General features: G+C 64.5%; 53 protein-coding genes and 2 tRNA genes (2 of these 55 only partly in view). 39 read left to right on the forward strand and 16 right to left on the reverse strand.

The features are described 5' to 3' along the window. Positions 1-846, reverse strand: the 5' portion of a protein-coding gene (locus O0880_RS08660) for an SDR family oxidoreductase (RefSeq protein WP_289886014.1). It extends 141 nt beyond the left edge of the window; only the first 846 of its 987 coding nucleotides appear in the window; it begins with the start codon at positions 844-846; its stop codon lies beyond the left edge, outside the window. A 126-nt stretch (positions 847-972) separates the two neighbouring features. Between O0880_RS08660 and O0880_RS08665 the strand changes: the two genes are divergently transcribed. From O0880_RS08665 to O0880_RS08690, 6 genes are all read left to right on the forward strand, one after another. After that, positions 973-1,542 (forward strand): TetR/AcrR family transcriptional regulator, encoded by a 570-nt coding sequence (locus O0880_RS08665; RefSeq protein WP_071323050.1) that lies wholly within the window; start codon positions 973-975, stop codon positions 1,540-1,542. Between the two features lie 67 nt (positions 1,543-1,609). After that, the gene (gene sulP / locus O0880_RS08670; RefSeq protein WP_289886015.1) at positions 1,610-3,250 is read left to right on the forward strand and encodes a sulfate permease; all 1,641 of its coding nucleotides are present in this window, start codon (positions 1,610-1,612) and stop codon (positions 3,248-3,250) included. Next, on the forward strand, positions 3,247-3,636 hold the full coding sequence (locus tag O0880_RS08675; RefSeq protein ID WP_289886016.1) for an Imm1 family immunity protein: 390 nt from the start codon (positions 3,247-3,249) through the stop codon (positions 3,634-3,636). The genes sulP and O0880_RS08675 overlap by 4 nt, the downstream gene beginning before the upstream one ends. 1 nt (position 3,637) lies before the next feature. Continuing rightward, on the forward strand, positions 3,638-3,898 hold the full coding sequence (locus O0880_RS08680; protein WP_289886017.1) for a hypothetical protein: 261 nt from the start codon (positions 3,638-3,640) through the stop codon (positions 3,896-3,898). Then, entirely contained in the window at positions 3,888-4,265 is a 378-nt protein-coding gene (locus O0880_RS08685; protein ID WP_289886018.1) for a DUF2750 domain-containing protein, read from the forward strand. The genes O0880_RS08680 and O0880_RS08685 overlap by 11 nt, the downstream gene beginning before the upstream one ends. Then, a complete protein-coding gene (locus O0880_RS08690; protein WP_289886019.1) occupies positions 4,258-4,437 on the forward strand; it encodes a hypothetical protein in 180 nt (59 codons plus the stop codon). The genes O0880_RS08685 and O0880_RS08690 overlap by 8 nt, the downstream gene beginning before the upstream one ends. A gap of 4 nt (positions 4,438-4,441) precedes the next feature. Here the strand turns inward: O0880_RS08690 and O0880_RS08695 are convergent, their stop codons facing one another. After that, positions 4,442-4,921: a GNAT family N-acetyltransferase gene (locus O0880_RS08695; protein WP_289886021.1), complete on the reverse strand. Its 480-nt coding sequence runs from the start codon at positions 4,919-4,921 to the stop codon at positions 4,442-4,444. 242 nt (positions 4,922-5,163) lie between these two features. On the opposite strand from O0880_RS08695, the gene O0880_RS08700 reads away from it, so the two are divergent. The 11 genes from O0880_RS08700 (at position 5,164) to O0880_RS08750 (ending at position 18,672) form a co-directional block, all read left to right on the forward strand. Further along, positions 5,164-8,226, forward strand: coding sequence for a PAS domain-containing hybrid sensor histidine kinase/response regulator (locus O0880_RS08700; protein WP_289886023.1), 3,063 nt, complete (start codon positions 5,164-5,166; stop codon positions 8,224-8,226). Continuing rightward, positions 8,223-10,400 carry an ATP-binding protein gene (locus O0880_RS08705; RefSeq protein WP_289886025.1) on the forward strand — a complete coding sequence of 726 codons (2,178 nt, stop codon included), beginning with the start codon at positions 8,223-8,225 and terminating at the stop codon, positions 10,398-10,400. Before O0880_RS08700 ends, O0880_RS08705 begins: the two co-directional genes overlap by 4 nt. Before the next feature lie 174 nt (positions 10,401-10,574). Then, complete coding sequence (locus tag O0880_RS08710; protein ID WP_289886028.1) at positions 10,575-12,779, forward strand: EAL domain-containing protein; 2,205 nt, start codon at positions 10,575-10,577, stop codon at positions 12,777-12,779. A gap of 151 nt (positions 12,780-12,930) precedes the next feature. After that, on the forward strand, positions 12,931-13,797 hold the full coding sequence (locus O0880_RS08715) for an urease accessory protein UreD (RefSeq protein WP_289886030.1): 867 nt from the start codon (positions 12,931-12,933) through the stop codon (positions 13,795-13,797). A gap of 16 nt (positions 13,798-13,813) precedes the next feature. After that, a complete protein-coding gene (locus O0880_RS08720; protein ID WP_071323061.1) occupies positions 13,814-14,116 on the forward strand; it encodes an urease subunit gamma in 303 nt (100 codons plus the stop codon). A gap of 90 nt (positions 14,117-14,206) precedes the next feature. After that, complete coding sequence (locus O0880_RS08725) at positions 14,207-14,536, forward strand: urease subunit beta (protein WP_289886033.1); 330 nt, start codon at positions 14,207-14,209, stop codon at positions 14,534-14,536. A 1-nt stretch (position 14,537) separates the two neighbouring features. Next, positions 14,538-16,238: an urease subunit alpha gene (gene ureC, locus O0880_RS08730; protein WP_289886036.1), complete on the forward strand. Its 1,701-nt coding sequence runs from the start codon at positions 14,538-14,540 to the stop codon at positions 16,236-16,238. A 12-nt stretch (positions 16,239-16,250) separates the two neighbouring features. Beyond that, positions 16,251-16,775, forward strand: coding sequence for an urease accessory protein UreE (gene ureE / locus O0880_RS08735; RefSeq protein WP_289886037.1), 525 nt, complete (start codon positions 16,251-16,253; stop codon positions 16,773-16,775). After that, positions 16,775-17,455, forward strand: a complete 681-nt coding sequence (locus O0880_RS08740) for an urease accessory protein UreF (protein ID WP_289886039.1) — start codon at positions 16,775-16,777, stop codon at positions 17,453-17,455. The genes ureE and O0880_RS08740 overlap by 1 nt, the downstream gene beginning before the upstream one ends. A 21-nt stretch (positions 17,456-17,476) precedes the next feature. Then, a complete protein-coding gene (ureG, locus tag O0880_RS08745) occupies positions 17,477-18,115 on the forward strand; it encodes an urease accessory protein UreG (protein ID WP_071323066.1) in 639 nt (212 codons plus the stop codon). Next, entirely contained in the window at positions 18,112-18,672 is a 561-nt protein-coding gene (locus O0880_RS08750; RefSeq protein WP_289886042.1) for a HupE/UreJ family protein, read from the forward strand. The genes ureG and O0880_RS08750 overlap by 4 nt, the downstream gene beginning before the upstream one ends. Here O0880_RS08750 and O0880_RS08755 read toward each other — a convergent pair. Next, positions 18,669-19,280: a 1-acyl-sn-glycerol-3-phosphate acyltransferase gene (locus O0880_RS08755; protein ID WP_071323068.1), complete on the reverse strand. Its 612-nt coding sequence runs from the start codon at positions 19,278-19,280 to the stop codon at positions 18,669-18,671. The genes O0880_RS08750 and O0880_RS08755 overlap by 4 nt on opposite strands. 257 nt (positions 19,281-19,537) lie before the next feature. Between O0880_RS08755 and O0880_RS08760 the strand changes: the two genes are divergently transcribed. Continuing rightward, a complete protein-coding gene (locus O0880_RS08760) occupies positions 19,538-19,759 on the forward strand; it encodes a hypothetical protein (protein ID WP_071323069.1) in 222 nt (73 codons plus the stop codon). 256 nt (positions 19,760-20,015) lie between these two features. Here O0880_RS08760 and O0880_RS08765 read toward each other — a convergent pair whose 3' ends face one another. The 5 genes from O0880_RS08765 to O0880_RS08785 all read right to left on the reverse strand — a co-directional run bounded on the left by O0880_RS08765 (position 20,016) and on the right by O0880_RS08785 (position 23,922). Then, positions 20,016-21,071 (reverse strand): alkene reductase, encoded by a 1,056-nt coding sequence (locus tag O0880_RS08765; RefSeq protein WP_289886044.1) that lies wholly within the window; start codon positions 21,069-21,071, stop codon positions 20,016-20,018. Positions 21,072-21,137: 66 nt separating this feature from the next. After that, positions 21,138-21,434 carry a metalloregulator ArsR/SmtB family transcription factor gene (locus O0880_RS08770; protein ID WP_269466320.1) on the reverse strand — a complete coding sequence of 99 codons (297 nt, stop codon included), beginning with the start codon at positions 21,432-21,434 and terminating at the stop codon, positions 21,138-21,140. Positions 21,435-21,556: 122 nt separating this feature from the next. After that, entirely contained in the window at positions 21,557-22,729 is a 1,173-nt protein-coding gene (locus O0880_RS08775) for a helix-turn-helix transcriptional regulator (protein WP_289886045.1), read from the reverse strand. A 95-nt stretch (positions 22,730-22,824) separates the two neighbouring features. Then, entirely contained in the window at positions 22,825-23,403 is a 579-nt protein-coding gene (locus O0880_RS08780; protein WP_289886046.1) for a hypothetical protein, read from the reverse strand. 159 nt (positions 23,404-23,562) lie between these two features. After that, complete coding sequence (locus O0880_RS08785; RefSeq protein ID WP_071323074.1) at positions 23,563-23,922, reverse strand: DUF1304 domain-containing protein; 360 nt, start codon at positions 23,920-23,922, stop codon at positions 23,563-23,565. Between the two features lie 211 nt (positions 23,923-24,133). Between O0880_RS08785 and sugE the strand changes: the two genes are divergently transcribed. Beyond that, complete coding sequence (gene sugE / locus O0880_RS08790) at positions 24,134-24,454, forward strand: quaternary ammonium compound efflux SMR transporter SugE (RefSeq protein WP_071323075.1); 321 nt, start codon at positions 24,134-24,136, stop codon at positions 24,452-24,454. A gap of 110 nt (positions 24,455-24,564) precedes the next feature. After that, positions 24,565-24,894: an SMR family transporter gene (locus tag O0880_RS08795; RefSeq protein WP_071323076.1), complete on the forward strand. Its 330-nt coding sequence runs from the start codon at positions 24,565-24,567 to the stop codon at positions 24,892-24,894. A gap of 156 nt (positions 24,895-25,050) precedes the next feature. Here the strand turns inward: O0880_RS08795 and O0880_RS08800 are convergent, their stop codons facing one another. Then, positions 25,051-26,004: a succinylglutamate desuccinylase/aspartoacylase family protein gene (locus O0880_RS08800; RefSeq protein WP_289886047.1), complete on the reverse strand. Its 954-nt coding sequence runs from the start codon at positions 26,002-26,004 to the stop codon at positions 25,051-25,053. A gap of 148 nt (positions 26,005-26,152) precedes the next feature. Here O0880_RS08800 and O0880_RS08805 point away from each other — a divergent pair, with 148 nt between their 5' ends. After that, positions 26,153-27,265, forward strand: a complete 1,113-nt coding sequence (locus tag O0880_RS08805) for an acyltransferase (protein ID WP_289886049.1) — start codon at positions 26,153-26,155, stop codon at positions 27,263-27,265. Between the two features lie 14 nt (positions 27,266-27,279). Here O0880_RS08805 and O0880_RS08810 read toward each other — a convergent pair whose 3' ends face one another. Further along, complete coding sequence (locus tag O0880_RS08810; RefSeq protein ID WP_071323078.1) at positions 27,280-27,744, reverse strand: hypothetical protein; 465 nt, start codon at positions 27,742-27,744, stop codon at positions 27,280-27,282. Positions 27,745-27,904: 160 nt separating this feature from the next. On the opposite strand from O0880_RS08810, the gene O0880_RS08815 reads away from it, so the two are divergent. The 12 genes from O0880_RS08815 (at position 27,905) to O0880_RS08870 (ending at position 38,668) form a co-directional block, all read left to right on the forward strand. Next, a tRNA-Val gene (locus O0880_RS08815) sits at positions 27,905-27,981 on the forward strand. 81 nt (positions 27,982-28,062) lie between these two features. Continuing rightward, a tRNA-Val gene (locus O0880_RS08820) sits at positions 28,063-28,139 on the forward strand. A gap of 215 nt (positions 28,140-28,354) precedes the next feature. After that, positions 28,355-30,262: a threonine--tRNA ligase gene (gene thrS / locus O0880_RS08825; protein ID WP_071326353.1), complete on the forward strand. Its 1,908-nt coding sequence runs from the start codon at positions 28,355-28,357 to the stop codon at positions 30,260-30,262. 51 nt (positions 30,263-30,313) lie between these two features. Continuing rightward, a complete protein-coding gene (gene infC, locus O0880_RS08830; protein WP_071650129.1) occupies positions 30,314-30,835 on the forward strand; it encodes a translation initiation factor IF-3 in 522 nt (173 codons plus the stop codon). 227 nt (positions 30,836-31,062) lie between these two features. Continuing rightward, positions 31,063-31,260: a 50S ribosomal protein L35 gene (gene rpmI, locus O0880_RS08835; protein ID WP_038493025.1), complete on the forward strand. Its 198-nt coding sequence runs from the start codon at positions 31,063-31,065 to the stop codon at positions 31,258-31,260. Between the two features lie 26 nt (positions 31,261-31,286). After that, positions 31,287-31,646: a 50S ribosomal protein L20 gene (rplT, locus tag O0880_RS08840; RefSeq protein ID WP_010399214.1), complete on the forward strand. Its 360-nt coding sequence runs from the start codon at positions 31,287-31,289 to the stop codon at positions 31,644-31,646. Between the two features lie 147 nt (positions 31,647-31,793). Further along, positions 31,794-32,810 (forward strand): phenylalanine--tRNA ligase subunit alpha, encoded by a 1,017-nt coding sequence (gene pheS / locus O0880_RS08845; protein ID WP_034751917.1) that lies wholly within the window; start codon positions 31,794-31,796, stop codon positions 32,808-32,810. Between the two features lie 81 nt (positions 32,811-32,891). Then, on the forward strand, positions 32,892-35,318 hold the full coding sequence (pheT, locus tag O0880_RS08850; RefSeq protein WP_289886052.1) for a phenylalanine--tRNA ligase subunit beta: 2,427 nt from the start codon (positions 32,892-32,894) through the stop codon (positions 35,316-35,318). 171 nt (positions 35,319-35,489) lie between these two features. Next, the gene (locus O0880_RS08855; RefSeq protein WP_010399205.1) at positions 35,490-35,837 is read left to right on the forward strand and encodes an integration host factor subunit alpha; all 348 of its coding nucleotides are present in this window, start codon (positions 35,490-35,492) and stop codon (positions 35,835-35,837) included. 10 nt (positions 35,838-35,847) lie between these two features. Beyond that, positions 35,848-36,252: a MerR family transcriptional regulator gene (locus tag O0880_RS08860; protein ID WP_071323081.1), complete on the forward strand. Its 405-nt coding sequence runs from the start codon at positions 35,848-35,850 to the stop codon at positions 36,250-36,252. Between the two features lie 216 nt (positions 36,253-36,468). Further along, complete coding sequence (locus O0880_RS08865) at positions 36,469-37,101, forward strand: response regulator transcription factor (protein WP_034783185.1); 633 nt, start codon at positions 36,469-36,471, stop codon at positions 37,099-37,101. A 151-nt stretch (positions 37,102-37,252) separates the two neighbouring features. Further along, positions 37,253-38,668: a CHASE3 domain-containing protein gene (locus O0880_RS08870; protein WP_071323082.1), complete on the forward strand. Its 1,416-nt coding sequence runs from the start codon at positions 37,253-37,255 to the stop codon at positions 38,666-38,668. A 71-nt stretch (positions 38,669-38,739) separates the two neighbouring features. Here the strand turns inward: O0880_RS08870 and O0880_RS08875 are convergent, their stop codons facing one another. Together O0880_RS08875 and O0880_RS08880 are read right to left on the reverse strand one after the other, a co-directional pair. After that, a complete protein-coding gene (locus O0880_RS08875; protein ID WP_071323083.1) occupies positions 38,740-39,549 on the reverse strand; it encodes a Crp/Fnr family transcriptional regulator in 810 nt (269 codons plus the stop codon). A gap of 228 nt (positions 39,550-39,777) precedes the next feature. Beyond that, positions 39,778-41,832 carry a methyl-accepting chemotaxis protein gene (locus O0880_RS08880; RefSeq protein WP_289886053.1) on the reverse strand — a complete coding sequence of 685 codons (2,055 nt, stop codon included), beginning with the start codon at positions 41,830-41,832 and terminating at the stop codon, positions 39,778-39,780. A gap of 186 nt (positions 41,833-42,018) precedes the next feature. Here O0880_RS08880 and O0880_RS08885 point away from each other — a divergent pair, with 186 nt between their 5' ends. Further along, a complete protein-coding gene (locus tag O0880_RS08885; RefSeq protein ID WP_071326354.1) occupies positions 42,019-43,707 on the forward strand; it encodes a peptide chain release factor 3 in 1,689 nt (562 codons plus the stop codon). Between the two features lie 216 nt (positions 43,708-43,923). Here O0880_RS08885 and O0880_RS08890 read toward each other — a convergent pair whose 3' ends face one another. Further along, the gene (locus tag O0880_RS08890) at positions 43,924-45,816 is read right to left on the reverse strand and encodes an EAL domain-containing protein (RefSeq protein ID WP_289886055.1); all 1,893 of its coding nucleotides are present in this window, start codon (positions 45,814-45,816) and stop codon (positions 43,924-43,926) included. A gap of 612 nt (positions 45,817-46,428) precedes the next feature. Between O0880_RS08890 and rnk the strand changes: the two genes are divergently transcribed. Beyond that, complete coding sequence (gene rnk, locus O0880_RS08895) at positions 46,429-46,836, forward strand: nucleoside diphosphate kinase regulator (protein WP_198043895.1); 408 nt, start codon at positions 46,429-46,431, stop codon at positions 46,834-46,836. A 76-nt stretch (positions 46,837-46,912) separates the two neighbouring features. On the opposite strand, the gene O0880_RS08900 is transcribed toward rnk, so the two are convergent. The 3 genes from O0880_RS08900 to O0880_RS08910 form a co-directional block, all read right to left on the reverse strand. Beyond that, complete coding sequence (locus tag O0880_RS08900; RefSeq protein WP_198043896.1) at positions 46,913-47,941, reverse strand: transporter; 1,029 nt, start codon at positions 47,939-47,941, stop codon at positions 46,913-46,915. Between the two features lie 116 nt (positions 47,942-48,057). Next, a complete protein-coding gene (locus tag O0880_RS08905) occupies positions 48,058-48,756 on the reverse strand; it encodes a YXWGXW repeat-containing protein (protein WP_232251198.1) in 699 nt (232 codons plus the stop codon). Positions 48,757-48,943: 187 nt separating this feature from the next. Beyond that, positions 48,944-49,180, reverse strand: coding sequence for a hypothetical protein (locus tag O0880_RS08910; RefSeq protein ID WP_071323087.1), 237 nt, complete (start codon positions 49,178-49,180; stop codon positions 48,944-48,946). A gap of 334 nt (positions 49,181-49,514) precedes the next feature. Here O0880_RS08910 and O0880_RS08915 point away from each other — a divergent pair, with 334 nt between their 5' ends. The 4 genes from O0880_RS08915 to O0880_RS08930 all read left to right on the forward strand — a co-directional run. Further along, positions 49,515-51,836, forward strand: coding sequence for a hypothetical protein (locus O0880_RS08915; RefSeq protein ID WP_289886059.1), 2,322 nt, complete (start codon positions 49,515-49,517; stop codon positions 51,834-51,836). Between the two features lie 19 nt (positions 51,837-51,855). Continuing rightward, a complete protein-coding gene (locus O0880_RS08920) occupies positions 51,856-54,168 on the forward strand; it encodes an SUMF1/EgtB/PvdO family nonheme iron enzyme (protein WP_289886060.1) in 2,313 nt (770 codons plus the stop codon). A gap of 269 nt (positions 54,169-54,437) precedes the next feature. Further along, positions 54,438-54,836 carry an OsmC family protein gene (locus O0880_RS08925; protein WP_289886061.1) on the forward strand — a complete coding sequence of 133 codons (399 nt, stop codon included), beginning with the start codon at positions 54,438-54,440 and terminating at the stop codon, positions 54,834-54,836. Further along, on the forward strand, positions 54,833-55,529 hold the 5' portion of the coding sequence (locus tag O0880_RS08930; protein ID WP_289886062.1) for a pirin family protein. The gene runs 206 nt beyond the window's last position; the window shows 697 of its 903 coding nt (coding positions 1-697); the start codon lies at positions 54,833-54,835; the stop codon falls past the right edge of the window. The genes O0880_RS08925 and O0880_RS08930 overlap by 4 nt, the downstream gene beginning before the upstream one ends.

The following is a 55,529-nucleotide window of genomic DNA, read 5'->3' on the forward strand; positions in this document are numbered from 1 at the left end:
CTGGATCTCTTCCGGCGATTTGTCGGCCGGATTGAGCGGCGTCCACACGGGGCCGGGCGCGATGGCGTTGACGCGGATGCCTTTTTCCAGCAGGTTGCCGGCCAGCGCCATGGTAAACGCATGGATGGCGCCCTTGGTGGTGGAATAGTCGAGCAAGTGTTTCGAGCCTTGCAAGCCCGTCACGGAACCCGTGTTGATGATGGCCGCGCCCCGCTGCAAGTGGGGCAGCACGGCCTTGGCCATGTGGAAGTAGCCGTAGACATTGGTCTTCATGGTCAGGTCGAAGCGCTCCTCGCTCAGGTCGAGCAGGGATTCCGCGTGTTCCTGGAAGGCGGCGTTGTTCACCAGCACGTCGATATGGTTGAACTTTTCCATCACCTGACTGACGGCTTGCTGGCAAAAACCGTGGTCGCGCACGTCGCCGGGGAGCAGCAGGCAGCTCTGGCCTTCCGCTTCCACGTAGCGTTTCGTTTCGTTGGCGTCTGCGTGCTCGTTCAGGTAGATGATGGCCACGTCGGCCCCTTCGCGCGCGTACAGCACGGCCACGGCGCGGCCGATGCCCGAGTCGCCGCCCGTGATGATGGCCACCATGCCGGCCAGCTTGCCGCTGCCGCAATAATCGGGCGCCAGGAAACGGGGCTTGAGCTGCATGGCCGCTTCGATGCCGGGCTTGGCCAGGTGCTGGGCGGGCAGGGGCGCGCCGGGCTGGCTGCGGCTGCCCGTCTGCACGGGCTGCTTATTGTCCACGTTGGCCGCCCTGGGCGGCCTGGCGGCGTCGCGTTGGTCCTGCTCGTGCTGTATCGTGCGCTGCAAGTTGCCCGCGGACTGGTCCTTGTTCTCGTTCATGCTGGCCTCCCTCAAAACGAAGGTCCAGTATCGGCGCGGCAGGGGCGCCATACGGTGCGCTTGTTAACAGAGTGGCGCAAACAGGCGTAAAATTATATGATGATTGACCTTATTGTGGGAGGCAGCATGAAAGTGAGCAGGGAACAGGCGGCGCTGAACCGCGAGCGCATCGTTGAAACGGCGGCCAGGTTGTTTCGCGAAAAGGGCTACGATGGCATCGGCGTGGCCGACCTGATGAAAAATGCGGGCCTCACGCATGGCGGCTTCTATGGCCATTTTGCCTCCAAGGAAGATCTGATGGTCGAGGCATGCCAGCATGCGCTGGATAAATCCTTGCAAGGGTGGCAAGCCAAGGTCGAGCATGACCCCAAACAGGCGCTGCCGGCCATCATCGACAACTATTTGACGACGAAGCACCGCGACCAGCCCGGCACGGGCTGCCCGGCGGCGGCCATGGGCGTCGACGTGGCGCGCATGTCGCCCGGCGCGCGTCCCGCGTTTACCAGGGCGACGCAGCGGCAGTTCGCGCTGCTGGAAGGCTTGTTGCCGGAAGGCGATCCCACGCAGCGGCGCCAGCAGGCGATCGCCACGTTTGCCGCCATGGTGGGTGCCATGGTGCTGGCCCGTTCCGTCGATGACGACGGCCTGTCGGCGGAAATCCTCGCGGCCGTGAAGGCGCAATTGCTGCCGGACTGATCACGCGCCCCTGTCAGCCGGCCGCGCCGCATGATAGGCTTCGGTTTTTCAGATTTCGGGATCATTCATGCTGCTCTGGCTCAGGCAATACCGGCGTCCTCTGTTGGCCGGAGACATCACCGCCGGTATCGTGGTGGCCATGATGATGGTGCCGCAAGGCATGGCTTACGCGCTGGTGGCCGGCTTGCCGCCCGTGGTGGGCATCTACGCCAGCATCCTGCCGCCCGTGCTGTACGCGTTTTTCGGCAGCAGCATGACGCAATCGGTCGGCCCCATGGCCATCGTCTCGCTGATGACGGCCGCCGCCCTGGCGCCGCTGGCCGACCCCGGTTCTTCCCTGTACATCGTGCTGGCCGCCCAGCTGGCTTTCATCAGCGGCCTCGTCCTGCTGCTGTGCGGCGTGCTGCGCCTGGGCTTCATGGCCAGCTTCTTATCGCGTCCCGTGATCAGCGGTTTCAGCAATGGCGCCGCCATCCTGATCATCTGGGGCCAGATCACGCCCTTGCTCGGCGCGAGCCTGCCGCACTGGCATGCGCCCAGCCTCGTGCTGGGGCTGGCCAGCCTGGTGTTCCTGTGGCTGGCCAAACGTTATCTGTCGCGCCTGCTGCAGCGCTGCGGCCTGAATAAAGTCGCCGCCGACGTGGGCGCGCGCCTGGCGCCGATGCTGCTGGTCATCACCGGCATCATGCTGGTTACGTATTGCGGCCTGGACCGTATGGGCGTGCAGACGACGGGCCACGTACCGAGCGGCTTGCCGGGCCTGAACCTGGCCACCTCGGGCGCTCATTGGCGCACCTTGCTGTCGCCGGCGCTCTTGATAGCCTTCATCGTCTTTTTGATGAGCATGTCCGCCGCGCAGACGCTGGCGCAAAAGCGCGGCGAAAAGCTGCACACGAACCGGGAACTGCTGGGCCTGGGCGCGGCCAACGTGGCCAGCGCGCTGTCGGGCGGCTTTCCCGTTACGGGGTCCATTTCGCGCTCGGCCGTCAATTTCCAGGCGGGCGCCAACACGCCGCTGGCCAGCATCATCACGGCCGGCCTGCTGGCGCTGGCGCTGGTGGCGCCCACGGGCTGGCTGGCCCTGCTGCCGTTGCCCGTGCTGGCGGCCACCATCATCTTTGCCGTGTCCAGCCTGCTGGACTGGGATACCTTGAAGTTATCGTGGCGCTATGACCGCAGCGACGCGCTGGCCCTGCTGGCGACGACGGCCGGCGTGCTGGTGCTGGGCGTGGAAGCGGGCGTCGTGATCGGCGTGCTGCTGTCGATGGGCACCCTGATCTGGCGTGCCAGCCGCCCCCATATCGCCGTGCTGGGCCGCATTCCGAATAGCGAGCATTTCCGTAACGTCGAGCGCTACGAGGCGCAAACCCTGCCCGACGTCTTGCTGCTGCGCATAGATGCGGGCTTGTTCTTCGGCAATGTCGAAGCCGTCACGGAGCGCGTGGAGGACGAGTTGCGCGGCCATCCGACGGCACGCCACCTGGTGCTGGTCTTGTCGGCCGTCAACCAGATCGACAGCACGGCCTTGCTGGGCTTGATCGAGCTCAACAGCGCGCTGAGCAAGCGCGGCATCAGCCTGAACCTGGCCGAAGTGAAAGGCCCCGTGATGGACCGCCTGCGCCAGAGCAGCCTGCTGCAAGACCTGAGCGGAAAACTGTACCTGAGCACGGCGCTGGCGACGGCCGACCTGAGTGGAGGAAACGCATGACGATGGAACTGAATCTGCACGGCGATGCGCGCGCCGTCGACACCGTCCTGGCGCTGGAACAGGCGTTGACGGAAGCGCGCACCCTGGCCCAGTGCGAGCTGTGGCTGACCCTGGCGGCGGACGCGGAGCAGGGCCCGGCCCTGTGCATGCTGCGCAACGGCGGCAACGCCTGGCTGATGTACCTGTCGGGCCAGGACGACCTGAGCTTTCATTCGCTGGGCGATGAAGAGGCCGACGGCGCGTGCAGCTATCTGCTGGCGAATGGCCAGGTGGACGAGTATCCGGAAGCCTGGTGCGTGGACGTTGCGCTATGCCATCGGGCGCTGGCCGAGTTTGTCGCAACGGGCGGTGCGCGTCCCGCCAGCATCGCGTGGCAGGCGGATTGACATGCCGCAAACCATCATCGCCGACATCGACAGGGACTTGTACGCCGCGCTGGACGCCAGGGCAGGCTTGCTCACGCTGCGCGCCATCCTGCTGCGCTACAAGGCCAGTGGCGTGACGGCCGCGCAAGTGGCCGGCCTGCTGCAGGAACTGCGCCCCGCCACGCAGGAGGGGCCGCTGGAAGACGCGATACTGGACGCCCTCGACATGGTGACGGGCTGGTGCGGGCCGGCGTTGAGGGTCTGGGACGACCATGCATCCTGAAAAAGTCAAACAGGTGGCACAGTTGCCGGCGCAGCAGCGCTACGGCTATTTCGTGCGCAAGGCGGCCGATACGCAAGAAGTCTGGGGGTTGTATCACGATGGCTGGGCCACGGCGCACGCACACGGAAAGGTGGCGATACCGTTCTGGCCCGAAGCCGCGTTTGCGCAGGCGTGCGCCAGCGGCGACTGGGCCGCTTACCAGCCGCGCGCCATCGCGCTCGCTGATTTTCTGAACAAATGGTTGCCCGGCATGCAGGAAAATGAGCAGCTGGCCTCGATCTTTGCCGTGCCGCATGGAATGGCCGTCATCGCGTCGCCGCCTGCCTTGCTGGAGGACTTGCAACAGGAGGCAGAACAATATGAGTGAGCGCAATGAACGCCTGGATGCCTGGTATGACGGCTCGGCCGTCTGCCTGATCGCCGTCGGCGCGCACGGCGACCCGCTGGACCTGGGCGACGACGAAGTGCGCGCCCTAATCGCGAAGCTGCAGCGCTGTCTGGCCGAGTCCGAGGCAGCTTCGGCGGCGAGCGAAGACTGACGGCTCAGACCGCCTCCAGCGCCTTTTCCATCGCCACGCTGGCCAGGCTGATGCCGCTCGGGTGTGCATACGCTTCCTCGCGCAAGGCGACAAAACCGGCAGCAGCGTAAAACGGCACGGCGTTCAGCGAGGCGGACAGGTGCAGGCGGCGAATGCCGCGCCCGCGCGCCAGCTGCTCCAGCGCCGCCAGCAGCCGCTTGCCGATACCCAGCCCCGCTCGGGTGGGATCGACGAAGACGGCATCGACTTCATGTTTATTGATGTCCAGCATGGCATAGCCGGCGATGGCCTCGTCCTGCATCGCGACGATGCCGCCGCCTTCGGCCAGCATGGCGGCATAGCCGTCCGGCACGGGCGAAGCCGTCCACACGGCAATCTGCCCGGGCGCATAGTGCGCGGCGCAACCGACGCGCACGGCCACGGTGCGCAAGGCCCACAGGGCGGCCATGTCGGCGGGCAGGGCGGGGCGCAGGGCGATGGTCATGGACGCTCTCCAGGCAAAGGCCCATGCTAGCGCAATGGGATGCAGGTGGCCAGCACTGCCGCCCCGCAAGAAAAGATTGCCCGAAGGAATAGACTTGCCCATCCAGTTGACGTTATCATGTTTTTGTAAGTGTCGGTGGCTGGCAAGCCGGCGCATTGGTGAAACATGGTGACAGGCGAAAGCGGGCGTGGGCATGGCGAATGATGCGTGATGTGCCGGGCGGCGTGAGGCCTGGTGGCGGAATGGGCAGGGCAGCGGCGCGCCGCTGCTGCCGCGCATTGCTGCTGGCGCTGTGCCTTGCCACCGGCGTCGCCGCGGCCGCCGCGCCCCTTCCCGCTCCCGCCCATGGCCAGCGCATCCTCTTCCTCAATGCTTACGATTACGGCCGCGCCGGCGTGGAATCGTACACGCGCACCTATGTGGCCGCCATGACGGCGGCCGGCCTGGCCAGCGAAGATATCATGGTCGAGCACCTGAACCTGAATACCCAGGGCGACCCCGCGTTGCGCAATGAGATGCGCGATTTGTTGCTTTTAAGATACACCCAGATGATGGGACGCAAGGTCGACCTGATCGTCGCCATGCAGCAGCCGGCGCTCGACTATCTGGTGTCGGACCTGGCGCCGCTGGCGCGCGGCGTGCCCGTGCTGGCGATCAATACCTCGGGCAAGGCCTTGCCTGCGGGCAGTCCTGCCGTCATCTGGCAGCAAAAGGCGAATGTCGATTTCCCCGGCACCCTGGCGCAGGCGATGGCGCTGTTTCCCGATACCCGGACCATCGTCATGGCCGTCGGCGCCAGCGAGGCCGACCAGGTCCTAAAGCGCAGCATGCAGCAGGCGGCGCAGGCGTGGCGGGGCAAGGTGGCCATGCAGTATCTGGACGGCCTGACCCTGGCGCAGATGCGCGCGGCCGTCGCGCAGCTGCCCGCCGATACCGTATTGGTGGTGAGCAACGTCAACCGCGACGCGGCCGGCGCGATCGCCACGCCCGTGCAGTTTGCCGGGGAACTGGCGCGGCTGGCGAACGTGCCGGCCTTCGGCATGTACAACGCGAATGTGGGCAAGGGCATCCTCGGCGGCTCCATCCTGCATATCGAACGGGCCGCGCAGCAGGTGGCGCAGATGTCGCTGGCGCTGCTGGCGGGCAAGGCGCCTGCCGCGCCGGGCGCCTTGCTGCCGCCCGCGCATCCCGTGCCCATGTATGACTGGGAGCAGCTGCAGCGCTGGGATGCCGACATCAGCCGCCTGCCGCCGCACGCGCTGTTCGTCAACCGTCCGCCCGAACTGTGGCATGAGCACCGCGCCGCCGTGCTGGCCGTGGGCGCCGTGTTCATCGTGATGGCGGGCCTGCTGAGCGCCTTGCTGCTGCAGCGCCGGCGCTTGCGCCGCGCCGAGAGCGAGGCGCGCGAAAGCGAGCAGCGCTTCCGCATCCTGGTGGAACACGCGCCCGAAGCCATCGTCGTGTATGACCTGGACCTGGACCGTTTCATCGACGCCAACAGCAGCGCGCAGCGCATGCTGGGCATGTCGCGCGCAGAACTGCTGGCGAAGGGGCCGTTCGACCTGTACAGCGCGGAGCAGCCCGATGGCCTGCCATTGGGCCTGATGGTGGAAGAGCATTTGCGGCGCGCCATGCTGGGCGAACCCATCCACGTGGAGCGCCATGTGCGGCGCGCCGACGGTTCCGTCTTTCCCTGCGAAGTGCGGCTGGTGAAATTGCCGATGGAAGGGCGGCGCCTGGTGCGCAGCGGCATCGTCGACATTTCCGAGCGCAAGCACAGCGAACAGGAGCTGCTCGGCTACCGCGACCACCTGGAAGAACTGGTGCAGCAGCGCACGGCGGCGCTGTCCGTCGCCGTCACCGAGGCCGAATCGGCCAACCGCGCGAAGAGCGTGTTCCTGGCCAACATGAGCCATGAGCTGCGCACGCCCCTGAATTCCGTGATCGGCTTTTCGCAGATGATGGCCGATTCGAGCAGCATGTTCGAGGAAGAAAAGCACAACCTGGCCATCATCAACCGCGCCGGCCACCACTTGCTGACCTTGATCAATGACATCCTCGAACTGTCGAAGATCGAGGCGGGCCGCATGCAGCTGCAGGCGGGACCCGTGGACTTGAACGGCTTGCTCGACGAGGTGCTCGAGATGGTGCGCATGCGTTCGGGCAGCCAGGGCATCGCGCTGCGGCTCGAGCGTTCCAACGTGCCGCCGCTGGTGCGCCTCGATGGCGCCAAGCTGCGCCAGGTGCTGCTCAATTTGCTGTCGAACGCGCTCAAGTTCATCGAGCAGGGCAGCGTGACGCTGTCGCTCGCGTGCCAGCCGGCCGGCGACGATGGGCAGGTGGCGCTGGCGTTCGCCGTGCGCGATACGGGCAGCGGCATCGCCGAGCAAGACCTCGAGCGCATCTTCGAGCCGTTCGTGCAGGCCGACAGCGCCGTGGCGCAGGCCGGCACGGGACTGGGCCTGACCATTTCGCGCGAATTCGCGCGCCTGATGGGCGGCGACCTGCGCGTCGAATCGACGCTGGGCGAAGGCTCCATCTTCCATTTCGACCTGCGCGCGCCGCTCGTGCTGCGTCCCGCCGCCGCGCCGCTGGCGCCGGGACGGGTGGCGCGCCTGCCGCCGGCCCAGCGCGGGCGCACGGTGCTGCTGGTTGACGATGACGAGAATTGCCGCAAGCTGCTGGCCGGGCTGATGGCGCCGCTGGGCTTCCTGCTGCAGGAGGCGGCGGGCGGCACGCAGGCGCAGGCGCTGCTGGCGATGCAGCGCTACGACCTGGTGCTCAGCGACTGGCGCATGCCGGACATGGATGGCCTGGCCCTGACGCGCTGGCTGCGCAGGCAGGCGGGACTGGCGCAGCCGCGCCTGGTGATCATGACGGCTTCCGCCTTCGAGGAAGAAAAGCAGGAGGCGCTGGCGGCCGGCGCCGACGGTTTCCTGCGCAAGCCGATCGAGCAGGAACACCTGTTTGCCATGCTGGAGCAGCAGCTGGGCCTGCGCTTCCAGCGTGCCGCCGCCCAGGTGCCGGGTATGCAGGGAGCGCCGGCGGCGGCCTTTGATTTTCAGCAGGCGCTGGATCAGCTGGGCGCGGCCGAACGGCAGGCATTGCTCGAATCGGTGCAGGCGCTCGACTTGCGCCGCAGCGCCATCGTGCTGGCCGGCGTGGCCACGCGCTGGCCGCAGCTGGCCGCGCATGTCGCCGCCATGCTGGAACAGCACGAGTACCAGCAGCTGTGCGCGGCGCTGGCGCCGTGCGCCGACCTGCCGGCCATGGACGCCACCCTGCGCCAGAGGGCCGACGCATGACGCGGTCCGCTCCCGACAATACGCGCCTGGGCGGCGTCTCCATCGTGCTGGCCGTCAGCGTGGCGCTGACCTTTGTCGTCACCGCGCTGCTGCTGGTGTTTGCCGTGCTGTTTTACCAGTCCGAACGCGAGGAGCGCTGGCAGCAGCTGTACCGCAGCCTGTCCGTCAGCGCCGACCAGCTGGCCGTGGCCATCGAACTGCCGCTGTGGAACCTCGATGAAAAGCAGATGCTGGCCATCATGCGCAGCACGCTGGGCAAGCGCGACCTGGTGGCCAGCGCGCTCACGCCGGGCATCGGCAGGGAGGCGCTGGCCCTGCGCCGCAATGCGCACGGCGGCTTCGACAGCCTTTCCGTGCTGCCCGACGATGCCGGCCTGCTGGTGGCGAGGCGTCCGGTGACGATGGCCGGACAGGTCATCGGCGGCGTCGCCGTGTATGCCACGCCGGCCCTGCTGCACGCGCAGCTGCGCCAGCGCGCGCTGGCCATCGGCGCCATGATCGTGGCGCTCGACGTGATCCTCGTGGCCAGCATCTGGCTCGTGCTGTGGTGCCTGATGCTCAAGCCCCTGCGCGCCATCGGCCAGTACGCGGCCGGCGTCAGCGCGGGGCAAAGCGAGGCCTTCGGCACGCCGCCGCAAGCGTGGTTCGCGGGCGAGCTGCGCACCCTGTACCGCTCGATCCGCGACATGGTGGCGCTGCTCGACAGCCGCTACCGCGCCTTGCAGCGCAGCGAGGAGCGCGTGCAGATGGCCACGGGCGCGGCCAGCATCGGCATCTGGGACTGGAACGTGATCGGCGATGAACTGCAGTGGGACGAGCAGATGTACGCGCAGTTCAAGGCCGATGCGGGCAGCGGCACGCCGCCGGCGGCCATCTGGCGCGCGGCGCTGGTGCCGCAGGACGTGGCGGCGACCAAGGCGGCCCTGCGCGCCGCGCTGGCGTCCGGGCACGCGTTTTCGCACGAGTACCGCATCCTGTGGCCCGATGGCGGCATCCGCTACATCAAGGCCGACGCCGTGATCTTCCGCGACGGCGCGGGCCAGCCCATGCGCCTGGTCGGCTCGAACTACGACATCACGGCGCACCGCGAGGCGGAGCTGGAACTGCTGCGCCACCGCCACCACCTGGAGGAGCTGGTGGCCGAGCGCACGGGTGCGCTGTCGGTGGCGGTCAGCCAGGCGCAGGCGGCCAACCGCGCGAAGAGCACCTTCCTCGCCAACATGAGCCACGAGCTGCGCACGCCCTTGAATTCCGTGATCGGTTTTTCGCGCCTGATGGCCGCCTCGCCCAACATGCAGCCCGATGAAAAGCGCAACCTGGCCATCATCCACCGCTCGGGCAATCACTTATTGACCTTGATTAATGAAATCCTCGAGCTGTCGAAGGGCGAGGCGGGACGGCTGCAGCCGCAGGCGGAAGTGGTGGCGCTGGCGCCGCTGCTGCAGGAAGTGATGGACATGCTGGGCATGCGCGCCGAGCAGCAGGGCCTGGCGCTGCGCCTCGATTGCGTGGCCGTGCCGCAGGCGGCCGTGCTCGATGCGACGCGCCTGCGCCAGGTCTTGCTGAACCTGATGTCGAACGCCGTCAAGTTCGCGGGCGGCGGCAGCGTGACCTTGCGCGTGCGCGGCGAGCGGCTCGACGGCGATGCCTGGCGGCTGTCGTTCGCCGTCAGCGACACGGGCGTCGGCATCGCCCTCGACGACCAGCAGCGCATCTTCGAGCCCTTCGTGCAGGCCGACAGCGCGGGCGCGAAGGATGGCACGGGCCTGGGCCTGGCCATCTCGCGCGAATTCGTGCAGCTGATGCAGGGCGAGCTGACGGTGGAGTCGGTGCCGGGGCAGGGCGCCACTTTCCGTTTCAGCATACCCGTGCAGGCGGCTCCGGCGCCATCGGTCGCACTGGCCTCAGCGCCGGCGCCATTGCCGCAGCCGCCAGCGCCCGACATGCGGCCGGCGCTGCGGGCGCAGGACCTGGCGCCGCTGGCGCAGGACGAGCGCGCCGCCTTGCTGGCGGCGCTGCGCGCATTGAACCTGGCCCGCGTGGCGCAGCTGCTGGCCGCCTTGCCGGCGGCGGCGGGGCCGTTGCTGGAGCCATTGCAGGCGATGCTGGAGCGGCACGAGTATCGCCAGTTGTGCGCGCTGCTCGAGGCGGAGGACGTGCCGGCGCAGCCGTGAAAGTGTGGACTGACAACATCGAATTGTTTGAAAAGACGGCCAAAGTGCCGCTGGTGGATGGTGCTAAATTGCAATAAAGATTATGATGATGGTATGTAGTTCACCGCAAAGAAATGTCTTGTCCAGTGCGGCGCCAGCGCGCCGCGCCTCATCCAAAGCTGAGAGAACTGCTACATGCACCGCGATTTTTCGGAAGTGAACGCCAAGGGCGAAGTACTGATCGTTGAAGACACGCCGGCTTCGCTGAAACTGTTGAGCGACTTGCTGGGCGGCGCCGGGTATGCGGTGCGCCAGGCGCCGAACGGCGAACTGGCCCTGTGGACGGCGCAGGCGCGCCCGCCGGAGCTGATCCTGCTCGACGTGCGCATGCCCGGCCTCGACGGCTTTGAAGTGTGCCGCCGCCTGAAGGAGATTCCCTCGCTGCGCCAGGTGCCCGTGATCTTCCTGTCGGCGCAGTACGATACGGATGACAAGGTGCGCGGTTTCGCGCTGGGCGCCGTCGACTTCATCGCCAAGCCGTTCCAGGCCGAGGAAATCCTCGCCCGCACCGACGCCCACGTGCGCCTGGGACGGGCGCAGCTGCAGCTGGCGCAGGAGCGCGCCAACCTGGAACGCCGCGTGGCCGAACGCACGGCGGAGCTGGAACAGGTGGCCAGCACGCTGGCGCGCGAAGTGCAGATCCGCCGCGCCAACGAGGAATTGCTGCGCCTGTCCGGCCAGGTCTTCGAAGCCACCCAGGACGCCATCCTGATCACCGATCCGGCCGGCGTCATCGTCACCTCGAATCCCGCGTTTACGCGCATCACCGGCTATACGGCGCAGGAAGTGCTGGGCACCGACATCATGCGCCTGCATGCGCAGTACACGGGCGAAGCCGTGCTGCTGGCCATGCGCCAGGGACTGCGCAGCAGCGGCTGCTGGTCGGGCGAGGTGCAGACGCGGCGCAAGAGCGGCGACACCTATCCCTGCCTGCTCAGCGTCTCCACCGTGCATGGCCCGGACGGCGCCGTCGTCAATTACGTGGGCGTCTTCCTCGACATCAGCGAGCGCAAGGCCGAGCAGCACCTGATCGATTTCCTGTCCTACCACGACGCGCTGACGGGCTTGCCGAACCGCGTGCTGATGCGCGAGCGCTTCGAGCAGGCGCGCGTGAACGCCGTGCGCGACGGCCAGCAGGTGGTGCTGATGTGCCTGGACCTGGACCGCTTCAAGAACATCAACGACTCGCACGGCCAGGCCGTGGGCGACAAGGCGCTGCAGGTGGTGGCGCGCTTCCTGACGGGCTGCGTGCGCGAAGGCGACACGGTGGCGCGCCAGGGCGGCGACGAATTCCAGATCCTGCTGCAGGACGACGCCCTGTTGGGGCGTACGCTTGCGCTGGCGCAAACCATCCTGGCCGGCCTGCGCGAGGAGCTCAGCGTCGACGGCGAGCGCCTGGCCCTGACCACCAGCATCGGCATCGCCCTGTGTCCGGCCGACGGCGACAGCCTCGACGACCTGCTGCGCCACGCCGACACGGCCCTGGTGCGCGCCAAGGAAATGGGGCGCGACCACTACGCCTTCTTCACGGAGCGCATGGGCAGCGATATCCGCGCCCGCCTGGCCATGCAGCAGCAGCTGCGCGGCGCCATCGGCCGCGATGAATTCGAGGTGCACTACCAGCCGCAGATGTGTCTGCGCACGGGCGCCATGCTGGGCGCGGAAGCGCTGCTGCGCTGGGATAATCCGGTGCTGGGCAAGGTACCGCCCGGCCTGTTCATCGCGCTGGCCGAGGAATACGGCTCGATTACGGCCATCGGCGAATGGGTGCTGGAAAGCGTCTGCGCGCAGATCCGCAGCTGGCACGACGCGGGCCTGGGCAGCATCAAGGTGGCCGTCAACCTGTCCGGCAAGCAGTTCGCGCAGGACCGCACGGTGCCGTTCGTCGAGGCGACCCTGCGCAAGTACGGCATCGCGCCGGCCTGCCTGGGCATCGAAATCACGGAAAGCACGGTGATGGGCGATCCGGACAAGGCCGTGGCGGCCCTCACGCGCCTGAAGGATATCGGCGTCGGCATTTCGCTCGACGACTTCGGCACCGGCTATTCCAGCCTGGGCTACCTGAAGCGCTTTCCCATCGACGTGCTGAAAATCGACAAATCCTTCGTCGACGACGTCACCACCAGCAGCAGCGACGCGGCCATCGCCCGCTCCGTCATCTCGCTGGCGCACAACCTCGACATGCGCGTCATCGCCGAAGGCGTGGAAACGCGCGCGCAGGTCGATTTCCTGACGGAGCACGGCTGCGACGAAATGCAGGGCTATTATTTCAGCCGCCCGCTGGCCGCCGCGCCTTTCACGGCGCTGCTGCGCGAACGGCGCGTGCTCGACGTGGCGTAAGCACGCCGCCGCGCCCTGCATGCGCCGCGGTGCGCCGGCCGCACCATTGCGGTGCGGCTGCCGCAGGACGGTGCAGCATTCTCACCATTCCTTCTCTTGAAGCTGGCACATATCCTGCTTAGGTCATTGCTTATTTACGCGATCGCCTTGCATGCCAGACAGCACCTCTCCAGCCACGCCCCATGAGGCCAGCGCGCACAGCGCCTGGCAGGCGCGTTTGCGCCTGGGCTTTGCGCTGGACGCTGGCGTCAGCCGCCTCGTCGAGCGCACCCACAGCGGCCCCCTGCGCGTGCAAAAGCCGCTGTATCCGGAAGGCGAAGGCGTCTGCCACGCCATCATCATCCATCCGCCCGGCGGCGTCGTGGGCGGCGACCAGCTGGCCGTGAACGCCACGGTGGGCGACGGCGCGCATGCCCTCCTGACGTCGCCGGGCGCCGCCAAATGGTACCGCGCCAACGGCCACGTCTCGGGCCAGCATGTCGCGCTGCGCGCCGGCGCCGGCGCGGCCATCGAGTGGCTGCCGCAGGAAAGCATCTTCTTCGACCAGGCTTGCGTGCGCCTGCGCCATGAAGTGGAGCTGGCGACGGACGCCAGCTACATCGGCTGCGACATCGTCTGCCTGGGCCGCAGCGCCTCGGGCGAAACGTTCAACACCGGCAGCATCGCCCAGCACGTGCAGATACGCCGCGGCGGCAAGCTGCTGTGGTGGGAGCAGGGCGTGCTGGCCGCCGGCGGCGCGCTGATGGCCAGCCCGCTGGGCCTGGCCGGCCACAGCGTGTGCGCCACCCTGATCGGCGTCGGCCCGCCGCTTGTCCCCGCCGTGCTGGCCGCCTTGCGCGAGATCAAGGTGCCGGCCGGCGCCGCGTTTGGCGCCACGCAGATGAAATCGCTGGTGGTGGTGCGCCTGCTGTGCGGCGACAGCGAGGCGGCGCGCCACATCATGCTGGCCGCCTGGCAGCTGCTGCGGCCCGCCTTGCTGGGGTGCGACGCTGTTGTTCCGCGCAGCTGGAATACCTGACGATGAAAGGAAAGACATGGACCTGACCCCCCGCGAAAAGGACAAGCTGCTGATCTTCACGGCCGCATTGCTGGCCGAGCGGCGCCTGGCGCGCGGCCTGAAGCTCAATTACCCGGAAGCGGTGGCGCTGATCAGCGCCGCCATCATGGAAGGCGCGCGCGATGGCAAGTCGGTGGCGCAGCTGATGTCGGACGGCACAAGGATACTCGCGCGCGCCGACGTCATGGACGGCATCGCCGAGATGATCCCCGACATCCAGGTGGAAGCGACTTTCCCCGACGGCAGCAAGCTGGTGACCGTGCATCACCCGATACCGTAGTTTTCTGACCGGCCAGGGCGCCATCCGCGCCATGGCTGTTTTGCGCCGGCGACCGGCCGGCAAGCGTTGCGATCTTTGAAGGAGTCCCACATGACCCCAGGCGAGTACAGATTGGAAGAGGGCGAAATCAGCCTGAATGCGGGCCGCGCCACGGCCACCGTGGTGGTGGCCAACCGGGGCGACCGGCCGATCCAGGTCGGCTCGCATTTTCACTTTTTCGAAGTCAACCCGGCGCTGTCGTTCGAGCGCTGGCGCGCGTATGGCATGCGCCTCAATATCACGGCCGGCACCGCCGTGCGTTTCGAACCGGGGCAGCAGCGCACGGTGGAGCTGGTGGCGCTGGCGGGCGAGCGCAGGGTCTTCGGCTTCAATGGCGAAGTGATGGGCGAACTGCAGGACACCCCACCGGGAAAGGATTGAGATGGCCAGCATTCCCCGCAGCGCGTATGCCGAGATGTTCGGCCCCACCACGGGCGACCGCATCCGCCTGGCCGATACGGAGCTGTTCATCGAGATCGAGCATGACTACGCCATCTACGGCGAAGAAGTGAAGTTCGGCGGCGGCAAGGTGATCCGCGACGGTATGGGCCAGTCGCAGCGCTGCGCGGCCGAGGTGATGGACACCGTCATCACGAATGCCGTCATCCTCGACCACTGGGGCATCGTGAAAGCCGACATCGGCCTGAAAAATGGCCTGATCTACGGCATCGGCAAGGCGGGCAATCCGGACATCCAGCCCGGCGTCACCCTGGCCATCGGCGGCGCCACGGAGATCATCGCCGGCGAAGGCATGATCGTCACGGCCGGCGGCGTCGACACGCACATTCACTTCATCTGCCCGCAGCAGATCGAGGAGGCGCTGATGAGCGGCGTCACCACCATGCTCGGTGGCGGCACGGGACCGGCCGTCGGCACGGCCGCCACCACCTGCACGCCGGGGCCATGGCATCTGCACGCCATGCTGGCGGCCGCCGACGCCTTCCCGATGAACCTGGGCTTCATGGGCAAGGGCAATGTCAGCCTGCCGCTGCCCCTGGAAGAGCAGGTGCGCGCGGGCGCCATCGGCCTCAAACTGCACGAGGACTGGGGCAGCACGCCGGCCGCCATCGACAACTGCCTGTCGGTGGCCGAGCGCATGGATATCCAGGTGGCGCTGCACAGCGACACGTTGAACGAAGGCGGCTTCCTCGAGCACACGCTGGCCGCCTTCAAGGACCGCACCATCCACACCTTCCACACGGAAGGGGCGGGCGGCGGCCATGCGCCCGACATCATCGCCGCCGTCGGCCAGGCCAACGTGCTGCCTTCGTCGACCAATCCCACGCGCCCGTTCACCGTCAACACGCTCGACGAGCACCTGGACATGCTGATGGTGTGTCACCACCTGGATCCGGCCATTGCGGAAGACGTGGCATTTGCCGAATCGCGCATCCGCCGCGAAACCATCGCCGCCGAAGACATCCTGCACGATATCGGCGCCATCTCGATGATGTCGTCCGATTCGCAAGCCATGGGCAGAGTGGGCGAGGTGATCATGCGCACCTGGCAGACGGCGCACAAGATGAAGGTGCAGCGTGGCGCCCTGGCGCCCGACACGGCGCGCAGCGACAACTTCCGCGCCAAGCGCTACATCGCCAAATACACGATCAACCCGGCCATCACGCATGGGATTTCGCACGTGGTGGGCTCGATCGAAGCGGGCAAGATCGCCGACATCGTGCTGTGGAAGCCGGCCTTCTTCGGCGTCAAGCCGTCGATGATACTCAAGGGCGGCATGATCGCCGCCGCGCAGATGGGCGACCCGAACGCCTCGATTCCCACGCCGCAGCCCGTGCACTACCGCATGATGTTCGGCGCCTTCGGCGGCGGCCTGAAAAAGTCGTTTACCTTTGTCTCGCAGGCGGCCTGCGAGCTCGATATCGGCCACCAGCTCAAACTCAATAAATCCGTCATCGCCGTGAAAAACATGCGCGGCTTGCGCAAGCACGACATGGTCCACAACAGCGCCACGCCGCACATGGAAGTGGACCCGGAAACCTATGCCGTGCGCGCCGACGGCCAGCTGCTGGTGTGCGAAGCGGCCGCCGTGCTGCCCATGGCGCAGCGCTATTTTCTATTTTAAGGGGGAGACATCATGCTGACTTTGCATACCAAACTGGGGCCGGATGATACGCGCGAACCCGGCGCGCAACTGGTGCTGCCCTACGACCAGCGCGAAAAATGCCGGCTGCGCGCCGTGCTGTCGAACGGCGACGACGTGGCCGTGTTCACCGTGCGCGGCACGGTGCTGCGCGACGGCGAGCGCATGACGGGACCCGGCGGGCAGGTGGTGCGCATCGTCGCCGCGCGCGAATCGACCTACCTGGTGCGGTGCGCCGACGCGCACACCCTGCTGCGCTGCGCCTTTCACCTGGGGAACCGCCACACGCAGGCGCAGGTGGGCGACGGTTTCTTGCGCATCCGCAAGGACGTGGTGCTGAAGGAGATGCTGGAAGGCTTGCAGGCGACCGTCACGGAAGAAAGCGCGCCGTTCGAGCCGGAGGCGGGCGCGTATGGCGGCGGCCATGGCCACCACGATGGCCATGGCCAGCACTTGCTGGCGCCCGTGCCGCTGCGGCAGAAAATCCACCGTCCCGGCGATGCGCCTGGCGCCGCCTGATGCAGGCCTCGGCCCTGCTGCATCTGCTGCAATTTGCCAGCCCGGCCCTGCCGATCGGCGCCTACAGCTATTCGCAGGGGCTGGAAGCGGCGCTGGAATCGGGCCTGGTGCATGACGCGACCACCGCGCGCGGCTGGATCGCCCGGCATCTGGCGCAGGTGGTGGCGCGCTGGGAGGCACCATTGTGCTGGCGGCTGATGCAGGCGTTCGAGCAGCAGGATCTGTGCGCCGTGCAGCGCTGGAGCGAGCGTTTCATCGCTTCGCGCGACACGGCGGAGTTTCGCGCCGAAACCATCCAGATGGGCTATTCGCTGACCAAGCTCCTGGCCGAACTGGGCGTGGCCGACGGCGTACTGATCGACATGCTGCAGGGCCAGCCGGAAGTGGCGCTGCCGACCGCGTATGCGTGCGCCGTGGCGGCGCTGGCCATTCCGCGCGAAGAGGCGCTGCTGGCCATGCTGTTCGCCTGGGCGGAAAACCAGGTGCTCGTCTGCGTGAAATCCGTGCCGCTGGGGCAGGTGGCGGGCCAGCGCCTGCTGCTGTCGCTGCGGCCGGAGCTGGAAGCGGCGGCCCTGACGGCGCAAACCTTGCAGGACGACGAGATGGGCAACTGGGCGCCCGGCCTGTCGCTGCTGTCGATGCGGCACGAAGTGCAGTACAGCCGGCTGTACCGTTCCTGAACCATTAATGAGAGAGCAAAAATGACATCGATTACCTCGAATCCGCTGCGCGTGGGCATAGGCGGCCCCGTCGGCTCGGGCAAGACGGCGCTGTGCGAAATGCTGTGCAAGGGCATGCGCGCGCGCTATGACATGGCCGTCATCACGAACGACATCTACACCAAGGAAGACATGGAAATCCTGCTGCGCGCCGATGCCTTGCCGGCCGAGCGCCTGATGGGCGTGGAGACGGGCGGCTGTCCGCACACGGCCATCCGCGAAGATGCGTCGATCAACCTGGAGGCGATCGCGCGCATGCAGGCAGATTTTCCCGACCTCGACTTGATCCTGGTCGAATCGGGCGGCGATAACCTGGCCGCCACCTTCAGTCCGGAATTGTCGGACCTGACCATTTACGTGATCGACGTGGCCGGCGGCGAAAAAATCCCGCGCAAGGGCGGACCCGGCATCACGCGCTCCGATTTGCTCATTATCAACAAGACGGACCTGGCGCCATATGTGGGCGCCAACCTGGACGTGATGGCGCAGGACGCCAGGCGCATGCGCGGCGAGCGCCCGTTCGTCTTCACCAACCTGCGCAGCGGCGACGGCGTGCAGGTCGTGATCGATTTTATCCGCGAGCAAGGTTTGCTCGACCAACCAGGCAAGGAGCTGCAATGAGCGCAAGACTGATGACGAAAACGGCCGCCGTGGCCGCCCTGTGCCTGCTGGCGCTGCCCGCCATGGCGCATCCCGGCCATGGCGAGAGCGCCGGCTTCCTGGCCGGCCTGGCCCATCCGTTCACGGGCCTCGACCATTTGCTGGCCATGCTGGGCGTGGGTCTCTGGGGCGGCCAGCAGCGGCGCGGCCTGGCGCAACCGGGCACCTTTCTCGGCATGATGCTGCTGGGCGCGCTGGCCGGCATGGTCGGCTTGACCGTGCCCGGGCTGGAAACGGGCATTGCCGCCACGGTGGCGCTGGTGGGGCTGGCCATCGCGCTGGCGCTGGCCATGCCGAACTGGCTCGGCATGGGGCTCGTGGGCCTGTTTGCGCTGGCGCATGGCAATGCGCATGGGCAGGAATTGCCGGCCGCGTCGGCCGCTTGCGGCTTCATGCTGGCCTCGGCCACCTTGCTGTTTGCCGGGCGCTTCATGGGCCAGGTGATGGCCGAGCGCATGCTGCGCGTGGCCGGCGTGGCGCTGACGGCCGCCGGCGTGGTACTGATGGGAATGAATTAGGCGTCGGGGCGGCGTTCCGACAACACGATGGGCGCCGCGTTTTCAGGGTGCAAGCCCTGGTGGCCCGCATACACGGCGGCGATGGCCGCCATGTCGGCATCCTTGTCGCCCGTCAAGTCGATGTGGTCGACGACGCCCAGCACCTTGTTCGGATAGTCGATGTAGACCAGCAGCAGCGGCACCTTGGCGGCCAGCGCCAGGTGATAAAAGCCGCTCTTCCAGTTCGGGCGGTAGCTGCGCGTCGCTTCCGGCGTGATGGCCAGCCAGTACCAGTCGGCGGCCAGCATGCGCTCGGCCTGGCGGCCGATGGTGCCGCTGGTGGTGCTGCGGTCGACGGGCTCGCCGCCGAGGTAGCGCAGCACCTTGCCCAGCGGGCCGCGGAACAGCGAATCCTTCGCCAGCCAGCGGAATGGCAGGGCCAGCGCCCATTTGCCGAACAGGCCCACCATGAAATCCCAGTTCGACGTGTGCGGGTAGACGACGGCGATGCCGCGCGGACCCGGCAGGGGGCGAAAGCGCATGCGCCAGCCGAACAGGTGCAGCACGCGCAGCGCGCAGCGCTGGTGCCAGGTCGGCAAGTCGCCCGCTTGTACAAATAAGTCGTTCATGGATACCCTCTACTATGTGCGTGTCTCTGTTCTTATAAGATGGCGCTGATGGTGATGTTGCTTGAAGCAAAAAATCTGCGCAGGCATTCTATACGGGGCTGGCGGTGGCGACAAGCAGCGAAGGCCGCTATCCATGCGGTGCCGGGGCTGTTGATGCTGCCATTTTAGCCATGTTTGTGGCGAATGCCGGGCACTAACCGCGGGGGATGTGGTCAAAATGTGATGCAGTGTTGATCCACCCGACATGGAGCCGTGGCATGAAAAACAACATCGATATGGTAAATGGGGACAATGTTAGATCGGACAAGGCGATGGCCGAACTGGTCGAGCGCGGCGTTGCCTTTCATCACACCTTGGGCAGGACGGTGGCGACGGCGTATCTGCGTGAACACGCGGTGCCGGTCGACGTGATACACCGCGTCTTCAGCAGCGTGCAGGCGCGCCGCCCGGCAAGGCCGGCGCGGCGCCGATGGCGTTGAGCGGCTAGCCGCATGCCATGCAAGAAATGTTGAAATAACGACAGACAGCGGAATCGACGCTGGCGTATGGCGGCGGGCGCTACGATAGTGACGCATGATTGCGTGGGTATCGTTGCGCCCGCCATCAGGGGCGCGCAGGTGCCGCCGTCAGGAGGCGCCTGCGCTGCCGCGAGTGGTGACGGGCCGCCCGACCAGGTGCTCAGGCCATCCAGGCCAGTCACTCGGGCCAGTCGCTCAGGCCATTCAGGCCGCGCACTCAGGCCAGTGCGGGATAATCCGTGTAGCCGGCAGCATCGGGGGCGTACAGGGTTTCCGCGTTCAGCGGATTGAGCGGCGCGTCGCTGTGCAAGCGGATCGGCAAGTCCGGGTTGGCGATGAACCACAGGCCAAAGGCGACGGCATCGGCTTCGCCGGCCGCCAGCAGGGCTTCGGCGGCGGCCTTGTCCATTTTCTCATTGGCAATGTAGACGCCGCCGAATTGCTGTTTCAGGTAAGGGCCCAGGCGGTCTTCGCCGAGCGCTTCGCGCGCGCAGATGAAGGCGATGCCGCGCTTGCCCAGTTCGCGCGCCACATAGCCGAAGGTGGCGCGCGGGTCGGAGTCGCCCATGTCGTGCGCATCGCGGCGCGGCGCCAGGTGCATGCCGACCCTGTCGGCGCCCCATACTTCGATGCAGGCGTCCGTCACTTCCAGCATCAGGCGGGCGCGGTTTTCAATCGAGCCGCCATAGTTGTCGGTGCGCAAGTTGGTGCTGTCTTGCAGGAACTGGTCGAGCAGGTAACCGTTGGCGCCATGGATTTCCACGCCGTCGAAGCCCGCTTTTTTCGCGTTGACGGCGCCCTGGCGGTAGGCGGCCACGATGCCGGGAATCTCGTCCGTCCCGAGCGCGCGCGGCGTGACGAATTCCTGTTTCGGCCGCACCAGGCTCACGTGGCCGGCCGGCTTGACGGCGCTGGGCGCCACGGGCAGGTCGCCGTCCAGGAAGATCGGGGCGGAAATGCGGCCCACATGCCACAGCTGCAGCACGATCAGGCCGCCGGCGTCATGCACCGCTTTGGTGATATGTTTCCAGCCTTCCACCTGTTCATCGGACCAGATGCCGGGCGTATCCGCATAGCCGACGCCCTGCGGCGTGACGGCCGTCGCTTCCGAGATGATCATGCCGGCCGTGGCGCGCTGCGTGTAGTACTCGGCCATGAGGGCGTTGGGCACGCGGCCCGGGTTGCCGGCGCGCGAACGCGTGAGCGGCGCCATGATGATGCGGTTTTTCAGTTGCAGGCTGCCAATGGTGATGGGGTCGAATAAAGTTGCCATGATTGTTATTTCCTTGAGGTCGCCGGTCAGGCGTCAGAGTGGATGGTGGTGTAGGGTGTTGCTTGCTTATAAACCTTGATGCATATGGTCGAGAAAGGCCTGGATGGTTGCTTCATTGCGGCTGAAAAAACTCCATTGGCCGACTTTCCTGACTGAAATCAGGTCAGCCTTTTGCAAGGTGGCCAGGTGTGCCGAGACCGTCGATTGCGACAGGCCCACGCGGCGGTCGATCAGCCCGGCACAGATGCCGAAGTCGAGCGGATGCTCCTGCTCGCCGAAATACTGCTCGGGCTCCTTCAGCCATTGCAGGATTTGCCGCCGCACGGGATTGGCCAGCGCCTTGTGGATGGCGTCGATGTCCATGCTGATACTCCTGGTGGTTTAATTCGCCTTTCAGCGATGTTTATATCGTATTTTTCAAATTCCAATATCGTCATATTACGATATAAATGGAAAGCGTGCTGGCGGTGCGCGTTTTTGCCGCTTCAGGCGGGCTGGGAAGTGCGCTGCAGCACGGCGGGGCCGGTGAGCACGATGCGTACCAGATCCACCTGGCGCTGGGCGCCGGCCTTGGCGGTGGCGCTCTTGATCTGCGTGCGCGCCGTGTGGATGGAAATTTGCTGGCGTTCGGCATATTCCTGCAAGGAATAGCCGTTGACCAGCGCTTCCGTCAGGCGTGCCTCGGCCATGGTCATGCCATAGAAATTGCGCAGGGTGGCCGCCAGGGACGTGATCAAGTCATTGGTATCGCTGAGGAAGACGGCAATCGCGCTGGCCGAGCCAAACGGGCTGTGCCAGGAGGGCAGGGGCGTGATGCGCAGGCGCAGCCTTTCGCCGGCCAGGCCGCTCAGGTTCAGCACGCCACCGGGGCCACCGGCGGCGGCGCTGCCCGTTTGCGCGGCGTCGTGCAGCAGGCGCCGCAGCGAGCCGTTATCCGCTTCGCGCGGGCAATACAGGGGCGCGCCTTCGCGCAATTGCAGCAAACGCGTCGCGGCCGTCATGGCCAGCGCCCGTTCGTTGGCGTACAGCAGCAGCGACGAGGCATCGAGCAGCAGCACGCCGAACGGCAGCAGTTCCAGCACCTGCGTGGAACTCTGGGACAGCATTTCCAGGCGGCGCAGCTTGCGCTGCAGGGCGAAGGCCGTTTGCAGGTGCGGCATCAGGCTGGCGATCAGCGCCAGCTCGGCGGCGTCATACGCGCCCGCCCTTTCGGCGCGCACGACGGTCACATTCGTCGAGCGCTCGGCGCGCAGCTCGACGACGGCCGCCGCCGTGTAGAAAATGTCTTGCGGGCGCAGCCAGTCCGTCCAGTATTCCGTCTTTTTCAGGCAGTGATCGGGAAACAGCATGGAGCCGGTGACGACGGCCCCTTCCCGGTGCAGGCTGGCGTCTTCCAGCCAGACATTGCGCGCGCCGTAATAGCTGGCAAAGCTGGCCATGGCTTGCGACTCGAAGCCGTAGGTGGCGGACAGGCCGCTGCCCGGCAACTGCACGTCGACCGAGCGGTTGCTGAAATCATTGGCCCAGATCAAGCCCGCATGCGATTGCAGTTGCTGCGCAAAGGCGGCGAGGAATGCCGGCCAGGCGCCATGCCGCATGGCCGCCTCGTAAATCAGGGTGATCAGCGCCTGGCTGGCGGCGGGGAGCGATGGCGTCATTGACGATCCTCATGGCGGCAAGCGATGGGTAATGCACGGGAAACGGGTGCTGCGCGGAGGCGGCCGCAACGGCCATCCCCGTCCTGCCATCGTGTTCAGCGCGCTTCCAGCCAGCTTTTGCCGCCGGAGGTGCAGCTGCTGAGACTAGCGTACTGGCTGACATAGCTGTAACCGCTGCCGCAGCCCCCTTCGCCGGATTTGACGGGGCCGTAGCAAGCGCCTTCATAGCTGAGCTTACCATTGACCGACGTGCTTTTGACACAGAAATTGTAGTTGCTTGCCGTGCTGTTGTTGGGCAAGGTCGGGCCATTGTTTTGTCCGCAACCGAGTTCCTTGCTCACGGAGCGCGCGTAGTCGACCATCTTCTTGTAGGTGCTGTTGTAGTAATTGTCGGCCGTGGTTTTTTGTCCCTGTTTGCAGGCGGCAATCACGCTATCGTAGCCGGAGTCAGCCTGGGCATAGTTGCCCGATACTTGAATGCCGCAGGCGCTGGCCTGGCTGCGTTCCGAGTCGCTGATCAGGTTGCTGTACTGGCAGCTTGCCGACGTGCCGCCACTGCTGCCGGCGTTGCTGGAACCGCTGCCCGAGCCGCTGTCTGCGCCGCCGCCACCGCAGGCGGACAGCAGTGTGCAGCTTGCCAAGGCGACGGCAAGCATGGATGGATGTGTTTTCATGATTTCCCCTGTGGACTGTGACTTGCCACCATCGTGTCTGGTGGTATCTTTTTTATTGCTACAAGGAATTGTATCGAGCATGTTTTCAGGAAACATCACCCATTTGGGGTATGCCCGTGGCGGGCGGGGGGACGGCGCGGATGGCCGTCCCGGCAGGAATCAGGCGAAGTGGAACAGCAGCAGGGCGATGACGGCAGGCACCGTCTGAAGGTAGAGGATGCGCGTCATGACGGTGGCCGCACCCCATAGGCCCGCCACGGCGATGCAGGCGAGGCCGAAGACGGTGAAGGCATGGGCGATGGCGTCATCCGGGTAAAAGAAGCCCAGCGCCAGGGCGGCCACGAGGAAGCCGTTGTAGCAGCCCTGGTTGGACATGGCGGGGCGCACGATCTCCGCTTTTTCCTTGCTGAGACCAAATACCTTGCGTCCGCGTGTATCGAACAGCACGGTTTCGAGCAGCACGATATACACGTGCAGCAGCAGAATGATGGCGGTGAGGGCCTGGGCCAGTAGTAGCATCGTCGCTCCTGATAGTGGGTGGGTGCTGCCATTATCCTGCCGATGCCATGGTTTTTCGCTATTTTCGATTAGAGCGCAGGCACTAGCGATAGTGTGCTTCCGGCAAGAGTTTCCGCCCGATGGTATACTTTTCCTTTTGCTCCTGTGGGGACGACCCCGCTCGATGACGGGGCTCATGGCGGGGACGACCCTGCCGCCTCAGGAGGGTAGTATGGCGTGGATAATCTTGGTCCTGGCGGGCTTGCTGGAAATCGGCTGGGCCATCGGCCTCAAATACAGCGCCGGCTTTACCCGCCTCGTGCCATCCGTGCTGACGGCCATCTCCATGGTGGGCAGCGTGGTGATGCTGGGCCTGGCGCTGCGCACCTTGCCGCTGGGTACGGCGTATGCGATCTGGACGGGCATCGGCACCGTCGGCACGGCCATTTTCGGCATCATGGTGCTGGGCGAGCCGGCCAGCGCCGCGCGCATCGCCTGTATCGCGCTGATCGTCTCGGGCATCCTCGGCTTGAAGCTGCTGAGCCCGCAGTAAGTTTTTTGACGCGCCCTGCGCCGTTGCGCCGCCCTGAACGAACAGGCGGCGAGCGGGCAGGGCGTTGTTGTATCTGCCATCTTTGAAAGGACCATCGCATGAGCCTAGCCATGACCTATTTCTACCTGGCCATCGCCATCATCGCCGAAGTCATCGCCACCAGCGCGTTGAAGGCATCCGAGGGTTTCAGCCGACTCGTGCCCAGCATCATCACCGTGGTCGGCTATGCCATCGCCTTCTGGTGCCTGTCGCTGACCTTGAAGGTCATTCCTACCGGCATCGTGTACGCGATCTGGTCGGGCGTGGGCATCGTGCTCATTTCCGCCGTCGGCTGGTTCTGGTTCAAGCAAAGCCTGGACACGCCGGCGCTGATCGGCCTGGGGCTGATCATTGCCGGCGTGCTGGTGATTAATCTGTTTTCCAAGTCGGTCGGGCATTAGCGCGCCAGGCATCGGCTGCTGCGCGTCGCGATTTGCGGCCTCCGATGCTCACTGACTCGGCGGCCCCGTGCATGCGCACAGTGCCGCTTCTCGGGCCAGCGGGCGCGCCGAGCCTCACTGCCGCTCGCTACGGCTTTGTCGGATGCCGTACACCATTCAAAAACTGCTGGCCACGCGCGCCAGGTAATACCACTCGGCATTCGCCGCCGCATTGACGTCGGGGAACAGGATGTAGGCGTCGAATTCGGCCGTCACCGGCGTGCCGTCGGCGCGCACGCCGATCTGGTCGCCCTGTTTCACCTTGTCAAAGCTGGACCAGGTCTTGATGAAGCGGTCGTCCGCGTGCAGCTTGTCGTGCACGACGACCATGTTCAGCGCTTCCATGTCGGCGTCGGCGATGGCTTCCGGTTGTGGTGCATCAATGAAACCGAGGAAGGCCAGCGTATTCTTGATGGCGCGGTAAGCGACGTCCGGCGCGGCCGGGTCCGCGTGCTGGCCGCATTCCAGGGTCAAGGCGTAGCCGCCCGTCGAGCGCATGTATTCGGTGGTGCCCACGCCATAGCGCAAGACCATGCCCACCTGGTCGCTGCTGCCCATGCGGCGTTGTACGCCCGAGCCATAGGTTTGCAGCCAGCCATCGACGAAGCGGCGCACGCCCAGGCGGCGCGCCAGCGCGCGTTCTTGTTCCTCGTGCTGGAACGGTTGCAGCGGGCCATCGTTGTTGCGCGGACCCACCATCACGAAAGGCTGGCTGTCGGCATTGAACGAGTGCAAGTCCAGCAGCACGTCGTGCTGGCCCAGCAAGGGGCACAGCCAATTGGCGATGCGGTCTTCGAAATCCTGTGGATTGTCGTTCGGGAACAGGTTGCGGTTCAGGTTGCGGTCGCCGCTGCGCACGCCCTTGGCGTAGGCGAGCGGGTTGGTGATGGGCACGAAGGTGACGCTGCCGGCCACGATGGAGAGGGCGCCGCTGTCGAGTTCAGCCATCACGCGTTCGATGCCTTTGGTGCCGCAGGTTTCATTGCCGTGCACGGCGCCCGTGACGATCAGGCGCGGGCCGCTGCCCTGGCCCGTGTAGTTGATGGACTTGAAGTGGAGTGCGCTGCTCATGCTGGACATATCCTATGCTGTTGCGGGAAGGGGAAGCGGGGTCGGCATATTTTAGCGGGATTCGCCGTGGCCGCCTGTAAAAAGTTGGCCATGGCAGCGTGCGGCGTGGCATGATCGGCGCCACCGTTGTTTTCCCTTGCTGATATTCATGTCGACTTCCCTGCATTCCTCCCGCCTGGCCGGCCTCGACACCTTGCGCGCGCTGGCCATCGTGCTGGTCTTCATGAACCATTATTTGCTGTTCGTCAGCGATGGCGGCGCGTTTGGTTTCTGGGGAGAAATCGGCTGGACGGGCGTGGACCTGTTCTTTGCCCTCAGCGGCTTTCTGATCGGTAACCAGATCTTTGCCGCCCTGCGCAGCGCGCATGGTTTTTCCTTGCCGCACTTTTATGCGCGGCGCTTCCTGCGCACCTTGCCCAGCTTCTATGCCGTGCTGGCACTGTATTATTTGTGGCCCGCGTTCCGCGGCGACAGCGCGCTGCTGCCGCTGTGGAAATTTCTCACCTTTACGCAAAACATCAACCTGACGCCGGGCACGGCGTTTTCGCATGCGTGGTCCTTGTGCGTGGAAGAGCAGTTCTATGTCTTGCTGCCGGCCGTGGCCCTGGTTGTCGCCACCTGCCGCCGGTCCTTGCTGTGGGCGTGGTTGGCCGTGGCCGCCAGTTTGATTGCCGGCATGCTGGTGCGCGCGTATTTATGGGATGAGTATGTGCAAGTGCCGCGCGGCGGCCTCGGTTATTACAAGTATATCTACTATGCCTCGTGGTGCCGTTTCGACGAGCTGGTGGCGGGCGTGGCGCTGGCGCTGCTGAAGAACCACCATCCTGCCGCCTGGTCGCGCCTCATTTCCTATGGCAACCGCACTCTGCTGGCGGGGATGGCCGCTACGGCGCTGATGTTTTATGTGTTTCTCACCGATCACTATGGCTATTGGGTGACGGTGTTCGGCTATCCGGCCCTGGCGGCCAGTTTCACCTTGCTGCTGATCGCCGCCTTGAGCCCGGGCAGCGTGCTGTACAAGGTGCGCGTGCCGGGCGCGGCCAGCCTGGCCTTGTGGTCGTATGCGATTTATTTGCTGCACAAGCAGCTGTGCATCCTGCTGCGGCCCCTGTTGCAGGATATGGGCTACGGGCCGGACGGCGTGCCGGCCATGCTGGCGATGATTGCTTTCAGCATCGCCTCGGGCTGGCTCCTGTATCTATTGGTGGAAACGCCGTTCATGCGCTTGCGGGCGCGCTATGTTCCCGCCAATCACGCCTGACTGCAAATCGCTCGCTACATGTCGATCACGTCGAGTCCCCGTGGCGTGCCGACCAGCAATTCCAGGATGGCGTGCACGCGCAGATTCGTTTCCTCGTGCTGCGTGTCCTGGATCAGCTTGCGCAAGCCGGGCACGGCTTCCGTGATGTGCGCGCTGGCGTAGGCCTGGATCAACAGCAGGACCAGGTCCGTGGCGCCCGCGCCGGGCTGGCGCCGCAGCCGCTCGTGGATCACGCCCAGCAGCGCGCGCTGCATGCGCGGCGTGGGATTCGTGATGTAGGCGAACACGCTCGGCGTGTTGGCGATGGCCGCGCACAGGCGCCGTTCCATGTCGTCGGGCTTCACGTCGGAAGCGATATCGAAGTACGCGGCATTCCAGCGCGTGCGCGCATACGGGTGGCCCGGCGGGAAGGAGTCGGCCGTTTCGAAACCGCAGATGCGGCTCAGGGTTTTCAGCCAGGCTAATAGGGTGGAGTTCATGCCGCGATTTTAGCGGCATTCCATGCGCGCCGGGCCGTATGCTTTTGCTTGCCTATATAAAGGGGGCTGACGCCCGGGAGGCGAATGAAAAACAGATTAAAGTTTCCTGTAAAACAGCCCTTGTCATTCTGGGAAAGCCTCTCTATAATGCTGGTCTTCGGGGCGGTTAGTTCAGCTGGTTAGAATACTTGGTCGACATCCAAGGGGTCGGGGATTCGAATTCCTCACCGCCCACCAGAATTTGGCAGTAGATGGTTTTTTAAGCTGGCGCAAGCCGCAAGCGGTCATTTGAAATAAAATGATCAACAAAAGTTTTACGGGCGGTTAGTTCAGCTGGTTAGAATACTTGGTCGACATCCAAGGGGTCGGGGATTCGAATTCCTCACCGCCCACCAGAATGCAGTTAGAGAGAAAGGTAAAACCGGTTATGACACCGCGAACTACTACCAAGCTTTGGGAGTGACGCTAGTCGAACGGGTTTCCTTTGTCTCAAGAAAGTGAAAAACGCGGCTAGTCCGCGTTTTTTTGCGTCTGCGTTTTCCTTTCAGTTTTTCAGTCCACACCATTCATTGCAGTTTTACCTGGCGCCAGCGCCGATATGGAGATCAATATGCTTACAATCCGACTTCCCGATGGTTCCGCCCGTCAATTCGACGGCCCGGTCACCGTGGCCCAGGTTGCGGCCAATATTGGTACCGGCCTGGCCAAGGCTGCCCTGGCCGGCAAGGTCGACGGCAAGCTGGTCGACACTTCCTATCTGATCGAGCAGGACGCGGAACTGGCGATCGTCACGGACAAGGATGCCGATGGCCTGGAAGTGATCCGCCACTCGACGGCCCACTTGCTGGCATATGCCGTCAAGGAATTGTTCCCGGACGCGCAAGTGACCATCGGTCCCGTGATCGACAACGGCTTCTATTACGATTTCGCCTACAAGCGCCCGTTCACGCCGGAAGATCTGGTGGCGATCGAAAAGAAAATGGCCGAACTGGCCAAGAAAGACGAGCAAGTCACGCGCAAGGTCGTGGCGCGCGACGAAGCCATCGACTACTTCAAGGGCATCGGCGAAGCGTACAAGGCTGAACTGATCGGCTCGATTCCAGCCGACCAGGAAGTGTCGCTGTATTCCGAAGGCAAGTTCACGGACTTGTGCCGCGGCCCCCACGTGCCATCGACGGGCAAGCTGAAAGTGTTCAAGCTGATGAAGCTGGCCGGCGCCTACTGGCGCGGCGACTCGAAAAACGAGATGCTGCAGCGTATCTATGGCACGGCCTGGGCCAAGAAGGAAGACCAGGAACTGTATTTGCACAACCTGGAAGAGGCGGAAAAGCGCGACCACCGCAAGCTGGGCAAGCAGCTCGATTTCTTCCATTTCCAGGAGGAAGCGCCGGGCCTGATCTTCTGGCACCCGAAAGGCTGGTCGATCTGGCAACAGGTTGAGCAATACATGCGCAATGTCTACCAGGTTAACGGCTATCAGGAAGTCAAGGCGCCGCAAATCCTCGACCGCGGCCTGTGGGAAAAGACCGGCCACTGGGATAACTACCGTGAAAACATGTTCATCACGGAATCGGAAAACCGCGCCTACGCGCTGAAGCCGATGAATTGCCCTGGCCATATTCAGATTTTCAACAATGGCATGCGCAGCTACCGCGACCTGCCTTTGCGCTACGGCGAATTCGGCCAATGCCACCGCAACGAGCCGTCGGGCGCCTTGCACGGCATGATGCGCGTGCGCGGCTTTACGCAGGATGATGGCCACATCTTCTGCCTGGAAGAGCAGATTGCCGGCGAAGTGACGGCTTTCCACCAGCAGGCGATGGATGTGTACACGGCGTTCGGCTTCACGAATATCGACGTGAAACTGGCCTTGCGTCCCGATAACCGCATCGGCACGGAAGAGTCGTGGGATTTCGCCGAGGAATCCTTGCGTTCGGCCCTGCGCGCCTGCGGCGTGGAATGGACGGAGTTGCCGGGCGAGGGCGCCTTCTATGGTCCGAAGATCGAATACCATCTGAAGGATAGCCTGGGCCGCGCATGGCAGGTAGGTACCGTGCAGATCGACCCGTCGATGCCGGGCCGCCTCGGTGCCGAATACGTGGCCGTGGACAACACGCGCCAGGTGCCGATCATGCTGCACCGCGCGATCGTCGGTTCGCTGGAACGTTTCATCGGCATCCTGATCGAACACTATGCGGGCGCGATGCCGTTGTGGTTGTCGCCGGTACAAGTGTCGGTGTTGAATATTTCCGACGCTCAAGCTGATTATGTACAAGAAGTAACAACAAAACTGCGCAAAGCGGGGCTGCGCGTACAGGCTGATTTGCGTAACGAGAAGATTACCTATAAAATACGTGAACATTCCGTACAAAAATTGCCTTACATCTTAGTAATTGGCGACAAAGAGCGGGATGCCAATACAGTGGCCGTGCGGGCGCGGGGCAATGTCGATCTGGGCGTCATGTCCGTCGATGCCCTGATAGAGCGACTCAAACATGAAGTCGACACCAAGGCCTGACGAGGAAACTCGCTGCACGACCGTCTTACAAGATTTTTAAAGGAAATTACAATAGCTACTGACAAGTCACATCGCATCAATGGCGAAATCACTGCCCCTGAAATGCGTTTAAGCGGGGTCGATAACGAGCCACTCGGTATCGTAAGTTTGGCTGAAGCCTTCCGCCTGGCGGAAGAGGCAAACGTCGACCTGGTGGAAATTGCGCCTACCGCGCAGCCACCGGTCTGCCGTTTGATGGACTACGGCAAATTTAAGTATTCGGAGCAAAAGAAAGCTCACGAAGCCAAATTGAAGCAAAAGATCATCCTCGTGAAGGAAGTCAAATTCCGTCCGGGGACTGATGATGGTGACTACAATATCAAGTTGCGTAATCTCATCAAGTTCCTCGAGGATGGCGATAAAACCAAAATCACGCTGCGTTTCCGCGGCCGTGAGATGGCGCATCAGGATATTGGCTTCCGCATGCTGGAACGTCTGAAAGCGGATCTGGAGCCGTACGGCCAGGTCGAGCAGTTCCCGAAGATGGAAGGCCGCCAAATGATCATGGTTCTTTCGCCTAAGAAGAAGAAGTAAGCTACAATAGCGTTTTACTGTGGATCGACGTGGTTTGTGCCAGCATAGGCGCGACATCAGATTCCAGGCAGAATTTGCGCGGCCCGGCCAGTCATGTCCGGGCCGCGTGAACTGTAGCGGACTCGCATCCGCTGCACAACATGTGAAAGCAGGCATCTAAGCGCAGCGTCGTGCTGCCACCTGCAATCCTGTTATAAATGGAGCTGTCCGTAAGAGGACAGATTGCTATGCCTAAAATGAAGACCAAAAGCTCCGCGAAAAAACGTTTTCGCGTGCGTCCAGGTGGAACAGTCAAGTCGGGTCACGCGTTCAAACGCCACATCCTGACCAAGAAAACCACCAAAAACAAACGTCAGTTGCGCGGTACCCGTAACATCAACGCATCGGATGTCACATCCGTCATGCGCATGATGCCGACTGCTTAATCTCACACTCAATTTAAGGAGTTACTATGCCTAGAGTAAAACGTGGGGTTACAGCTCGTGCCCGTCATAAGAAGATTCTTGTTCAAGCTAAAGGCTACCGTGGTCGCCGCAGCCGTGTATACCGTGTTGCCAAGCAAGCAGTTATGCGCGCTGGCCAATACGCTTACCGCGATCGCCGCAACAAGAAACGCGTTTTCCGCCGCCTGTGGATCGCCCGTATCAACGCCGCTTCCCGTGAGCATGGCGTAACGTACAGCGTATTCATGAACGGCTTGAAAAAAGCAAATATCGAACTGGACCGTAAAGTCCTGGCCGATATGGCTGTGATGGACAAGCCAGCATTCGCTGCGATTGTCAACGCAGTTAAAGCAAAAATCGCTGCGTAAGCATCGGTCATTGCACAACGTCATCCGTAGGGTGACGTAATAAAGAGCGGGGCAGGGGTTTTAACACCTTATGCCCCGTTTCCGTTTTTGATTGTTGGGCTTTAGATCGCTGAGTCCAGAATTGATGTCCAAAACAGGAAATGCCGCATGAACTCCCTAGAAGAACTCGTCGTCTCGGCCCAGGCTGACTTTATCGCCGCCGCAGACGCTGCCGCACTTGAAAACGCCAAAGCCCGCTACCTGGGCAAGACTGGCCAGATTACTGAAATGATGAAGGGCCTGGGCAAGCTGGACCCGGACGCGCGCAAGGCGCAAGGCGCTCTGATCAATGCCGTCAAAGTGCAGATCGAAGACGCGCTGACGGCGCGCCGTGACGCGCTGGCCGATGCCCAGATGCAAGGCCGTCTGAACGCCGAAGCGATCGACGTGACCCTGCCAGGCCGTGGCCGCATGCCCGGCGGCATCCATCCCGTGATGCGCACGTGGGAGCGCGTCGAGGAAATCTTCCGCTCGATCGGTTTCGACGTGGCCGACGGCCCCGAAATCGAGAACGACTGGACCAACTTCACGGCGCTGAACAGCCCGGAAAATCATCCAGCCCGTTCCATGCAAGACACGTTCTACATCGACGGCAACGATACCGACGGCAAGCCGCTGCTGCTGCGCACGCACACGAGCCCGATGCAGGTGCGCTATGCGCGCACGCATACGCCGCCGATCAAGGTCATCGCGCCGGGCCGCACCTACCGCGTCGACAGCGACGCCACCCATTCGCCGATGTTCCACCAGGTCGAAGGCCTGTGGATCGCCGAAGACATCAGCTTTGCCGACCTGAAGGGTGTGTACCTGAACTTCGTCAAGGCCTTTTTCGAGACGGACGACCTGCAGGTGCGCTTCCGCCCGTCGTACTTCCCGTTTACGGAACCGTCGGCCGAGATCGATATCGCCTTCGGCTCGGGCCCGCTGAAAGGCCGCTGGCTGGAAGTGTCGGGCGCCGGCCAGGTGCACCCGACCGTGGTGAAAAACTTCGGCCTCGATCCCGAGAAATTCATCGGTTTTGCTTTCGGCTCCGGTCTGGAACGCTTGACGATGCTGCGCTACGGCATCAACGACCTGCGTCTGTTTTACGAGGGCGATTTGCGCTTCCTCAAGCAGTTTAACTAAGGCGTTTCATTATTCCATGTCACTCGATGCGCTGGAGCGTGCCCTTGCATGCTCGCGTATTGAACATTTGAAAGCTTGATTATGCAATTTTCCGAAAACTGGCTCCGTACCATGGTCGATCCGAAGATGACTTCGGACGAACTGGCCCATCTGCTGACCATGTCCGGTCTCGAAGTCGAGGACGTCGATCCGGTCGCACCCCCGTTCTCGAACGTGGTGGTGGGCCTGGTCCTGGAGATGGAGAAACATCCGAACGCGGACCGCCTGAATGTGTGCCAGGTCGATGTCGGCACCGGCACCATGCTCAACATCGTTTGCGGCGCGCCGAACGTGCGTCCTGGCTTGAAAGTCGTGTGCGCGATGGCTGGCGCCGTGCTGCCGCCTGGCGCCGATGGCAAGCCGTTTGAAATCAAGGTGGGCCAGCTGCGCGGCGTCGAGTCGCAAGGCATGCTGTGCTCCGCGCGCGAATTGAAATTGTCGGAAGAAAACGCCGGCCTGATGGAATTGCCGGATGACGCGCCGATCGGCCAGAACTTCCGCGATTACTTTGCGCTCAATGACTTGAAATTCACCATCAAGTTGACGCCGAACAAGGCGGACTGCCTGTCCGTGCTGGGCGTGGCGCGCGAAGTGTCGGCCCTCACGGGCGTGGCCCTGAACGCGCCGCAATTCCGCACCGTACCCGTCAGCAGTGATGAAATCCTGCCGGTGAAAGTCAGCGCGCCGGACCTGTGCGGTCGTTTCACGGGCCGCGTCATCCGCGGCCTGAACGCCCGTGCGGCCACGCCGGACTGGATGAAGCAGCGCCTCGAGCGCAGCGGCCAGCGTCCGCTGTCGGCCCTGGTCGACATTTCCAACTATGTCATGCTGGAACTGGGTCGTCCCAGCCACGTGTTTGACCTGGCGAAGATCCACGGCAGCCTCGACGTACGTTGGGGCAAGGCCGGCGAATCCGTCAAGCTGTTGAACGGCAATACGGTCGCCGTCGACGAGTGGATCGGCGTCATTGCGGATGACCAGGAAATCGAATCGCTGGCCGGCATCATGGGTGGCGACGCCAGCTCCGTGTCGGACGAGACGGACAGCATCTACCTGGAAGCGGCATTCTGGTGGCCGAACGCGATTCAAGGCCGCGCACGCCGTTTGAATTTCTCGACCGATGCGGCGCACCGCTTCGAGCGCGGCGTCGATTTCGCCACCACCGTCGAGCACATCGAACGCATCACGGCGCTGATCGTGGAAATCTGCGGCACGCCGGCCACCACCGTCGGCCCCGTCGACGACCACGTGGTGAACCTGCCGCAGCGCCAACCCGTGTCGATGCGTACGGCGCGCGCGCAAAAAGTCATCGGCGTGCCGCTCAACGATGAGCTGATCGCCGATATCTTCACGCGCCTGGCCCTGCCATTCACCCTGGCCGACGGCGTGTTTTCCGTGACCTCGCCCAGCTACCGTTTCGACATCGAGATCGAGGAAGACCTGATCGAGGAAGTGGCGCGCGTGTACGGTTTCGAAAACATCCCGACCCTGCCGCCCGTGGCCGCGAACGTGATGCAGATTGCACCAGAAAATACCCGCTCCCTGTTTGCGGTGCGTCATGAGCTGGCCGACCTGGGCTTCCAGGAAGTGGTTAATATGAGCTTTGTCGATACGGCATGGGAACGCGATTTCTCGGGCAATACGAACCCGATCAAATTGCAGAACCCGATCGCCAGCCAGATGAGCGTGATGCGCTCCTCGCTGATCGGCAGCCTGATCGCCAATGTGCGCTATAACCTGAACCGCAAGACGAACCGCGTGCGCATCTTCGAAGTGGGCGCCATCTACCAGCGCGACGACAGCGTGGAAAACGGTCCCCTGTCGGTGGCCGGCTATGCGCAGCCGAAGCGCGTGGCCGCCATGGCGTATGGCGCCGTGGCCGACGAGCAGTGGGGCCAGCCATCGCGCACCGTCGACTTCTTCGACGTGAAGGCGGACCTGGAAGCGCTGTTCGCGCCGCTGGTCTTGCGTTTCACCAAGGCCGAGCATCCGGCCCTGCATCCGGGCCGTTCGGCCAACGTGGAACTCGATGGCAAGGTCATCGGTTTCATCGGCGAATTGCACCCGCGCTGGATGCAAAAATACGACTTGCCGCTGGCGCCCGTGCTGTTCGAAGTCGATGCGGATGCGCTGACGCAGCGCGTCGTGCCCGTGTACCAGGAAATCTCGAAATTCCCTGGCGCCAGCCGCGATCTGGCCGTGGTCGTCAAGCAATCGGTGGGCGCGCAGGATCTGCTCGACAGCTTCCAGGCCGCCGCCAAGGCAAGCCCGGCAGCACGTATCGTGCAAGCCATTGTTTTATTTGATGAATATCGTGGAAAAGGTCTGGAAGCGGATGAAAAAAGCCTTGCTTTCCGGATTAGCTTGCAAGATACTCAAAACACCCTGCAAGACGATGTCGTCGATGGCCTGATGGCTGTCCTGATCGACGCCGCCAAGCAGGGCCACGACGCGAAACTGCGTTCGTAATTGCCGGGCCGGCCGTCGCTTTTGCGTGACGGCCGGCCCGCCGTCAACCGTTAACGCGTCCGCCATGTGGCGGGCTCGGGCGCACAGAAAAGGCAGGGCAGGAAAATTAATAATAGCGACGTTGATTCCGCCGTACTGCAGTCCGCACTGGCCGCCGATCTGCATCGGGCCATGCTGGTTGCCAAAGTGCGCCAGGAAGCGGAAAAAGATTTACCCACCTTGACCAAGGCGGAACTGGCCGAACTGTTGTTCGAACAGGTGGGCCTGAACAAGCGCGAAGCGAAGGACATGGTCGAGACCTTCTTCGACGAGATCCGCAATGCGCTCGAGCGCGGTGAAGCCGTCAAGCTGTCCGGTTTCGGCAATTTCCAGTTGCGCGACAAGCCGCAACGGCCGGGCCGCAACCCGAAGACGGGCGAAGAGATCCCCATCACGGCACGCCGTGTCGTGACCTTTCATGCGAGCCAGAAGCTGAAGAGCATGGTCGAAGAGACCAGTCCGCTGGCCCGTGCTGCCTGAGTGAGTGGCGATGAACGAGCGCATCAGTAAAACCGAGTTGATCGCCTTGCCGCCCATCCCGGCCAAGCGCTACTTCACGATCGGCGAGGTGAGCGAGCTGTGCGGCGTCAAGCCCCACGTGCTGCGTTACTGGGAGCAAGAGTTTTCCCAGCTCAAGCCCGTGAAGCGGCGCGGCAACCGCCGCTATTACCAGCACCATGAAGTGCTGCTGATACGGCGCATCCGCGAACTGCTGTACGAGCAGGGCTTTACCATCAGCGGTGCGCGTAACAAGCTCGACAGCCGTGGCGCGGCGCATGCCGTCATCGACGATCTGCCGCTGCTGCCGGACGGCCCCTTGCTGCCGCAGGAAGCGCCGCTCGATCGCGTATGGATACGCAATGAATTAATTGCGATTTTAAACTTGCTAAAATAAGATTTGTACCAATATAGGTCGGGTTGTCCGATACCGACTGACTATACTGAATTGGCGCCACGCCTCGGCGTATTGTTTTCGCGCACGGCCGGTATCGTACGGTGCGCCGCATTTTGAATATAATGTTAATGTTGCGTTTTTGTTAGTAACGCTGAACCGGAGCAGCGTTCAGGTTCCGGTAGTCTTTCCCAGACCAGGAAAATTTAAGGGGAAACAATGATACGCGTTGCCATTTGTGATGATCACCAAATAGTACGAGCTGGATTCAAACAGATTTTTTCGTCGTCGAGCGATTTCAGTGTGGTGGCGGAAGCCGGTACGGGGCGCGAAGCGCTCGATATCGCCCGCCGCGAAATATGCGATGTATTGCTGCTCGACATAGCCATGCCCGATCAGAGCGGCATCGATACCTTGCGCACGATCCGCCAGGGCCAGCCGGAATTGCCCGTGCTGATCCTCAGCGGCTATCCTGCGCAGCAGTACGCGCTGAACCTGTTCAAGATGGGCGCGAACGGCTATCTGAACAAGGAATGCGAAGCCGACGAGCTGATGACGGCCGTGCGCACCGTGTTCCAGGGCCGCCGCTACGTCAGTTCCACCGTGGGCGAACTGCTGGCGCAGTCCTTCGACCGCGACACGAATGCCGCCCTGCATACGGAATTGTCGGACCGCGAGTTCCAGGTCTTCCTGCGCCTGGCGCGCGGCGCCACCGTGTCCGACATCGGCGTGGCCTTGTCGCTGAGCATCAAGACCGTGAGTACTTACCGTACGCGCATCATGGAAAAAATGGGCTTGCAATCCAACAGCGACTTGACCTATTACGCAATGAAAAACAATTTGCTTGACTAGCGCTGCGGTGCGATCATGGAAATATGATCGCTCAGCCAGCTAGCCAGGCACGACTTGATGTTGTGCAGTGCAGCAGTTTGTGGCGAGGACTATAATTGGCCGGCGCCGGCGCTCTCTCCCGCGCCGAACCTTGCTAAGGATGCACACCAGGATGTATTTCACCGCTGAACCGGCCCCGAATCACCGCCTGCCCCTGTACAAGACGATCCTGTGCGTGACTTGCGCCTTGCTGCTTGTACTCAATGGTTTCAGTCTCTTTCATAACCTGCAGTCGCTGAAGGGCACGAATGCCTTGCTCAGCCAGAGCGCCCGCGTGGCCGACCGCCTGCAGTATCTGAACGTGCTCGTGCTCGATGCGGAAAGCAGCTTGCGCGGCTATTTCATTTCCGGCTCGGAAACCTACCTGGGCCCGTCGAAGACGGCGTCCACGGAAATCGAAAACGAATTCAACGAGCTGCAGACCTTGCTGGCCGGCAGTCCCACGCAGCTGAAGAATCTGGCCCAGCTGAAAAGCTTGATCCGGCGCAAAATGTCGATGTTGCAACAGTCGATCGACGTCTACAAGCAGGGCGGGCTGGCCGAGATCGTCAATATTTCGCGCGTAACCGATGACCGCGCCACCATGGACGAGATCCGCCTGCAGGTGGTGATCATGACGCGCGAACAGAATGAAGCGCTGTCGTCCGGCAGCGCCGCCTTTTACCACGAGTACCAGAAAGCCGTCCTGCTGGGCATCGGCATCAATGCGCTGGCCATCCTCGTGCTGATCATGTTTTACCAGCTGGTGCGGCGCAGCTTCCAGAACCGCGCCGCCGTCGAGTATGCGCTGCAAAACGCCAACGACACCTTGGAATCGACGGTCAGCAAACGTACCGAACAGTTATCCGTGCTGTCGCGTCATTTGATCAGCGTCAATGAAGTGGAAAAGGCGCGCCTGGCGCGCGAGTTGCACGACGAGCTGGGCGCCAACCTGACGTCGATCAGCATGGACCTGGGCGCCGTCACGCAGCAGCTGGCGCACGCGCAGCCGGAACTGGCCGCGCAATTGCGCCGCGCCAAGGCGACCCTGCTGGAAACGGTGGAGCTCAAGCGCCGCATCGTCGAAGACTTGCGCCCCAGCCTGCTCGACAACCTGGGCCTATGCGCCGCCATCGAAAGCTATTGCGAGGATTTTGCGCGCATGAGCTCGGTGCGCTGCGACACGGACGTGGCCATCAATATCGATAACCGCGAAGCGACGCTGACCATCGCGCTGTTCCGCATCGTGCAGGAATCGCTGACGAATATCCTGAAGTACGCGCGCGCCGGCATGGTCAGCGTGACCCTGAAGCGCAATGAGCACGGCCTGGTGCTGCGCGTCATCGACGACGGCATCGGCATCACGGAAGATGCGCTGCAAAAACCCATGTCGCACGGCTTGCTGGGCATGCGCGAACGGGCCTTGCTGCTGGGCGGCACCCTGACCGTGCGCCAGGGCCCGGAAGGCAAGGGCACGTGCGTGGAAGCCGTGATCCCGCTGCCGCTGACGCCGGAGCCGGAAGACATCGACGCGGATGCCGAGGCGTAAAGTTTCTTGGTGCAAAAAAAATGGCCGGGCAAATCGCCCGGCCATTTTTTTGCCTGTCTTGTTGATTCAGATCAGCAGCGCGACACGTCGCGCAGCAGGCGGTCGTATTCCGTCTTGGCTACCTTGTAGCATTCGCCCGCATAGCATTCGAGGCCGGCGCGGTCCAGTACCGTGATATTGCCGCGGCGATAGTGGATCAAGCCTTCTTCCTGCAGCTTGCCGGCGGCGGCCGTGATGCTTTCGCGGCGCACGCCGAGCATGATGGAAATGAGTTCCTGCGTCACTTTCAATTCGTTCGATGGCGAACGGTCCAGACGGTCCAGCAGCCAGCGGCACAGTTTTTGCTCGATCGAGCTGTGGCGGCCGCCGACGGCGTTTTGCGCCATTTGCGCAAACAGGGCATTCGTATAGCGCATCAGCAACTGGGGCAGGGCGCCGCCCTGGTTGAAGGCATCGCGCAAGCTTTGCGTTTTCAGGCGGTAGCCGTAGCCGGCGCTCTGCACGACAGCCGTGCACATGGCGCGTTCGCCTGCCAGCAGCGAGGCACCGGCCACGCCTTCATGGCCGACGACGGCGATTTCCGTGGTGGCGCCATCTTCCATCACATACAGCAGCGAAATGATGGCCGTGGTGGGGAAGTAGCTGTATTCGAGGTTGTTGCCGTAGGCATACAGTTCCTTGCCGAATGGCAGTTCCACCAGTTCCAGGTCTTCGAACAGCGATTCGAGCGCCGCGCGCGGCAAGGCGCCCAGCAATTCATTTTGTTGAGCACTACTGAGGCTAACCCGCGACGCAAGCTTGATTTCCCGGCCGGCCGCCGGCATGGCGCGCGGCAGCAACTGGTTCTTCTGGACCGGGGTGCTAAGTTGAGTATGGTTCATAGTATTCCTCACAGGCTTTTTACATCGGAGTGCGACTGCCGCGTTGCTGGCTGAAACAAGCCGCCGTTCCATTCGGTAACAGCGTTTTTTTCAGCCGCGCGGTGCAGATCGCGATGTAGCTACTTTAAAAGCTTATGTAAGTGGCGAACATAAGATTAGCAGTCGCCACTTTGTAGTCTCTTTTGAGGCGAAATTGTAGTCCTAGTCCTACAGGCACACTTTTGACTGTCAAGCCTTGCGCCGTTGTGTGCGATTTTGTGATATTACGCGCGGTTTATTCGCGCTCCACAGGCCGGCCGGACGCACGCTGGGCAAGCCTTCGCGGCTGGCCGGCGCCGCTGCCGGGCGCGCGCTGGCGGCGTCGCTTTCATGCAGGCGGAAGCGGCTGACGGCCTGCGTCAGCGCCTCGCCCTCCTGGTGCAGGCGCTGAGAGCCGGCGCGCGCCTCGTCGACCAGGCCCGCGTTCTGGCGCGTCATGTCGTCGATCTGCGCCAGGGCGCCATTGATCTGCGTGATCTCGGCATTCTGCTCGGCGCCGGCGCTGCTGATGCGCCCGATCACCACGGCCACCTGCTGCACGGCGTCCACCACCTGGCGCATGGTGCTGCCGGCCGCGTTGACCAGTTCGCCGCCGGCGTCCACGGTGGCGACGGAATCGCCGATCAGGCGCTTGATTTCCAGCGCCGCCGCCGCCGAGCGCTGCGCCAGGCTGCGCACTTCGGATGCCACCACGGCGAAGCCGCGTCCCTGTTCGCCGGCGCGCGCCGCTTCCACGGCCGCGTTCAGGGCCAGGATGTTGGTCTGGAAGGCGATGCCGTTGATGACGCCGATGATGTCGACGATCTTGTGCGAGCTGGCCTTGATCGAGGCCATGGTCTCGACGACGGCGCTGACGGTCTCGCCGCCGCGCAGGGCCACCTCGGCCGCGGACGCCACCAGCGTGCGTCCCTGTCCTACGTGGGCTTCGTTGCGGCCCACGGTGGCCGTCAGCTCGCGCATCGAGCCCACGGTGGCCCCCAGCGCTTCCGATTGCGTGGCCGTGTGGCCGGACAGGGCGGCGTTGCCCTGCGCGATGTCGGCGCCGGCCGCCGCGATGACGGCCGCGCCGCCGCGGATTTCCTGCACCAGGGTGGCCAGGCCATGCGTCATGGCGCCGAAGTCGCGCACCAGGTCGCCGATCTCGTCGTGCGCCTGCGAGGTGATGCGCTGCGACAGGTCGCCCGCCGCCGCCGCTTTCACGGCCACGCGCAGTTGCGTGACGTCGCGCGCGAAGGCGGCGTAGAAGCCGGCGCACAGGTAGGCGGCGGCCAGCAGCACCAGCAGCATGGCGGCCAGGATCAGCGCGCGGCGCGCCTGGTCGCGCGCGATGCGCTCGGCCAGCAGATGGTCGAGCGCGCCGGCGGAGGCGCCAGAGAGCGCGTGCAGGGCGTCGATGGCCTGCATGCCGGCCGCGTGGAATTGCGCGCCCGAGGTCTGGTCGTAGGAATTCGTCACTTCATTCTTCGTGCGCTCAAGGAAGGCCAGTGCGGCCGGCAGCGCCTTCAGGGCCGGCTGCAGGCTGGCATCCAGTGCCGGCTTGGCGGCGATGATTTCCGCGTAGCGGGCAGGCAGGCGTTCCAGTTCGTGGCGCGCGATCAGGGCGTTGGCGTTGACGAGCTGGTCTTCATTCGCTTCGAACAGGCCCGTGTCGATGTAGGCGGCGCCGCGCCCGGCGATGTCGGCCAGGCCCTCGGCCAGGTCGGGCAGCGTGGCCGTAAATACGGCGCTCAGATGATTGGCACCTGCGTCCGGGTCCAGGCTCAGGTGCGAACGGTCGGCCACCAGCTGGCTCAATTTGCCCGCCTGGCGCAGCAGCGCCGTGTGCGCCGCGTAGCTGTCGCGCGCCGTGATGGCGGCCTGGCGGCCCAGCAGGGCTTGCCATTGTTTGACCAGCTCGGCCGCCTGCGGCAGGCCGGCGCCGGCCGGCATGCGGCCCAGGCCTGCCAGCGCTGCCGTGATGCGCGGGTTCAGGGCCGTATTGTCCATGCCCGCCTTGCCGCTCAGGCGCAGGTGCTCGAGGCCGCGCCGCTGCTGCAGCAAACGCGTGCCTTCCTGCAGCTGGCGCACATATGTCACGCCCCGCTGCGCATCCTGCGCCTGCGCCAGCGACTTGCCCAGTTCCGAGATCAGCAGGGTGGTCGCCAGCGCCAGCGGCAGCAAGAAAACGAGGCAGACGAGCATGAATTTGGGCAGCAGGCGCAAGCGCTGCATGAGACGGATGGCGGGGGTGAGGAGCATTTTCATCGGGTTTCCAGGGTAGGGTGACAACATTTCTGCAGTGCAATGTTGCCTGCCAATTGTGACCCCTTGATGAAGCGGGCCCCGGCATGTCCATTTTTGCCGCGCCCGGGAGTGGAACAGTTCACACGGAGTGCCCAACCTTCTGTAAAATCGAGGGTTTTTTGCGAGGGCCATATTATGGTCACCAATATGGCCAACGAGAACGACATCACTACCCCCGATTCCACCGACAGCGCGGACAGCGCGACCGATTCCGCCAGCAGCGCCGTCAGCAGCAAGGCGCCGGCCGTGATCGCGCGCGAAGTCAAGCGCCGCCGCACCTTCGGCATTATTTCCCACCCGGATGCGGGTAAGACCACCTTGACGGAAAAACTGCTGCTGTTCTCGGGCGCGATCCAGATGGCCGGTACCGTCAAGGCGCGCAAATCGGGCCGCCACGCGACGTCGGACTGGATGGAGATCGAGAAGCAGCGCGGCATTTCCGTCGCTTCCTCGGTGATGCAGTTCGAATTCCGCGACCACGTCGTCAACCTGCTCGACACCCCGGGTCACCAGGACTTCTCGGAAGATACCTACCGCGTGCTGACGGCCGTCGATTCGGCGCTGATGGTGATCGATGCGGCCAAGGGCGTGGAAGCGCAGACGATCAAGCTGCTGGCCGTCTGCCGCATGCGCAATACGCCTATCGTCACGTTCATGAACAAGATGGACCGCGAGACGCGCGATCCGCTGGAACTGCTCGACGAGCTCGAATCGGTGCTGAAGATCCAGTGCGCGCCCGTCACCTGGCCTATCGGCATGGGCAAGAACTTCCGCGGCGTGTACCACCTGCTGAACGACGAAATCATGCTGTTCAAGGCCGGCGAGGAAAAAGCCGACGGCGCCTTCGAAATCATCAAGGGCATCGACAACCCGCGCCTGCAGGAGATGTTCCCGCTCGAGATGGACCAGCTGCGCATGGAGGTGGAGCTGGTGCACGGCGCCTCGCATCCGTTCAACCTGGACGAATTCCTCTCCGGCGTGCAGACGCCCGTGTTCTTCGGCTCGGCCATCAACAACTTCGGCGTGCGCGAGATCCTCTCCGCGCTGGTCGACTGGGCGCCGGCGCCGCGCGAGCGCGACGCCACCGTGCGTTCCGTCGATCCGACCGAACAGCCATTCACGGGCTTCGTCTTCAAGATCCAGGCGAATATGGACCCGGCCCACCGCGACCGCATCGCCTTTTTGCGCGTGTGCTCGGGACGTTTCGAGCGCGGCATGAAGGTCAAGCATTTGCGCCTTGGGCGTGAAATCAAGGTGTCGAACGTGGTGACGTTCATGGCATCGTCGCGCGAACAGGTGGAAGAGGCGTACGCGGGCGACATCATCGGCTTGCCGAACCATGGCAACATGCAGATCGGCGACAGTTTTTCCGAAGGCGAGATGCTGACGTTTACGGGCATCCCGTACTTCGCGCCGGACTTCTTCCGCTCCGTACGCATCCGTAATCCCCTGAAAATCAAGCAGTTGCACAAGGGCTTGCAGCAGCTGGGCGAAGAGGGCGCGGTGCAGGTCTTCAAGCCGGTGCTGGGCGGCGAACTGGTGCTGGGCGCCGTCGGCGTGCTGCAGTTCGAGGTGGTGGCCAGCCGCCTGCTCAACGAATATGGCGTCGACGCCGTCTTCGAAGGCACCAGCATCAGCAGTGCCCGCTGGGTCAGCTGCGACGACAAGCGCGTGCTGCAGGACTTCGAGAACGCGCTGGGCCACAACGTGGCCTACGATGCGGCCGGCAACATGGCCTACCTGGCCACGTCGGGCGTGAACCTGCGCCTGACGGAAGAGCGCTGGCCGAAGCTGACCTTCCACGCCACGCGCGAACATTCGGCCAAGCTGGCTTGATGTGGCGCTGGCGGTGTCGGATTACGCGCCTAGCGCTAATCCGACCTACGCGCACCCTTGTTCAGACCGGCAGGCGTCGGCTCACGCGCCTTGCGCTAAGCCGGCCTGCCCGTTGATGGCGTAGGTCGGATTAGGCCAACGGCCGTAATCCGACAAGTGGCAGCTCGGATTAGCGCGGCAACGCCGCGCGTCATCCGGCGCCATCGTTGGCGCAATTCAAGCCGGCAGGATCGTCCGCGTGCTCCAGTCGCGCCGCTCCAGCAGCAGGGCCGTCAGCTGCGCCGCCGTCATGGGACGCGCGAAGAAGAAGCCCTGCACATTGTCGCAGCCGGCTTTTCTCAGGAATTCCACTTGCTGCAGGGTTTCCACGCCTTCGGCCACCACTTTCAAATGCAGGCTGTGCGCCATGGCGATGATGGCCGTGACGATGGCTTCGCCTTCGCCGGGCAAATCGTGCACGAAGCTGCGGTCGATCTTCAGCTGGTCGATCGGCAGGCGCTTCAGGTAGGACATCGAGGAATAGCCGGTGCCGAAGTCGTCGACGGACAGGTGGATGCCCGTTTCCTGCAGGCGCCGCATCAGTTCCACGTTGGCGTGGATATTGTCCATCAACACGCCTTCCGTGATTTCCAGCTCCAGCAAGCCGTGCGGCAGCTGCGTTTCATGCAGGATGGCGCGGATATCGTCCATCAGCCCCGGATCGCGCGCCTGGCAGGCCGACAGGTTGACGGCCACGTGTTCCAGCGAGTCGAGCAGGCCCGCCTTGCACCAGGCGGCCGCCTGGCGGCAGGCGCTTTGCAGCACCCAGCGTCCCAGTTCGACGATGATGCCGCTTTCCTCGGCCACGGGAATGAATTCGGCGGGGCTCAGCTGCCCCATCTCGCGGCAGTTCCAGCGTATCAGCGCCTCGACGCCGACGATGCGGCCGCTGCGCAGGTCGATCTGCGGCTGGTAGTGCACATACAGTTCCTCGTTTTGCAGCGCCTTGCGCAGGTTGGCCTCCATGCGCAGGCGGCGTTGGGCGCGCAACTCCATTTCCGACTGGAAGACGGCATAGCGGTTCTTGCCCTGGTGCTTGGCGTGGTACATGGCCGTATCGGCATTGCGCGTCAGGGTCGCCACGTCCTGCGCGTCGAACGGGTACAGGCTCACGCCGATGCTGGCGCTGACGTACAGCTGGTGGCCTTCGAGGGCGAACGGCTCGGCCAGCACGGCGAGGATCTTGCGCGCCACGCTGGCCATTTCCGAGGCGTCGTCGGCCGGTTCGACGATGACGACGAATTCATCGCCGCCGATGCGGCAGATGATGTCGGTGGTGCGCAGGATGGCCACCAGGCGCTCGGACACCAGCTTGAGCAGCTGATCGCCGCAATGGTGGCCCAGGGTGTCGTTGACGACCTTGAAGTTGTCCAGGTCCAGCAGCAGCAAGCCCACGCTGCTGTCCTGGCGGTCGGCGCGCGCCAGCGCGTAGGCCAGCGCATCGTTGAACTCATGCCGGTTCGGCAGCTGCGTGACGGGATCGACGTGGGCCAGGTAGTGCAGATGGTTTTCCGCATGCTGGGCGGCGATGCGCGTGCGCCGCACCATCAGCACCGTCAGGCCGAACGCGCACAGGCTCACCAGCAGGGTGAAGGCGGCAAAGTGCGCCAGGCTACGGTATTGCTGTGCCAGGCTGGCGCGCAGGAACAGGGCGCCGCCGCCAGGCAGCGGCTTGAGCAGGCTGGCGTTGCCGGCCAGCAGGTCGACGTGTAGACCGGCAACGGGGGCGGCTGGCGCGGCATCGGCGTTGCTGCGCGCGTAGCGGGCAAACGGCGCGCCGTAGGGCGTGTAGAGCAGGGCTTGCTGGATATGGGGGGCCGCCGCGAGGGGGGCGAGAACTTGTTCTGCGGCAAGACGATTGTCCTGGCGCAAGGCCACGGTGGCGGCGGGCGCCAGCATGTCGGCCTGGATGTGCAGGCCGCGCTGCAATGCCGCCTGCAGGGAAAACCATTGGAACAAAATCAGCAGCAGGCTGGCGCCGGCCAGCATGGCCGCCGCGGCCAGCAGGTTCAGCCTGGCTATCCGGTCGCCGCGCAACTGCGCCGACGGCAGCATCAATGGCGCCATCATGACGCCGTTTCCTGCCGGCCCCGCCTGCCGCCGCCCCGTGTGAACCTGCCTCGCCCTGCCATACTTTACGTTCCAGTCTGATGAAAACCGAAGTGAGCCGGAACTCTCAACGTGTTGTTAAGGCCGACATATTGTCATTTTGTAGCGTGAAAGTACAGGGTATGCGGCAATTTTGTGCGCCTGCCGCAGGTGGGCGGCGGCAGGCAATGCGATAGCGAAGCGGTAAGGGCAGGCAGGCGCAAGACAAAAATCGGAGCATGTCTTTCTAATAATAATCGAATCTGAATTTTAATCCTTTTTTTGCGCGCCGGGTTTTTCCTCGCAAAGACATGCCAAGCGTAAACAAAATGCCATCAGGAATAACTTCTCGGCACCCGGGAAAATCGGGCAGTCCACGCGGCGGTTTACTTTCAGTATAAATATTACCTTGCAAGTCATTGATTCTAATAAATTTTAATGGGGAATGCGCGAACGCTATGGCCTTGCTCCGCGAGTTCGTCCATAATCCGCTGATGATGGACGTTCTGATGCTGTTTGTTTTGTCTCGCGCGGCCAAGTACGGCGCCGCCAGCAAAACCGGACGTCGCCCTAATGATAATCAGTGAGGATATCTTGGAAAAAAAACCAAAAATTATTTTGTCATCACAAGACCTGGAACGACTGGAAGCGTTGTTGTATGCCTTGGGAAATAACCTGTCGCCGGACAAGGCCGCCTTGCTGGAAGAGCTGGGCCGCGCCGAGGTGCTCGAGCCGCAGGAAATTCCGCCCACCGTCGTGACGATGAACTCCACCGTGCGTTTCACGGTGGAGAACAAGGATGAGTTCTGCCTGACGCTCGTGTATCCGAAGGATGTGGAAGGCCAGGCCGACCGCATTTCCGTGCTGGCGCCCGTCGGCAGCGCGCTGCTGGGCCTGTCCGTCGGCGACAGCATCGCCTGGCCCATGCCCGGTGGCGTGGTGAAGGTGAAGATCGAAGAAATCGTTTATCAGCCTGAACGGGCCGGCGAATACCACCGCTAAGTACCGCAAGCTCCATGGCGGACGGCGCCTGCCGTTCGCCCGCATGGCCGTGTATCCGATACCGTGTTTCCGATAATTAGGTATTGCGTTGCACGCGCACCACCACCCATCCGGCCACGACTGTAAATGTGACGATGATGGCGACGATGATCCAGAAGCCCTGCGGATGCTGGGCCAGCGGAATTCCCCCCACATTCATGCCCAGCATGCCGGCAATGATGTTGATCGGCAACGCCAGCACGGTGACGATGGTCAGCACGAACAGGCTGCGGCCGTTTTCCTCGTTGACCCGGGCGGCAATCTCTTCCTGCAACAGCTTGATGCGTTCCTGCAGCGAGGACATATCGCTGAGCACGACGGAAAATTCCTCCGTCGACTGGCGCAATTCCAGGCTGTCCAGTTCCGACACCCATGCGGGCGGGCGTTGCAGCAGGCGGAACAGGGCAGCCGGCTCCGGCGCCAGCAGGCGCTGCAGCCGCACCAGCACGCGGCGCATGGAACCGAGGTCTTCGCGTTTGGGCACCAGGCGCCCGGCCAGCAGATGGTCCTCGATATCGTCGACCCGCGCCACGGCGTCGCGCACGATGTTGACCAGCACGTCGGCCTGGTCGCGCAGCAAATGGATCAGCAGTTCGACCGACGAGCGGATCGGCTCGCGGTTCTTGAGGACGGCCTGGCGCAGGCGCTCGATCGACTGCAGCGGCGCGCGGCGCGCCGTGATGACGAGGTCCTGCGCCACGCTGGCCCACATGGTGGCGATGTCGGACGCCTCGAACGAGAAATTGTGCACCACATCGTTGACGACGGCGATCAGGGTGTTTTCCGCCTGCTCGATGCGCGTCGAACGGGAACCCTGATGCAGGGTTTCATAGAATTCGTCGGCCAGCCGGGTGTGCGTCAGCAGCCATTTTTCGCTGGCCGCATGCGACAGATTGAAGTGCAGCCAGACGAATTCCTGCGCCGGGCGCGCCGCGCCATCGGCCAGCCAGGCCAGCGCGGCCCTTGAGTCGAGCGCCAGCGGCTGCGTTTCGCGACCAAACAGGAAGCCCCAGACCAGGCCCGAGGTGTCCGAACCATATGTAAAGCCGGCAGTTTCCATCGCCATCGTGAATCTTTCTCGCGCAGTGTGATTGATCGTCGCGCGATTCTAATACGCGGATGTGTCTGGGGCATGACAAGGCCACCGCGATGGGTGGCCTTGTGGGGGACTGCGGCCGCGTGTTAACTGCGGCGCGGGTTGTCGGGGCGGTGATCGTCGCGGTTCGGCACGCCGTCACCGTCGCGGTCATGGCGGTTGCCATTGTCGCGGTCATAGCGGTTGGGGATGCCGTCGCGGTCGCGGTCGCCGTTCGGGCCGCGTGGCGACCAGCGGCCCTGCTCCATCTGCCAGCGGCCGTCGCGCTGGTTCCAGGCGGGCGGCGCATACACATAGCCGGGACGTTCGGCGATCCATACGCCCGGCGTCCAGGCGTAGCGCTGGGCGCGCCATTCCCAGTGGCCGGGCGCCCAGACGTAGCCGCGGCGCGCGCGCGGGATGGCTTCGCGGCGCGGTGGCGGCGGGGCGTTGCGGATTTCGTCATAGCGCACGGGCTGTACCTGCGCCGCGACCCAGCCGCCGCGGTCCAGGCGCCAGCGGTTGTTTTCCTGTATCCAGGCGGCGCGGCGGTACTGATTGCCGCCCCGTTCGCGCAGCCATTCGCCATTCGTCCAGACGTGGCGCTGGCCGTCCCAGTTCCAGTAGCCCGGCGCCCAGACATAGCCGCTGCGCGCGGGCGGCACGCTTTCGAACCGTGGCGGGGGCGGGGCGTTGCCGATGACAATGCTGACGCCGACCTGGCTTTGCGCCATGGCTTGCGCAGGCAGGAAAGCCGCGGTGCTGATGGCGAGCATGGCTGCTGCGTAGAGTGTGATGGGTTTCATTTCCGTCTCCATTTCGGTAATTGCGTGAAATGGACTATAGCGACTTGCTGGCGGCGGATTCGCCTTTGATTCAACTTATTACAATTGACACAATGCTGTGTGTCCGTGTATCCGTGGCGGATACAAATGGCGGCCTGGCGCGGGTGGGAAAAGGGGCGCCAGGCGGCGTGGGGTCGGCATGCGGCGCTCAGATGGTGCTGGCGCTGGCGTTGGCCAGCATGGCCTGGCGCTCTTCGATCAGCGAGATCTTTTTCTCGTGTTCCGTCATGCGCTTGGCGCTGACCACCACCACGGGGATGGCGCCCGCTTGGGCCACGTCGGCCATGTTGGCGGCCGATGGCTGCATGAAGCTGACATAGCTGGCGCCGCAAGCGATGGCGACGGCGACGGTGAAGATGGCTTCCATGTTTTTCAGGGTTTTCATGATATGTCCTTTCGGGTGGCGGGTGGGTATGCATGCACTGTAGCCAGGCGCGCGTCCGGCCGCCATGCGGATGCGACCGGACGCGTTTTTGGCGGGATGGCCTGCAAAAAAACGGCGCTGAAACGCCTGCGCATGGGGCCGGCAGCGGCACCGCTTGAATTGAGGGCTAAATAGCCCTGTATCCGGGCATATGAATGCAATTGCCGCATGGCATTATTTAAGACTGGACGGTGTTACGCACATGCCGCGCGCGGCGCGTGCCTGGCATGCCGTCCTGCTAGAATCGGCACAGCAGCCCGGTTGCGCACACGATCATTTTCATCAGGAGTCACACATGTTCCAATTGTTTGGTTTTGGCGGCGCCCGCTGTCCCCGTTGCGAGCACCGGAACGGCGCCGCCGCAGGCTACTGCGCGCAATGCGGCCTGTCGCTGGGCGCGCCCGACAGCGACGCGGTGCTGCACGCCAACCAATGGCGCCTGGCCGACGAGCAACTGGCCCTGTTTTTCGGCGTGCGCGAACTGTCCTCGCTGTTCGGCGGCGCGGCGCGCCGCCTGCAGGTGCCGGCCGGGACGCGCGCCTGGATCGTGCAAACGGACGCTTTCACCTTGATACCCGCCGGCGACTACGACAGCGCCGCCTTTTTTGCGCGCCTGCCCGCGCTGCTGCCGGCGCGCCCGGCCGAAGTGCTGATCGCGCGCGCCGACGCGCTGGCGCTGGCATTCGACCTGCCCGACCTGGCCAGCACGGAAATGCTGTCCATCGCCGCCAGCCTGCGCATCGACATTGCGCTGGGCCAGCCCGATGCGTTCGCGCGCCAGTTCATGCGCGCGCCGGGCGCCGTCACGCGCGCCCACCTGCACGCCTTGCTGCTGCCCTCCGTGCGCCAGATCGCGCTGGAATTCATCGGCAGCCGCGCCTTGCGCGAGATGGACGCCAACGCCGACTTGCGCCCGGAACTGAACGAACGCCTGCAATCGGCCCTGACGCAGCGCCTGGCGCCGAGCGGCCTGGCCGTGGCGCGCGTGGAAACGCTGGCGCTGCGCCACGACAAGCGCGAGGGCGAGGGGGCTGCCTGCATCGGCACCCTGTGGCTGGGCGGCTTGCCGGCGCCGGAGCTGGAGCAGCACAGCATGGAGCGCATGAAACAGCTCGACCAGCTGTATGACGAGGAAGAGTGGCAGCGCATCCGCCGCGAAGAGATGGCGGCGCGCCATGCGCAGCGCCGCGCCGAGCTGCAGCAGGATGCGACGGTGGGGAAGGCCGAGCTGGGCCACCAGGAAGCGGAACGCCTGCAGGCGCTGCGCGGGCGCCAGATCGACCTGTATGGCCGCATCCTGGAAGCGAAATCGCGGCGCCAGGCGCTCGACCATGGCGCCGCGCTGGCGCTGGGCGAGCTGGAACAGGAACTGGCGCAGAAGGGTGCGCAGCGGGCCGACGAAGCCGCCAACTGGGAGCACGTGCGCGCGCTGGCGGCCATCAGGATGCGCGGCGAGCTGGAATTGTCGCAGCTGAACGGGCGCGAGCAGATCCAGCTGGCGCAGCAGCGTTTCACGCACCAGGTGCACCTGCAGGCGATCGCGCAGCAGATCGAAAGCGCGCTGCTGATCGACGACGAGGCGGGCCGCCGCACGCAGCTGGCGCGCCTGCGCCAGGCCGAGATGGAGGCGGCGCAGCGCGAGGCGCAGCTGGAGGCGGAGCAACACAAGGCCGCCTGGCAGGGCCTGATGCTGGCCAATGCGGCGCGCAAGCGCGAGGCGGAGCGGGTACAGGAATGGGAAGAGCAGATGCAGCTGGCGCGCCAGCGCGAATTGCTGCGCGCCGAGGCGCACAAGGATGAAGCGGCGCAGGTGCAGGCGGCGGAGATCGCGGAAAAGGTCGCCGCCCTGCGCCGTGGCGGCGCGCGCGAGGACGCCATCGCGCAGCAGGAAAAGCTGCTGCGCACCATCGAGGCCGATGGCGTGCACGCGCGCCAGCTGCAGCAGCAGGCGCACCTGGCGCAGCTCGACGCGCTGGCCATCGAGGAACAGCGCCAGCAACTGCGCCAGCTGGAGCAGGAAGCGCAATGGCAGCGCGACTTGCTGGCCATGGCGCAGCAGCGCGACAGCGATTACGCGCGCTGGAAGGGCGAGTACGAATCCCTGCTGGCGCAGCAGGCGCATGCGGCCGAACTGGCGCGCATCGACATCGACCGCATTGAAAAGATCGGCAGCCTGAGCGACACGGGCAAGGTGGCCATGGCGGACGGCCCGAATGCGGCCGCGCTGGCGCAGGTGCTGCGGGTGCAGCTGCAGGCGGGCATGAGCGCCGAGCAGATCCACGCGCTGGCGGCGCTGGCCGCCGCCGAGAACAGCATTTCCCCCGCCGATGCGCTGCGCATGGCGCAGGACAGCGCGGCGCAGGAGCGCAGCTACCTGGAAGGCCAGGCCGAGCGCGAACGGCGCCAGCAGCTCGACCTGATCAACCTGCAGAATGCGGCGCACGCGCATGGCTTGACGGCGCAGGCGCAGCTGGGCGTGGCCGTGGCGCAGGCCCTGCAGCCAGGTGTCGGGCCGGGCGCCACTGCGCCGTTGCGCTGCAAGAACGGCCATGCGCAGCGCGCCGGCCACCCGGAAGACAAATTCTGCGCCGCCTGCGGCGTCGCCCTGCAGCCTTGATGGAAGCGTTTCACCCCAGATGATGCAAAAAGCACGAGACAAACTGCGGGAACTGCGCGCCCTCCACGACGACGGGCTGCTCAGCGAGCAGGAATTTGAACGCCGCAAGAACGCCATCCTCGACGCCGAATACGCGCCGCCCGGTGCCGCGCCGGTGTCCGCTCCGTTGCCGGTGCGCCAGGGCACGGAGCTGGGCTTCATGGCGGGCCAGGAAATCGGCCCGCAAAACCGCCGCTACCGGCTCGAACGGCTGATCGGCACGGGCGGCATGGGGCAGGTGTGGCAAGCCACCGACCTGGCCACGCACGCGGAGCTGGGCAGCAGCGAAATGGTGGCGCTGAAGATATTGCCGCCGCAGCTGACGCAGAGCGCCACGCATGCCAAGCTGCTGATCGAGGAAGCCACCCAGGCGAGAAAACTGGCCCATGAAAACATCGTGCGCGTCTACGAATGGGCGCAGGATCCGGCCACGGCCAGCTATTTCATCATCATGGAATGCCTGGACGGCGAAGACCTCGAACACTACCTGGGGCGCGAGGGCGCGCTGTCGCTGCCGGCCGTGCAGGAATTGCTGCAACCGGTGGCGGACGCCCTGTCGTATGCGTGGGAAAAGCACAAGCTCGTGCACCGCGACCTGAAACCCGGCAATGTTTTCCTGACGGCGAAGGGCGATATCAAGCTGCTCGACTACGGCATCGCCTCGCGCGTGCGCAATGCCGACAGCAGCCTGGCGCTGGACATGCCGAATGCGGGCACGCAGGGCTACCGGGCGCCGGAAGCGGGCGCGCACCAGCGCCAGCCCAGCCCGCGCCTGGACGTGTATGCGGTGGCGGTGATGATTTACCAGATGCTGGAAGGGCGCATGCCGTTTGACGGCTTGCGCAGCGCCAGCCATTTGCCGTCGGCGCCGCAGGCGCTCAACGCGGCCCAGTGGCAAGTGCTGCAGAACGGCTTTTCCCTGACGGCGGAATTGCGCCCGCAATCGGTGCAAGCCTTGCTGGAAGGGCTGGAGCGGGCCGCCGGGCCTTCGCCGGAAGAACTGGCGGAGCTGGCGCGCCAGGAACAGGCGCGCCTGGCGCAACAGCAAAAACAGGCGGCGTTGGCGGCGGAGCAGGCGCGCGAGGAAGAACTCAAACAGGCACGCGCGCGCCAGGAAGAGCTGGACCAGCGCCGCAAGGCCGAGATCCAGGCGGCCGCGCTGGAAAAGCAGCGCCAGGACAAGGTGCGCCGCGAGCAGGAAGCCCAGCGCCACTTCGAGGCGGAAGAGGCGCGCAAGCTGCGCAAGGAAGCGTTGCGCGGCCAGTTGCGGGCGCGCCGCGAAGCCGATGCGGCGACGGCCTTGCAGGAACACCAGGAATTGCAGCGCAAGGCCATCGTCGCGAAAGCGGAAGCGGCCTATCGCGCCGAGCAGGAACGGGCGCGCCGCGAAGAGGCCAGCCGCGCCGCGGCGCAGCAGCTGCAGCCGCCAGCGCCGGCGCCGGCCGAAGCGGAACATGCGGAGCCGGTGGCGAATGCGGAAGGCGTGCTGCGTGACGATTTTCTCGATGGCTCGGGGCAGGGCCCGGAACTGGTGCTCATTCCCAGCGGCCGCTTCCAGATGGGGGCGCACGAGACGGAGCACAAGGCGGCCCTGCAGGCCGGTTCTCAGCAGAGCTGGCTGGAGCGCGAGACGCCGCAGCACTGGGTCGGTATCGAGCGCCCGTTCGCGCTGGCGCGCCACCCTGTCAGCGTGGGCGAATGGCGCGCCTTCGTGAAAGCGACGGGGTGGGAGGCGGGCGGCGCGGAAACGGACTGGGATAATCCCGGTTTCGTGCAAACCGAGCTGCACCCGGTGGTGGGCGTGAGCTGGAATGACGCGCAGCTGTACCTGGCGTGGCTGAGCGAGCGCACGGGCCGGCAGTACCGGCTGCCCAGCGAAGCGGAATGGGAGTACGCGTGCCGCGCCGGCACGCGCACGGCCTTCAACGTGGGCGACACCATCAGCACCGAGCAAGCCAACTACGACGGCCTGTATGTGTATAACGGCGGCCCGCGCGGCGTGTACCGGGGCGGCACCAGCCCGCTGGGCACTTTCGCGCCGAATCCCTGGGGCCTGTTCGACATGCACGGCAATGTGTGGGAGTGGGTGCAGGACGTCGTGCACGACAATTACCAGGGCGCGCCCGTCGACGGCAGCGCGTGGGAAGAGGGCAGCGACAGCAGCCGGCGCATCCTGCGCGGCGGCTCGTGGCTGTACCACCCGCGCTACCTGCGCTCGGCCCTGCGCAACGGCTTTTCCACCGTGCTGTCGAACGATATCGTCGGTTTCAGGGTGGCGCGCACGCTCGATTAGGGGGGCATGCCGCGGTTGCAAATCAACCGTCCTGGCGGACCGCGCCGGAGGTCCGTGAGCCGCCAGCTGCTCATCCCGTGCGCCTGCCTGCCCCTCGCTTCATGCGACGGGCGCGGCATTCAGCCGGGTCGCGCCGGACCTGGGCTTGCGATGGCGCCGACGCCCGACGCCCTGTGCCGCATCAAACGGAGGCAGGCCGCCCGGGGGCGGGCTGCGCAAAGCGGGCAAACGGTGTAAATTGTGGCTTTCCAAACGCACCAAGGAACGCCATGACCATCAAAGCCATCCGCGACCAGTCGCAACCCATGCGCCACATCGTGCACGTGCGCGACCACATCATTTCCGCCGACGCCTCCGTGGCCGAGGGCGGCGGCGATGCCGGCCCTTCGCCGCACGACCTGTATGACGCCGCCCTGTCGGCCTGCAAGGCGCTCACCGTCGTCTGGTACGCCAAACACAAGGGCATCCCCCTGGAACACGTGGAAGTGTCGACCGAGCGCGATGCCAGCGAAGAGCGCAAGGGCGTGTACCGCCTGGCCGCCACCTTGCACCTGACGGGCGACCTGAGCGAGGCGCAGCGCGAGGAATTGCTGGCCGCGGCCGGCAAATGCCCGCTGCACAAACTGATGACGGCCGTGACGACCGAAGTGACGACGGTGCTGGCATGAGCGCGGCCATCCTGAAAAGCCACGAAAAAGACCTGGGCGGCGGCTTCGTCGTGCGGCGCCTGCTGCCGTCCGCCGTGAAGCAGGCCGTCGGCCCCTTCATCTTTTTCGACCATTTCGGCCCCATCGACGTGGCGCCCGACGCCAACCACGACGTGCGTCCGCACCCGCATATCGGCCTGGCCACCGTCACCTATCTGTTCGAAGGGGCGATCGACCACCGCGACAGCATCGGCTCCTGCCAGCGCATCGAGCCGGGCGCCATCAACTGGATGACGGCCGGGCGCGGCATCGTGCATTCGGAGCGCACGCCGCCCGACCTGGCGGGCCAGCCGCACCGCACGCACGGCTTGCAGCTGTGGGCCGCGCTGCCGAAGGCGCACGAAGAGGACGAGCCGAGTTTCACGCACACGCCGCAGGCCGACATTCCCGTCGTGGCGCTCGATGGCGCCGTGGTGAAGGTATTGATCGGCACGGCGTTTGGCCAGACCTCGCCCGTGCGCACCTACATGCAGACGGTGTACCTGGACGTGGCGCTGGAGGCAGGCAAGGAACTGCGGCTGGACGGCTTGCCGGCGGAAGCGGCGATCTACCCGATCAGCGGCGAAGTGCTGGTCGATGGCGTGGCGCTGCTGCCGCACACCATGGCCCTGCTGGAGGCGGGCGCCGTGCAAGCGGGCGCCGCGCCTGTCGTGA

The sequence above is a fragment of the Janthinobacterium sp. SUN118 genome (assembly GCF_030397695.1).
GTDB lineage: Bacteria > Pseudomonadota > Gammaproteobacteria > Burkholderiales > Burkholderiaceae_D > Janthinobacterium.

What these genes read in the sequence shown, in the direction of transcription:
- O0880_RS08665 (WP_071323050.1), top strand. Translation starts at nt 973, where the DNA reads ATGAAAGTGAGCAGGGAACAGGCGGCGCTGAACCGCGAGCGCATCGTT.
- sulP (WP_289886015.1), top strand. Translation starts at nt 1,610, where the DNA reads ATGCTGCTCTGGCTCAGGCAATACCGGCGTCCTCTGTTGGCCGGAGAC.
- O0880_RS08675 (WP_289886016.1), top strand. Translation starts at nt 3,247, where the DNA reads ATGACGATGGAACTGAATCTGCACGGCGATGCGCGCGCCGTCGACACC.
- O0880_RS08680 (WP_289886017.1), top strand. Translation starts at nt 3,638, where the DNA reads ATGCCGCAAACCATCATCGCCGACATCGACAGGGACTTGTACGCCGCG.
- O0880_RS08685 (WP_289886018.1), top strand. Translation starts at nt 3,888, where the DNA reads ATGCATCCTGAAAAAGTCAAACAGGTGGCACAGTTGCCGGCGCAGCAG.
- O0880_RS08690 (WP_289886019.1), top strand. Translation starts at nt 4,258, where the DNA reads ATGAGTGAGCGCAATGAACGCCTGGATGCCTGGTATGACGGCTCGGCC.
- O0880_RS08695 (WP_289886021.1), bottom strand. Translation starts at nt 4,921, where the DNA reads ATGACCATCGCCCTGCGCCCCGCCCTGCCCGCCGACATGGCCGCCCTG.
- O0880_RS08700 (WP_289886023.1), top strand. Translation starts at nt 5,164, where the DNA reads ATGGGCAGGGCAGCGGCGCGCCGCTGCTGCCGCGCATTGCTGCTGGCG.
- O0880_RS08705 (WP_289886025.1), top strand. Translation starts at nt 8,223, where the DNA reads ATGACGCGGTCCGCTCCCGACAATACGCGCCTGGGCGGCGTCTCCATC.
- O0880_RS08710 (WP_289886028.1), top strand. Translation starts at nt 10,575, where the DNA reads ATGCACCGCGATTTTTCGGAAGTGAACGCCAAGGGCGAAGTACTGATC.
- O0880_RS08715 (WP_289886030.1), top strand. Translation starts at nt 12,931, where the DNA reads ATGCCAGACAGCACCTCTCCAGCCACGCCCCATGAGGCCAGCGCGCAC.
- O0880_RS08720 (WP_071323061.1), top strand. Translation starts at nt 13,814, where the DNA reads ATGGACCTGACCCCCCGCGAAAAGGACAAGCTGCTGATCTTCACGGCC.
- O0880_RS08725 (WP_289886033.1), top strand. Translation starts at nt 14,207, where the DNA reads ATGACCCCAGGCGAGTACAGATTGGAAGAGGGCGAAATCAGCCTGAAT.
- ureC (WP_289886036.1), top strand. Translation starts at nt 14,538, where the DNA reads ATGGCCAGCATTCCCCGCAGCGCGTATGCCGAGATGTTCGGCCCCACC.
- ureE (WP_289886037.1), top strand. Translation starts at nt 16,251, where the DNA reads ATGCTGACTTTGCATACCAAACTGGGGCCGGATGATACGCGCGAACCC.
- O0880_RS08740 (WP_289886039.1), top strand. Translation starts at nt 16,775, where the DNA reads ATGCAGGCCTCGGCCCTGCTGCATCTGCTGCAATTTGCCAGCCCGGCC.
- ureG (WP_071323066.1), top strand. Translation starts at nt 17,477, where the DNA reads ATGACATCGATTACCTCGAATCCGCTGCGCGTGGGCATAGGCGGCCCC.
- O0880_RS08750 (WP_289886042.1), top strand. Translation starts at nt 18,112, where the DNA reads ATGAGCGCAAGACTGATGACGAAAACGGCCGCCGTGGCCGCCCTGTGC.
- O0880_RS08755 (WP_071323068.1), bottom strand. Translation starts at nt 19,280, where the DNA reads ATGAACGACTTATTTGTACAAGCGGGCGACTTGCCGACCTGGCACCAG.
- O0880_RS08760 (WP_071323069.1), top strand. Translation starts at nt 19,538, where the DNA reads ATGAAAAACAACATCGATATGGTAAATGGGGACAATGTTAGATCGGAC.
- O0880_RS08765 (WP_289886044.1), bottom strand. Translation starts at nt 21,071, where the DNA reads ATGGCAACTTTATTCGACCCCATCACCATTGGCAGCCTGCAACTGAAA.
- O0880_RS08770 (WP_269466320.1), bottom strand. Translation starts at nt 21,434, where the DNA reads ATGGACATCGACGCCATCCACAAGGCGCTGGCCAATCCCGTGCGGCGG.
- O0880_RS08775 (WP_289886045.1), bottom strand. Translation starts at nt 22,729, where the DNA reads ATGACGCCATCGCTCCCCGCCGCCAGCCAGGCGCTGATCACCCTGATT.
- O0880_RS08780 (WP_289886046.1), bottom strand. Translation starts at nt 23,403, where the DNA reads ATGAAAACACATCCATCCATGCTTGCCGTCGCCTTGGCAAGCTGCACA.
- O0880_RS08785 (WP_071323074.1), bottom strand. Translation starts at nt 23,922, where the DNA reads ATGCTACTACTGGCCCAGGCCCTCACCGCCATCATTCTGCTGCTGCAC.
- sugE (WP_071323075.1), top strand. Translation starts at nt 24,134, where the DNA reads ATGGCGTGGATAATCTTGGTCCTGGCGGGCTTGCTGGAAATCGGCTGG.
- O0880_RS08795 (WP_071323076.1), top strand. Translation starts at nt 24,565, where the DNA reads ATGACCTATTTCTACCTGGCCATCGCCATCATCGCCGAAGTCATCGCC.
- O0880_RS08800 (WP_289886047.1), bottom strand. Translation starts at nt 26,004, where the DNA reads ATGAGCAGCGCACTCCACTTCAAGTCCATCAACTACACGGGCCAGGGC.
- O0880_RS08805 (WP_289886049.1), top strand. Translation starts at nt 26,153, where the DNA reads ATGTCGACTTCCCTGCATTCCTCCCGCCTGGCCGGCCTCGACACCTTG.
- O0880_RS08810 (WP_071323078.1), bottom strand. Translation starts at nt 27,744, where the DNA reads ATGAACTCCACCCTATTAGCCTGGCTGAAAACCCTGAGCCGCATCTGC.
- thrS (WP_071326353.1), top strand. Translation starts at nt 28,355, where the DNA reads ATGCTTACAATCCGACTTCCCGATGGTTCCGCCCGTCAATTCGACGGC.
- rpmI (WP_038493025.1), top strand. Translation starts at nt 31,063, where the DNA reads ATGCCTAAAATGAAGACCAAAAGCTCCGCGAAAAAACGTTTTCGCGTG.
- rplT (WP_010399214.1), top strand. Translation starts at nt 31,287, where the DNA reads ATGCCTAGAGTAAAACGTGGGGTTACAGCTCGTGCCCGTCATAAGAAG.
- pheS (WP_034751917.1), top strand. Translation starts at nt 31,794, where the DNA reads ATGAACTCCCTAGAAGAACTCGTCGTCTCGGCCCAGGCTGACTTTATC.
- pheT (WP_289886052.1), top strand. Translation starts at nt 32,892, where the DNA reads ATGCAATTTTCCGAAAACTGGCTCCGTACCATGGTCGATCCGAAGATG.
- O0880_RS08855 (WP_010399205.1), top strand. Translation starts at nt 35,490, where the DNA reads ATGCTGGTTGCCAAAGTGCGCCAGGAAGCGGAAAAAGATTTACCCACC.
- O0880_RS08860 (WP_071323081.1), top strand. Translation starts at nt 35,848, where the DNA reads ATGAACGAGCGCATCAGTAAAACCGAGTTGATCGCCTTGCCGCCCATC.
- O0880_RS08865 (WP_034783185.1), top strand. Translation starts at nt 36,469, where the DNA reads ATGATACGCGTTGCCATTTGTGATGATCACCAAATAGTACGAGCTGGA.
- O0880_RS08870 (WP_071323082.1), top strand. Translation starts at nt 37,253, where the DNA reads ATGTATTTCACCGCTGAACCGGCCCCGAATCACCGCCTGCCCCTGTAC.
- O0880_RS08875 (WP_071323083.1), bottom strand. Translation starts at nt 39,549, where the DNA reads ATGAACCATACTCAACTTAGCACCCCGGTCCAGAAGAACCAGTTGCTG.
- O0880_RS08880 (WP_289886053.1), bottom strand. Translation starts at nt 41,832, where the DNA reads ATGAAAATGCTCCTCACCCCCGCCATCCGTCTCATGCAGCGCTTGCGC.
- O0880_RS08885 (WP_071326354.1), top strand. Translation starts at nt 42,019, where the DNA reads ATGGCCAACGAGAACGACATCACTACCCCCGATTCCACCGACAGCGCG.
- O0880_RS08890 (WP_289886055.1), bottom strand. Translation starts at nt 45,816, where the DNA reads ATGATGGCGCCATTGATGCTGCCGTCGGCGCAGTTGCGCGGCGACCGG.
- O0880_RS08900 (WP_198043896.1), bottom strand. Translation starts at nt 47,941, where the DNA reads ATGGCGATGGAAACTGCCGGCTTTACATATGGTTCGGACACCTCGGGC.
- O0880_RS08905 (WP_232251198.1), bottom strand. Translation starts at nt 48,756, where the DNA reads ATGAAACCCATCACACTCTACGCAGCAGCCATGCTCGCCATCAGCACC.
- O0880_RS08910 (WP_071323087.1), bottom strand. Translation starts at nt 49,180, where the DNA reads ATGAAAACCCTGAAAAACATGGAAGCCATCTTCACCGTCGCCGTCGCC.
- O0880_RS08915 (WP_289886059.1), top strand. Translation starts at nt 49,515, where the DNA reads ATGTTCCAATTGTTTGGTTTTGGCGGCGCCCGCTGTCCCCGTTGCGAG.
- O0880_RS08920 (WP_289886060.1), top strand. Translation starts at nt 51,856, where the DNA reads ATGATGCAAAAAGCACGAGACAAACTGCGGGAACTGCGCGCCCTCCAC.
- O0880_RS08925 (WP_289886061.1), top strand. Translation starts at nt 54,438, where the DNA reads ATGACCATCAAAGCCATCCGCGACCAGTCGCAACCCATGCGCCACATC.